General features: G+C 70.5%; 58 protein-coding genes (1 of these 58 running past the window's edge). 20 read left to right on the forward strand and 38 right to left on the reverse strand.

The window, feature by feature from the left end; translation table 11 throughout:
• The 3 genes from ACFOYY_RS25555 to ACFOYY_RS25565 all read right to left on the reverse strand — a co-directional run.
• Nucleotides 1-474 (reverse strand): cellulose binding domain-containing protein (locus tag ACFOYY_RS25555; protein WP_386192788.1); only part of this gene is annotated, 474 nt, incomplete at its 3' end.
• Nucleotides 475-628: 154 nt separating this feature from the next.
• Complete coding sequence (locus tag ACFOYY_RS25560; protein WP_352009482.1) at nt 629-1,114, reverse strand: hypothetical protein; 486 nt, start codon at nt 1,112-1,114, stop codon at nt 629-631.
• 287 nt (nt 1,115-1,401) lie between these two features.
• Nucleotides 1,402-2,079 (reverse strand): nitroreductase family protein, encoded by a 678-nt coding sequence (locus ACFOYY_RS25565; protein WP_352009483.1) that lies wholly within the window; start codon nt 2,077-2,079, stop codon nt 1,402-1,404.
• A 127-nt stretch (nt 2,080-2,206) separates the two neighbouring features.
• Here ACFOYY_RS25565 and ACFOYY_RS25570 point away from each other — a divergent pair, with 127 nt between their 5' ends.
• Entirely contained in the window at nt 2,207-2,689 is a 483-nt protein-coding gene (locus ACFOYY_RS25570) for an Lrp/AsnC family transcriptional regulator (RefSeq protein WP_352009484.1), read from the forward strand.
• 164 nt (nt 2,690-2,853) lie between these two features.
• Here the strand turns inward: ACFOYY_RS25570 and ACFOYY_RS25575 are convergent, their stop codons facing one another.
• Both ACFOYY_RS25575 and ACFOYY_RS25580 read right to left on the reverse strand, forming a co-directional pair.
• Nucleotides 2,854-3,969, reverse strand: coding sequence for a YeiH family protein (locus ACFOYY_RS25575; RefSeq protein ID WP_352009485.1), 1,116 nt, complete (start codon nt 3,967-3,969; stop codon nt 2,854-2,856).
• Nucleotides 3,969-4,127: a hypothetical protein gene (locus ACFOYY_RS25580; RefSeq protein WP_352009486.1), complete on the reverse strand. Its 159-nt coding sequence runs from the start codon at nt 4,125-4,127 to the stop codon at nt 3,969-3,971. Before ACFOYY_RS25580 ends, ACFOYY_RS25575 begins: the two co-directional genes overlap by 1 nt.
• A 135-nt stretch (nt 4,128-4,262) precedes the next feature.
• On the opposite strand from ACFOYY_RS25580, the gene leuE reads away from it, so the two are divergent.
• The 8 genes from leuE to ACFOYY_RS25620 all read left to right on the forward strand — a co-directional run bounded on the left by leuE (nt 4,263) and on the right by ACFOYY_RS25620 (nt 11,121).
• Nucleotides 4,263-4,961, forward strand: coding sequence for a leucine efflux protein LeuE (gene leuE / locus ACFOYY_RS25585; protein WP_386192793.1), 699 nt, complete (start codon nt 4,263-4,265; stop codon nt 4,959-4,961).
• A 126-nt stretch (nt 4,962-5,087) separates the two neighbouring features.
• Nucleotides 5,088-5,723, forward strand: a complete 636-nt coding sequence (locus tag ACFOYY_RS25590) for a VC0807 family protein (protein ID WP_352009488.1) — start codon at nt 5,088-5,090, stop codon at nt 5,721-5,723.
• Between the two features lie 67 nt (nt 5,724-5,790).
• Complete coding sequence (locus ACFOYY_RS25595) at nt 5,791-6,264, forward strand: TspO/MBR family protein (protein WP_352009489.1); 474 nt, start codon at nt 5,791-5,793, stop codon at nt 6,262-6,264.
• Nucleotides 6,265-6,501: 237 nt separating this feature from the next.
• Nucleotides 6,502-7,131, forward strand: coding sequence for a DedA family protein (locus tag ACFOYY_RS25600; protein ID WP_352009490.1), 630 nt, complete (start codon nt 6,502-6,504; stop codon nt 7,129-7,131).
• A gap of 258 nt (nt 7,132-7,389) precedes the next feature.
• Nucleotides 7,390-8,217, forward strand: a complete 828-nt coding sequence (locus ACFOYY_RS25605) for a DMT family transporter (protein ID WP_352009491.1) — start codon at nt 7,390-7,392, stop codon at nt 8,215-8,217.
• Nucleotides 8,218-8,227: 10 nt separating this feature from the next.
• Nucleotides 8,228-9,436, forward strand: a complete 1,209-nt coding sequence (locus ACFOYY_RS25610) for a glycosyltransferase (protein ID WP_352009492.1) — start codon at nt 8,228-8,230, stop codon at nt 9,434-9,436.
• Between the two features lie 56 nt (nt 9,437-9,492).
• Nucleotides 9,493-10,152 (forward strand): DUF998 domain-containing protein, encoded by a 660-nt coding sequence (locus ACFOYY_RS25615; protein ID WP_386192798.1) that lies wholly within the window; start codon nt 9,493-9,495, stop codon nt 10,150-10,152.
• 36 nt (nt 10,153-10,188) lie between these two features.
• Nucleotides 10,189-11,121 carry an acyl-ACP desaturase gene (locus ACFOYY_RS25620; RefSeq protein WP_362776889.1) on the forward strand — a complete coding sequence of 311 codons (933 nt, stop codon included), beginning with the start codon at nt 10,189-10,191 and terminating at the stop codon, nt 11,119-11,121.
• A gap of 60 nt (nt 11,122-11,181) precedes the next feature.
• Here ACFOYY_RS25620 and ACFOYY_RS25625 read toward each other — a convergent pair whose 3' ends face one another.
• Nucleotides 11,182-12,417: an NAD(P)/FAD-dependent oxidoreductase gene (locus ACFOYY_RS25625; RefSeq protein ID WP_386192801.1), complete on the reverse strand. Its 1,236-nt coding sequence runs from the start codon at nt 12,415-12,417 to the stop codon at nt 11,182-11,184.
• 168 nt (nt 12,418-12,585) lie between these two features.
• On the opposite strand from ACFOYY_RS25625, the gene ACFOYY_RS25630 reads away from it, so the two are divergent.
• On the forward strand, nt 12,586-15,273 hold the full coding sequence (locus ACFOYY_RS25630) for a PEP/pyruvate-binding domain-containing protein (protein WP_386192804.1): 2,688 nt from the start codon (nt 12,586-12,588) through the stop codon (nt 15,271-15,273).
• Between the two features lie 13 nt (nt 15,274-15,286).
• Here the strand turns inward: ACFOYY_RS25630 and ACFOYY_RS25635 are convergent, their stop codons facing one another.
• Nucleotides 15,287-16,219, reverse strand: coding sequence for a phosphotransferase family protein (locus ACFOYY_RS25635; protein ID WP_386192807.1), 933 nt, complete (start codon nt 16,217-16,219; stop codon nt 15,287-15,289).
• Nucleotides 16,220-16,295: 76 nt separating this feature from the next.
• On the opposite strand from ACFOYY_RS25635, the gene ACFOYY_RS25640 reads away from it, so the two are divergent.
• A complete protein-coding gene (locus ACFOYY_RS25640; RefSeq protein ID WP_386192808.1) occupies nt 16,296-17,231 on the forward strand; it encodes a carbohydrate kinase family protein in 936 nt (311 codons plus the stop codon).
• 6 nt (nt 17,232-17,237) lie between these two features.
• Here the strand turns inward: ACFOYY_RS25640 and ACFOYY_RS25645 are convergent, their stop codons facing one another.
• The 10 genes from ACFOYY_RS25645 to ACFOYY_RS25690 form a co-directional block, all read right to left on the reverse strand.
• The gene (locus tag ACFOYY_RS25645) at nt 17,238-18,440 is read right to left on the reverse strand and encodes a cation:proton antiporter (RefSeq protein WP_386192811.1); all 1,203 of its coding nucleotides are present in this window, start codon (nt 18,438-18,440) and stop codon (nt 17,238-17,240) included.
• A 91-nt stretch (nt 18,441-18,531) separates the two neighbouring features.
• Entirely contained in the window at nt 18,532-18,837 is a 306-nt protein-coding gene (locus tag ACFOYY_RS25650) for a hypothetical protein (RefSeq protein ID WP_386192813.1), read from the reverse strand.
• A gap of 8 nt (nt 18,838-18,845) precedes the next feature.
• Entirely contained in the window at nt 18,846-20,024 is a 1,179-nt protein-coding gene (locus ACFOYY_RS25655) for a DUF418 domain-containing protein (RefSeq protein WP_386192816.1), read from the reverse strand.
• Nucleotides 20,025-20,153: 129 nt separating this feature from the next.
• Complete coding sequence (locus ACFOYY_RS25660; RefSeq protein ID WP_386192818.1) at nt 20,154-21,038, reverse strand: alpha/beta hydrolase; 885 nt, start codon at nt 21,036-21,038, stop codon at nt 20,154-20,156.
• A gap of 71 nt (nt 21,039-21,109) precedes the next feature.
• Nucleotides 21,110-22,504, reverse strand: coding sequence for an NAD(P)/FAD-dependent oxidoreductase (locus ACFOYY_RS25665; protein ID WP_352010155.1), 1,395 nt, complete (start codon nt 22,502-22,504; stop codon nt 21,110-21,112).
• Between the two features lie 171 nt (nt 22,505-22,675).
• Nucleotides 22,676-23,491, reverse strand: a complete 816-nt coding sequence (locus tag ACFOYY_RS25670) for an ABC transporter permease (RefSeq protein ID WP_386192821.1) — start codon at nt 23,489-23,491, stop codon at nt 22,676-22,678.
• A complete protein-coding gene (locus ACFOYY_RS25675; protein ID WP_352009504.1) occupies nt 23,488-24,339 on the reverse strand; it encodes an ABC transporter permease in 852 nt (283 codons plus the stop codon). Before ACFOYY_RS25675 ends, ACFOYY_RS25670 begins: the two co-directional genes overlap by 4 nt.
• A 12-nt stretch (nt 24,340-24,351) precedes the next feature.
• Nucleotides 24,352-25,596: a polyamine ABC transporter substrate-binding protein gene (locus ACFOYY_RS25680; RefSeq protein WP_352010156.1), complete on the reverse strand. Its 1,245-nt coding sequence runs from the start codon at nt 25,594-25,596 to the stop codon at nt 24,352-24,354.
• A 14-nt stretch (nt 25,597-25,610) separates the two neighbouring features.
• Nucleotides 25,611-26,765, reverse strand: coding sequence for an ABC transporter ATP-binding protein (locus ACFOYY_RS25685; RefSeq protein WP_352009505.1), 1,155 nt, complete (start codon nt 26,763-26,765; stop codon nt 25,611-25,613).
• 26 nt (nt 26,766-26,791) lie between these two features.
• Nucleotides 26,792-28,249 (reverse strand): gamma-aminobutyraldehyde dehydrogenase, encoded by a 1,458-nt coding sequence (locus ACFOYY_RS25690; protein ID WP_386192824.1) that lies wholly within the window; start codon nt 28,247-28,249, stop codon nt 26,792-26,794.
• Nucleotides 28,250-28,446: 197 nt separating this feature from the next.
• Between ACFOYY_RS25690 and ACFOYY_RS25695 the strand changes: the two genes are divergently transcribed.
• The 3 genes from ACFOYY_RS25695 (at nt 28,447) to ACFOYY_RS25705 (ending at nt 30,588) form a co-directional block, all read left to right on the forward strand.
• Complete coding sequence (locus ACFOYY_RS25695) at nt 28,447-28,941, forward strand: Lrp/AsnC family transcriptional regulator (RefSeq protein ID WP_352009507.1); 495 nt, start codon at nt 28,447-28,449, stop codon at nt 28,939-28,941.
• Nucleotides 28,942-29,120: 179 nt separating this feature from the next.
• The gene (locus ACFOYY_RS25700; RefSeq protein WP_386192828.1) at nt 29,121-29,831 is read left to right on the forward strand and encodes an ABC transporter ATP-binding protein; all 711 of its coding nucleotides are present in this window, start codon (nt 29,121-29,123) and stop codon (nt 29,829-29,831) included.
• Between the two features lie 94 nt (nt 29,832-29,925).
• Nucleotides 29,926-30,588, forward strand: a complete 663-nt coding sequence (locus tag ACFOYY_RS25705) for a hypothetical protein (RefSeq protein ID WP_352009509.1) — start codon at nt 29,926-29,928, stop codon at nt 30,586-30,588.
• 140 nt (nt 30,589-30,728) lie between these two features.
• On the opposite strand, the gene rlmN is transcribed toward ACFOYY_RS25705, so the two are convergent.
• A complete protein-coding gene (gene rlmN, locus ACFOYY_RS25710; protein ID WP_386192832.1) occupies nt 30,729-31,859 on the reverse strand; it encodes a 23S rRNA (adenine(2503)-C(2))-methyltransferase RlmN in 1,131 nt (376 codons plus the stop codon).
• A gap of 75 nt (nt 31,860-31,934) precedes the next feature.
• Between rlmN and ACFOYY_RS25715 the strand changes: the two genes are divergently transcribed.
• Nucleotides 31,935-33,014, forward strand: a complete 1,080-nt coding sequence (locus tag ACFOYY_RS25715) for a suppressor of fused domain protein (RefSeq protein ID WP_352009511.1) — start codon at nt 31,935-31,937, stop codon at nt 33,012-33,014.
• Nucleotides 33,015-33,018: 4 nt separating this feature from the next.
• Here the strand turns inward: ACFOYY_RS25715 and ACFOYY_RS25720 are convergent, their stop codons facing one another.
• The 6 genes from ACFOYY_RS25720 to ACFOYY_RS25745 all read right to left on the reverse strand — a co-directional run bounded on the left by ACFOYY_RS25720 (nt 33,019) and on the right by ACFOYY_RS25745 (nt 38,280).
• Nucleotides 33,019-33,849 (reverse strand): phosphatidate cytidylyltransferase, encoded by an 831-nt coding sequence (locus ACFOYY_RS25720; RefSeq protein ID WP_352009512.1) that lies wholly within the window; start codon nt 33,847-33,849, stop codon nt 33,019-33,021.
• A gap of 68 nt (nt 33,850-33,917) precedes the next feature.
• A complete protein-coding gene (gene frr / locus ACFOYY_RS25725; RefSeq protein ID WP_352009513.1) occupies nt 33,918-34,475 on the reverse strand; it encodes a ribosome recycling factor in 558 nt (185 codons plus the stop codon).
• A gap of 305 nt (nt 34,476-34,780) precedes the next feature.
• Nucleotides 34,781-35,479: a UMP kinase gene (pyrH, locus tag ACFOYY_RS25730; RefSeq protein ID WP_386192836.1), complete on the reverse strand. Its 699-nt coding sequence runs from the start codon at nt 35,477-35,479 to the stop codon at nt 34,781-34,783.
• A 125-nt stretch (nt 35,480-35,604) separates the two neighbouring features.
• Complete coding sequence (gene tsf, locus ACFOYY_RS25735) at nt 35,605-36,438, reverse strand: translation elongation factor Ts (RefSeq protein ID WP_352009515.1); 834 nt, start codon at nt 36,436-36,438, stop codon at nt 35,605-35,607.
• Between the two features lie 109 nt (nt 36,439-36,547).
• Nucleotides 36,548-37,450 (reverse strand): 30S ribosomal protein S2, encoded by a 903-nt coding sequence (rpsB, locus tag ACFOYY_RS25740; RefSeq protein ID WP_352009516.1) that lies wholly within the window; start codon nt 37,448-37,450, stop codon nt 36,548-36,550.
• A gap of 227 nt (nt 37,451-37,677) precedes the next feature.
• On the reverse strand, nt 37,678-38,280 hold the full coding sequence (locus ACFOYY_RS25745) for an ArsR/SmtB family transcription factor (RefSeq protein ID WP_352009517.1): 603 nt from the start codon (nt 38,278-38,280) through the stop codon (nt 37,678-37,680).
• A 112-nt stretch (nt 38,281-38,392) separates the two neighbouring features.
• On the opposite strand from ACFOYY_RS25745, the gene ACFOYY_RS25750 reads away from it, so the two are divergent.
• Complete coding sequence (locus ACFOYY_RS25750) at nt 38,393-39,631, forward strand: MFS transporter (RefSeq protein ID WP_386192841.1); 1,239 nt, start codon at nt 38,393-38,395, stop codon at nt 39,629-39,631.
• On the opposite strand, the gene ACFOYY_RS25755 is transcribed toward ACFOYY_RS25750, so the two are convergent.
• Nucleotides 39,570-40,916 carry an APC family permease gene (locus tag ACFOYY_RS25755; protein ID WP_386192844.1) on the reverse strand — a complete coding sequence of 449 codons (1,347 nt, stop codon included), beginning with the start codon at nt 40,914-40,916 and terminating at the stop codon, nt 39,570-39,572. The genes ACFOYY_RS25750 and ACFOYY_RS25755 overlap by 62 nt on opposite strands.
• A gap of 99 nt (nt 40,917-41,015) precedes the next feature.
• A complete protein-coding gene (locus ACFOYY_RS25760; protein WP_386192847.1) occupies nt 41,016-42,383 on the reverse strand; it encodes a CoA transferase in 1,368 nt (455 codons plus the stop codon).
• Between the two features lie 194 nt (nt 42,384-42,577).
• On the opposite strand from ACFOYY_RS25760, the gene ACFOYY_RS25765 reads away from it, so the two are divergent.
• The 3 genes from ACFOYY_RS25765 (at nt 42,578) to dprA (ending at nt 46,284) form a co-directional block, all read left to right on the forward strand.
• Nucleotides 42,578-42,940 (forward strand): YraN family protein, encoded by a 363-nt coding sequence (locus ACFOYY_RS25765; protein WP_386192850.1) that lies wholly within the window; start codon nt 42,578-42,580, stop codon nt 42,938-42,940.
• Nucleotides 42,941-42,973: 33 nt separating this feature from the next.
• Nucleotides 42,974-44,545: a YifB family Mg chelatase-like AAA ATPase gene (locus ACFOYY_RS25770; protein WP_352009522.1), complete on the forward strand. Its 1,572-nt coding sequence runs from the start codon at nt 42,974-42,976 to the stop codon at nt 44,543-44,545.
• Nucleotides 44,546-45,309: 764 nt separating this feature from the next.
• On the forward strand, nt 45,310-46,284 hold the full coding sequence (gene dprA / locus ACFOYY_RS25775) for a DNA-processing protein DprA (RefSeq protein WP_352009523.1): 975 nt from the start codon (nt 45,310-45,312) through the stop codon (nt 46,282-46,284).
• A 220-nt stretch (nt 46,285-46,504) separates the two neighbouring features.
• Here the strand turns inward: dprA and ACFOYY_RS25780 are convergent, their stop codons facing one another.
• A complete protein-coding gene (locus ACFOYY_RS25780) occupies nt 46,505-46,903 on the reverse strand; it encodes a RidA family protein (RefSeq protein WP_352009524.1) in 399 nt (132 codons plus the stop codon).
• Nucleotides 46,904-47,045: 142 nt separating this feature from the next.
• On the opposite strand from ACFOYY_RS25780, the gene ACFOYY_RS25785 reads away from it, so the two are divergent.
• Nucleotides 47,046-47,231, forward strand: a complete 186-nt coding sequence (locus tag ACFOYY_RS25785; protein ID WP_386192855.1) for a hypothetical protein — start codon at nt 47,046-47,048, stop codon at nt 47,229-47,231.
• A gap of 127 nt (nt 47,232-47,358) precedes the next feature.
• Here ACFOYY_RS25785 and ACFOYY_RS25790 read toward each other — a convergent pair whose 3' ends face one another.
• The 11 genes from ACFOYY_RS25790 to ffh form a co-directional block, all read right to left on the reverse strand.
• On the reverse strand, nt 47,359-47,874 hold the full coding sequence (locus tag ACFOYY_RS25790) for a murein hydrolase activator EnvC family protein (protein WP_362776932.1): 516 nt from the start codon (nt 47,872-47,874) through the stop codon (nt 47,359-47,361).
• A gap of 129 nt (nt 47,875-48,003) precedes the next feature.
• Nucleotides 48,004-48,327, reverse strand: a complete 324-nt coding sequence (locus ACFOYY_RS25795; protein WP_012888569.1) for a DUF2469 domain-containing protein — start codon at nt 48,325-48,327, stop codon at nt 48,004-48,006.
• A 39-nt stretch (nt 48,328-48,366) separates the two neighbouring features.
• The gene (locus ACFOYY_RS25800; RefSeq protein WP_352009527.1) at nt 48,367-49,053 is read right to left on the reverse strand and encodes a ribonuclease HII; all 687 of its coding nucleotides are present in this window, start codon (nt 49,051-49,053) and stop codon (nt 48,367-48,369) included.
• Between the two features lie 64 nt (nt 49,054-49,117).
• Nucleotides 49,118-49,744, reverse strand: coding sequence for a signal peptidase I (gene lepB, locus ACFOYY_RS25805; RefSeq protein ID WP_386192860.1), 627 nt, complete (start codon nt 49,742-49,744; stop codon nt 49,118-49,120).
• A gap of 9 nt (nt 49,745-49,753) precedes the next feature.
• On the reverse strand, nt 49,754-50,644 hold the full coding sequence (gene lepB / locus ACFOYY_RS25810; protein WP_362909735.1) for a signal peptidase I: 891 nt from the start codon (nt 50,642-50,644) through the stop codon (nt 49,754-49,756).
• 153 nt (nt 50,645-50,797) lie between these two features.
• Entirely contained in the window at nt 50,798-51,151 is a 354-nt protein-coding gene (gene rplS, locus ACFOYY_RS25815; RefSeq protein ID WP_352009530.1) for a 50S ribosomal protein L19, read from the reverse strand.
• A gap of 195 nt (nt 51,152-51,346) precedes the next feature.
• Entirely contained in the window at nt 51,347-52,135 is a 789-nt protein-coding gene (gene trmD, locus ACFOYY_RS25820) for a tRNA (guanosine(37)-N1)-methyltransferase TrmD (RefSeq protein WP_386192863.1), read from the reverse strand.
• Between the two features lies 1 nt (nt 52,136).
• Nucleotides 52,137-52,652, reverse strand: coding sequence for a ribosome maturation factor RimM (gene rimM, locus ACFOYY_RS25825; RefSeq protein WP_352009532.1), 516 nt, complete (start codon nt 52,650-52,652; stop codon nt 52,137-52,139).
• Nucleotides 52,653-52,787: 135 nt separating this feature from the next.
• Nucleotides 52,788-53,030: an RNA-binding protein gene (locus ACFOYY_RS25830; RefSeq protein WP_184713302.1), complete on the reverse strand. Its 243-nt coding sequence runs from the start codon at nt 53,028-53,030 to the stop codon at nt 52,788-52,790.
• Nucleotide 53,031: 1 nt separating this feature from the next.
• Nucleotides 53,032-53,484, reverse strand: a complete 453-nt coding sequence (rpsP, locus tag ACFOYY_RS25835; protein ID WP_352009533.1) for a 30S ribosomal protein S16 — start codon at nt 53,482-53,484, stop codon at nt 53,032-53,034.
• Between the two features lie 468 nt (nt 53,485-53,952).
• Nucleotides 53,953-55,214, reverse strand: the 3' portion of a protein-coding gene (gene ffh, locus ACFOYY_RS25840) for a signal recognition particle protein (RefSeq protein WP_352009534.1). Its footprint extends 286 nt past the window's final position; only the last 1,262 of its 1,548 coding nucleotides appear in the window; its start codon lies beyond the right edge, outside the window; it ends in the stop codon at nt 53,953-53,955.

The raw sequence follows: 55,214 nt of genomic DNA on the forward strand, positions 1-55,214 counted from the left end.
CAGGGACACGCTCTTCGAGCCACCGGTCGCCGTCACCGCGCCCGGCTTGCCCGGGGCGGTCTCGGTGCTGCCGCCACCGCAGTCGGCGCCGTTGAGCTTGCAGTTCAGCGGTACGGAGTTGGCGCCGCCCGGGGTGCCGAGGAAGCCGAAGCTCACGCTGCTGCCGCTGGAGACGCTGCCGTTCCAGCCGACGTTGCTGAAGGTGATGTGCTGGCCGTTCCTGGTCAGCGTGGCGTCCCAGAACGAGCCGACGCTGACACCGGCGGGCAGGTCGAACTCGACCTTCCAGCTGCTCATGGCGGTGCCGCTGTCGTTCTTGATCGTGTACTTGCCTTCGAAGCCCGACCCCCAGTCGCCGACCTTGACGAAGGTCGCGGTGGCCGAGGCGGCCTGTGCTGGGAGTGCGACCGCCGTCGCCGCCGCGGCGAGGGCCGCCGCGGCGACGAGCGATCCGGCTATGACGCGAAATCTCACGTTAACCTCATGCATTCGGTGGGGGGGTGGCCGTACGGCTCGCGCTCCTTTTTGGGGGGTGCTCCTCTGCAGGCGGCGAGGAGGCGGAGCGCAAGCCGTACGGCGGGTAGGGCGCGGTCCCGGGGCCGCAGGAAGGCCGGGTCCACGCCATGGTTCAGCGCAGGCCGTCGCCCGGCACGCCGAACGAAGAGGCGCCGTCGCTGGTCGTCTCTTGGTTCGCCGTACCGGTCGCGTGCCCGATCTTCCGGTGTTCACCGGTGATGACCGGCTGTACGCCGACCCGCGGAGTCCGGCCGACGGTGTGTTCGGCCCGTGCGGACGCGCGCGGATCGCCCGGGGTGTTCCGCGTGGCCGCGTCGTTACGGCTCACGCTGGTCGAAACGCTGGTCGAAACGCTGGTCAAGGCGATGATGGAGCCGAGATGCCGCCCGTGACCGGTGGGCGGCGTGTTCTCGCGCCGGGTTTGCCGGTGCGCGGGAACCGCGATGGTGACATCCTTGGGCGTGTGCCCGCCCCGTGGCCCCGACCACCGGCCGCAAGGCCGGACGAGGGTGGCGGTGGTGGTGCCACCTGGCGCGAACGCCCCGTGCGGGGAGCTTGCAGCCTCAGTCAGGACGAGTAAGGGAAGGGTACGCCACATGATCGCTCCCTTGACAGGGGAACCTGGGGGGTGGAGTCGTCCGAACGGCCGGACCTTCACATGGTGATGACTGCCGTCTTGGCGTTCTCGCAGCTCGCGATCGATCAAGGCGGTGGGGGGCGCACCATCGTCGTCTCGTCTCCTCATTTCTTTTAGGAAAGTTTCCTAAGAGTTGTCGCGATCGTAGCCTTGACAGAGATTTGCCACAAGGCCCAAAAGCTCAAGGATTCAACGATCCAGCTAGGCACGTTCCAAAATCTGCCCTCCTTTCCGCCTCCGCGCGCCGGTCACTCCTCGCCGAGCACCTGTGACAGCGGTTTGCGGGTGAGATCGGGAACCTCCGCGTCGTGGGCCGCGTAACCGACCGGGAACAGAATGTAAGGGCGCTCACTGCCGGGACGTCCGCAGATCTCGGTCAGGAACGCCATCGGGTTCGGGGTGTGGGTGAGCGTCGACAGACCCATCTCGTGCAGCGCGGCGATGAAGAACCCGCACGCGATGCCGACGCTCTCGTTGACGTAGTAGTGCTTGACCCGGGTGCCGTCGGGGCGGACGCCGTACTTCTCCGCGAAGCAGACCACCAGCCACGGCACCGTCTCCAGGTAGCCCTTGTCCGAGGTGGTCTCCAGGTGGGCCAGGGCCTCGCGCCACTCGGCGGTCAGCCGGCCGCCCTCGTAGTTCTGCCGCTCCTCGATCTCGGCGGCCTCCCTGATCCGCTTCCTGGTCTCCGGGTCGCCGACGACGATGAACTTCCAGGGCTGCTGGTGCGCCCCTGACGGCGCGGTGTTGGCGGCCCTGATCGCCAGCTCGACGCACTCGCGGGGCACGGGCTCGTCACTGAAGAAGCGCACGCTCCTGCGCCGGTCCATGTGCTCGTAGAACCTGCGGCCCCGTTCCACCATCTCGGCCTCGGGGTACCGCGTGGGCCGGTAAGGAATGAAAGGGTGGGAATGCTCGCGTGCCATTTCTCCTCCATCTTTGCCGTATATGCCATATATGCAGGCGTAGTGTGATTGGCAGTCCCAGACTGGGCAACACACCCGCCGTTTCACTGCCAGATCGTCAGTGAAGGGCACGGCGCGCACTTCGGAGGTGGACAGATTGGCAGCCCGGCGGAACGGCCTGGACGAGCTCGACCGCAAGGTGCTCCACCTGATCAGGGAACGCCCGAGGACCGGGCTGCTGGAGATCTCCCGCCTCCTCGGCGTCGCCAGGGGCACCGTCCAGGCCCGCCTCGACCGGATGGTCTCCGACGGGGTGATCACCGACTTCGGCCCCAACCTCTCCCCCCGCGCGCTGGGGTACCCGGTGCAGGCCTTCACCACGCTGGAGGTCGAGCAGGTCTCCAGGGCCGAGATCTCCGCCGCGCTCACCGCGATCCCCGAGGTCCTGGAGGCCCACATCGTCACCGGCCCCGGCGACGTCTGGTGCCGGATCGCGGGCCGCGACCACGAGCACATCCAGGAGGTCATCGACGAGACCCTCACGATCCCCGGCGTACGGCGCAGCAGCACGGTGATCACGTTGTCCACGGTCGTCCCGCACCGGGTCCAGCCCCTGGCCGACCGAGGCTGAGACACCGGTTCCCGGGAACAGCCGGCCCCCGGCGGGCGATCCGGAGGCGGGCATTCCGGCGGCGGAGGCGGACCGCCGAGCCGCCGACCGGGCCGGGGCCAGGAAGGGCTGTGACAGGACGAACGGCGGGCCGCCGCGACGGCCCGCCGTACCGGACTCCGGTCTCAGGCGGCGCTGAACCCGCCGAACAGTGCCAGCGCAAGCCCGAGGGCGACGACCACGTTGACCAGGGTCGCGGCGGCGAAGACCCCGACCGGGCGCCAGCCCGCCTCCCGCAGCGAGGCGACCCTGAACTCCAGGCCGATGCTGACGAAGGCCAGGATCAGGAACCAGACCCGCAGGTCGTTCACCTCCCCGATGACCGCCTTGGCCTGCGTGACGGCGACCGTGCCCTGCCACCAGGTGGCGATCACCGAGGCGGCGACGAAGCCGAGCACGAACTTCGGGAAACGCCGCCAGAATTCGCCGAGACCCGGCCCGCGCGTGCCGGGGCGCCGCTCGACCCGGAAGGCGAAGTAGGCGGTCAGCCCGATGGTCACGACGCCGATCAGCGCGTTCTGGGTGACCTTGACGATGCTCGCCACCGCGAGCGCGTTGTCTCCGACGATCGCGCCCGCCGCCGTCACCGCCGCGGTGGTGTCGATGTTGCCGCCGATCCACGCCCCGGCGACCTCGTCGCTGAGCCCGAACACGCCCGCGAGCCAGGGCAGGACGAAGATCGAGGGCAGCGCGAAGGCGATCACCAGACTCGCGCTGTAGGCCAGCTGCTCACGCCTGGCCTGTACGGCGCCCGCCGCGGCGATGGCCGCGCTCACCCCGCAGATCGAGACCGCGGCCGACAGCAGCGCGCGTAGCCGTTCCTCAAGGCCCAGCCTGCCGCCGAGCCACCAGGTGAACAGGAACACCGAGGTGATCAGCACGATCGCCTGGACGATCGCGGGACCGGCGGCCGTGACGATCACCCTGAGGTTGATCGAGGCGCCCAGCAGGACCAGGCCCGTCTTGATGAAGAACTCGGTCCTGAAACCGCCGGACAGGCGCTCTCGCACCCCGGCCAGGGTGAGCACGGCGTTGCCGGCCAGCCCGATGACGATCGCGTAGACCGGGTACTCGACGGTGGCCGCGATGTTCCCGAGCGGGGTCCCCTTGAGCAGCTCGGGGACGTTCTGGTCCAGATAGCGGGTCGCCGCGGCCAGCAGCAGCACGACCAGGACGCCCGACAGCGCCCATCCGGCGCCGCCCTGACGCCGGGACACGACGTTCGTCTCCTCGATGCTCATCAGGGCACCAGCCCTACGGGGATCACGCCGACGAGGACCAGTGCCAGCAGCACCAGGCCCACGATCGTGGCCGCCCAGTCCTCGTTGACCGCCGTGCGGCCCTCGCTCTCCACCGCGGTCTCCGCGGGGGTCTCCACAGGGGGATCGGTCTCGCTCATCTCACGACCTCACTCGTCGTCCGACGTCACCCCCGAGTCATTTCCATGGTAATTCGATAGGAATTAAAGGTAAAGCGGTACGACGCGTGGCGGTAGCGTGTGACGGGTCACGCAACGTCCCCCTGGAGCACGACCATGTTCTTCGGCATAACCGACATATGGACTTATGTCCTCGGCGCCTTCTTCATCATCCTGTTGCCCGGCCCGAACTCGCTCTACGTGCTCACCACCGCCGCGCAGCGCGGCGTACGCCAGGGATACCGCGCGGCCGCGGGGGTGTTCATCGGCGACAGCGTCCTGATGGTGCTCGCCTCGGCCGGGGTCGCCTCACTGCTGAAGTCGACGCCGATCCTCTTCAACGTCGTCAAGTACGCCGGCGCGGCCTACCTGGCGTGGATCGGCTTCCAGATGCTGCGCGGAGCCTGGCGCTCCTGGCGGACGCCACAGGACGCCCAGGCGGCTCAGGCGGCCCAAGGGGCCCAGGGAGCGCAGGCCGGGCGGACGACGCAGGCCGCGTCCCGGCGCGGTGGGGAGAACCCCCTGCGCAAGGCCCTCGTGATCAGCCTGATGAACCCGAAGGCGATCCTGTTCTTCATCTCCTTCTTCATCCAGTTCGTCGACCCGGCCTACGGCATGCCCGCGCTGTCGTTCCTGATCCTGGGCGTCATCTGCCAGGTGTTCAGCATGCTCTACCTGTCTCTGCTGATCTTCGGTGGAACGTTCCTCGCCGCCCAGTTCAGGACGCGCCGCAAGCTGGCCGCCGGGCTGACCACCGGGGTCGGCGCGCTCTTCCTCGGCTTCGGCGCGAAGCTGGCCACGGCCTCCATGGGCTGACGCCTCCCCGGCCCCGGCGGGACGGCTCGGGCACTCACCCGGCTCGGATACGGTGAATCGCCGTCCGGCACGGGAGTCTCCGTCCCCCGATCCGAGACGGGCGGCGGCCGTCCCCTGGGGAGCGTCATGAGCCATCCGCCCGTCGTCCTGCCCCGCCTCACCGCCCTGGTCCGGCAGGCCGTGCCCAAGCTCCTCGAAGGGGTGGTCGCCCCCCTGGCCGTCTTCTACGCCGCGCTGGCCGTGCTCGGGCTCAACGGGGCCCTGATCGCGGCGGTGAGCTGGGTCTACGCGGGGGTCGGCTGGCGCCTGGTCCGGCGGGTCAGGGTGCCGGGGACGATGGTGCTGGCCGCCATCGCGATCACCGTGCGGGCGCTGCTCGGGCTGTGGAGCGGAAGCGCGGTGGTCTACTTCCTCCAGCCGGAACTGGGCACCATCTGCATCAGCGTGGCCTTCCTCGCCTCGGTGCGGCTGAACCGGCCACTGGCGCAGAAGCTCACCCTCGACTACATCCACCTGCCCTCCGCGGTGCTCAGGCACGAGCGGGTGCGGCGGTTCTTCGCCCGGATCACCCTGCTGTGGGCCTTCGTGCTGCTGGCCAACTCCTCGGTGAGCATCTGGCTCCTGCTGCACGAGTCGATCGGCACCTACCTGCTGGTCCGCACCGGCGTCGTCGCGCTGATCAGCGGTCTCGCCGCGGCCGTCTCCGTCTACGCCTTCCGCCGCGTCCTGCGCCGCCTGCACCACGACCCGGCCCCCGCCTGAGCCTTTCCCTCCCCGCCGGGGAAACCGTCCTCGTCTGAGCCACGAAGACAGGGGCAGGGAGGACCTCATGGACATCGCGGAAAATCCGAAACGCTGGCTCGTGCTGCCCGTCTTCATCCTCGCCCTCGCCCTGGTCGCCGCGGCCGGGGCGCTGGCGGCGGGAGACGCGGGCGGTGAGTACCTCATGCTCGACCGCCCCGCGTGGGCACCGCCGCGGTGGCTGTTCGGTCCCGCGTGGACGGTGCTCTACGTCATGATCGCGCTGTCGGGCTGGCTGGCCTGGTCGGCGCGCGGCCTGACCCCCGCGCTCGGCGTCTACGCCGTCCAACTCGTCCTCAACGCGCTCTGGACCCCGCTGTTCTTCGGCGCCCACCTGTACGGCGTCGCCTTCGCCGAGATCGTGGTGCTCTGGGGGACGATCGTGGCCACCGTCGTCATGTTCCGGCCGATCAGCCGCCCCGCCGCCTGGCTGCTGGTGCCGTACGCGCTGTGGGTCACCTACGCGGGCGCGCTGAACCTGGCCGTCTGGCTGATGAACTGACCCCGCCGCGCGGGATCTCCCGCCGGAACAGGAGGGCGCATGACGAAAGTAGGGGGTCACCACGACCGAACGCGGGATGTGCCGACCGCCCTCTGCTTCCTAGGGTCGAGATGACGCGCCCCTGAGGGGCCCTCAGGGGGCGCTCCCCGAAAGCTCGGGGACTCCCCCTGATGCCCGACATGCGGGCCGCCCGGCACCGTGCTGTGTGCGGTTCCCGACACCTACAGGAGTGCGGCTGTGACACAGGCCATCCTCGACGCCGTCCACCAGGCGATGTCCTCGCCGTGGATCTATCTGGCGCTGTTCGCGCTGGCCATGCTCGACGGCTTCTTTCCCGTGGTCCCCGCGGAGACGGCCGTCATCACGGCCGGTGTCTTCGCCGCCTCGACCGGCGCACCCAGCCTGTGGCTGGTGATCGTGGTCGCGGCACTCGGAGCGTTCGCGGGCGACCACATCTCGTACGCCATCGGGCGCACGACCAACAGCCGTCTGAGGGGCGGAAGGCGCAGCGGCAAGGCGATCGCCTGGGCGGAACGGGCCCTGGCCGAACGCGGCGGGCTGGTCCTGGTCGTGGCCCGTTACATCCCCGCGGGCCGGACCGCGTGCACCCTCACCATGGGCGCCGTCGCCTACCCCCGGCGCTCCTTCGCCCTCTTCGACGCCCTGGCCGCCGTGTCCTGGGCGATCTACTCGGGGCTGATCGGCTTCGTGGGCGGCGCCGCCTTCGAGAACGACCCGATCAAGGGGCTGCTGCTCGGCCTCGGCATCGCCCTGTCGATCACGGCGGTGGTCGAGGTGGTCCGCTTCACCCGGCGGCGCCGTACGGCCGAGCGGCACGAGCGGACCGCGGCCGGGGTCCGCGACTGACCCCTACCTCCTTTCCCCCGCGCCCGCGGGGAGGGAACTCCGTCACCTCGGAGAAGGCCGTCGCTCCGGCCACGAGGCCCTGACGGCCCCCGAGCCCGACCCCGGGGAATTCCCCGGGGAGTCAGGGAGAACCCCGATGGTTCCGGGGTCCGTGCCGCGAGACGCTGCCACTGGTTCACCGGAAGACCCCAACCGGTCGCCTCCTTGAGGTGTCTCGGCCATCTCGCCATGTCTTCATCTGCAGTGGAAGGAGTGCGCATGACCGTGTTGGCCGTCGGCCTGGCGTTGCTGGGATCGCTGTTCTTCGCGCTCGGAGCCGCGTTGCAGCAGCACGAGGCGGCCGGTGCGGAACGACCCACGATCGGCCGTCTGTTCCGGCGCCCGCGATGGCTGCTCGGCGGGCTGTCCATCGGGGTCGGGACCGGCCTGCACGTCCTCGCCCTGAGGTACGGCCCGCTCACCGTCGTCCAGCCGATGGGCGTGGCCAGCCTGCTGTTCGCCCTGCCCTGCGCCGCCGCCCTCGGCGGTCGCAGACCCACGTCCCGTGAACTGTCCGCCGCCGCGGTGATCGCCGTCGGGCTCGGCGGCCTGGTGCTGGTCGTGCCCCAGGGCACCGGAGACCCCCACCTGAGCACGACGGGGGTGGTGGCCCTGCTCGCGGGGGCGGCCATCACCGCCCTGGCCCTGTGGGCGGCCTCCCGGCGGACCTCTCCGGCGGGACGGGCCGGGCTGCTCGCCATGGCCGCGGGCGTGCTCTACGGGGCGACCGCCACCCTCACCAGGGTCCTGGTCTACGGCGACTGGGACCTCTGGCTGGTGCTCGCCGTACCGCTGCCCTGCCTGGTCGCGCTGGTCCTGCTGCAGCACGCCTACGCCGCCGGCCACTTCGGCGTCGCCTTCGCCGCGCTCCAGGTGGCGGACCCGCTCACCGCCGTCGTCTTCGGAGCCCTGCTGCTCGGTGAACCGCTGCCGACCGGCGCGGTGAGCACGCTGACCGCGCTCGCCGCCGCCTGCCTCACCGCCGCGGGCACGGTCGCACTGGCCCGTACGACCCCGCTGTCCCCCAACGTCCGATTAGATCGATGAAGGAGTATCGATGGTCACCTCAGCCGCCCCGATCCTCGCCCCGTCCCCCCTTCCCCAGAGGCCGAGACGGGTTCTGATCGCCACCGACACCTACCCGCCGGACGTCAACGGCACCGCCTACTTCACCCACCGCCTGGCCTGTGGCCTGGCCGGGCGGGACAACGAGGTCCACGTGATCTGCTGCTCCGACGAGGGCCCGGCCAGGACCGAGTCCCTCGACGGGGTGACCGTGCACCGGCTGCGCTCGGCCCCGCTGCTGGTCCACCCGACCATGCGCGTCTCCCTCCCCTCCAGGCTCGACCGGCTGGTACGGCACATCGCCCCCGACGTGCTCCACGTCCAGGGACACTTCGTGGTCGGCAGGGCCGCGATCTCGGCGGCCAGGCGCGGCGGCGTCCCGGTGGTCGCGACCAACCACTTCATGCCCGACAACCTCTTCCAGTTCGCGCACGTCCCCGGGCCGCTGCGGGAGCAGGTCGCCCGGCTGGCCTGGCGCGACTTCAACCGGATCTTCTCCCGTGTCGACCGGGTCACCACGCCGACCAGGATCGCCGCCGGGCTGCTCACCGACCGGGGCTTCACCCGCTCGGTCGAGGCCGTCTCCTGCGGCATCGACCTCGCCCGCTTCCACCCGCACGCCGAGCCCAGGGCGTGGGCGCGCAAGGCCTTCGACCTGCCCGACCGGGACACGGTGCTGTTCGTGGGGCGCCTGGACGAGGAGAAGCGGCTTGAGGACCTCGTCCGCGCGCTGCCGTACGTCCTCAACGAGACCGACGCGCAGATCGCGCTGGTCGGCACCGGCGGGCAGCGGGCGGCACTGGAGCGGCTGGCGCACCGGATCGGGGTCGGCGACCGGGTGATCTTCCTCGGTTTCGTGCCGGACGAGACGATCCCGCAGGTGTACGCCGCGGCGGACGTGTTCGCGATGCCCAGTGTCGCGGAGCTGCAGAGCATCGCGACGCTTGAGGCCATGGCGACGGGCCTGCCGGTCGTCGCCGCCGACGCGATGGCCCTGCCCCACCTCGTACGGCCCGGCGAGAACGGCCACCTGTTCGCCCCCGGCGACGTGCGGGGGCTGGCCAAGCACCTGGGCGACCTGCTGCGCAGCCCGCAGGCGCGCGCCTCCATGGGCGCCGTGAGCCGCTCGATCGCGCTGACCCACGACCACCAGGCCTCCCTGGCCAGGTTCGAGGCGATCTATCAGGAGGTGGCGCGGTGAGCGCGGGCGCCCTGGGCAGGGGCGCCGTCGGCACAGGAAAGGAAAGCGAAGGAACCGTGAAAGAGGAGAACGCGGGCGCACGCGCCGTGTGGCGCTGGCCGGGGGTCGCGGCGGCGCTGCTGGCCGTCGCCGCGACGCTCTACGCGCACGTGGCCGCGGGCCAGGTCGATCCGATGACGACGTTGATCAGCGACTACGCGCTGCTGGGCGCCAGTGCCCCGGCGATGGTCCTCGGCACGATCGCGCTCGCCGTCGGCTCGGTCTGGGTCTCCTACGGCCTGGCCCGGGTGGACCCGGCGCGCAGCGCCGCCGCCCGGGTTCTGTTCCTGGCCGGGGCCGTCGGCCTGCTGCTGACCGCGGCCTTCACCACGGACACCGCCGCCGGGACCCTCTCGGCGGGCGGGGAGATCCACCGCTGGTCGGCGGCCGTGGTCTTCACCGCGCTGCCCTGCGCGGGCTGGCTGCTCGGCAGGAGGTTCAGGAACCCGCTGCTCTCGGTCGTCAGCGCGCTCTCGGTGGTGCTCCTGGCCGCCTTCCTGGCCGCCCACCCGGGCTCGCTGGTCTCCTCCCTCATCGACGGCCCCGGCTACTACGGCCTGCTCCAGCGCCTGCTGGTGCTGAGCGACGCCCTGGTCGTCCTCCTCGCCTCCCTCGGTCTGGGCGGCAGAGGTGAGACATCTCGCGTACCGACCCTCGGGGTACCTACGCTAACGTAGGTTACGGTTCCGTAGTCTGTGAGGGAGAAGACCGCAATGCGCGAGTTCAGCCAGACCGAGCTGTTGCTTGAGCTTGAGCCCGTCGTCGCCGGGGAGCTGGACCGGCATCACAAGGTGGCGAAGGAGTGGTTCCCCCACGAATACGTCCCGTGGTCCGAGGGCAGGGACTTCGACGGCGTGCTCGGCGGCGAGGCCTGGGTCGAGAACGACTCGAAACTGCCCGAAGAGGCGCGCGTCTCCCTCATCGTCAACCTGCTGACCGAGGACAACCTCCCCAGCTACCACTACGAGATCGCCACCGCCTTCGGCCGCGACGCCGCCTGGGGCACCTGGGTGCACCGGTGGACCGCGGAGGAGGCCCGGCACGGCGCCGCCCTGCGTGACTATCTGACGGTCACCCGCGCGGTCGACCCGGTCGCCCTCGAACGCGCCCGCATGTTCCACATGGAGGAGGGGTTCACCAACTCCTACGAGGGAGTGCTCCACTCACTGGCCTACGTCTCCTTCCAGGAGCTGGCCACCCGGATCTCGCACCGCAACACCGGCAGGGCCTCCGGCGAGCCGAACTGCGAGCGGCTGCTGGCCAGGATCGCCGCCGACGAGAACCTGCACATGCTCTTCTACCGGAACCTTCTCGACGCCGCCTTCAAGCTGGCCCCGAGCCAGACGATGCGCGCCGTCACCGACGTGGTGACCACCTTCCAGATGCCGGGGACCGGCATCGAGGGCTTCAGCCGCAAGGCGATGATCATCGCCAACGCCGGGATCTACGACCTGCGCCTGCACATCGACGACGTCCTCATGCCGGTGCTGCGGCAGTGGGCCGTCTTCGACATGAAGGACCTCGACGGCGAGGGCGAGAAGGCCCGGGAGGAGCTCGCCGAGTTCCTCGCCCGTCTGGAGGTCTCCGCCTCCCGCTTCGTCGAGCGCCGCGAGGCCCGCCGCGCCCGCGAGGCCGCCCGCTCCTGAACCTTCTCGCGCCTTCCGCCGAGGGCTCGGGAAGCGGCCCCCGGCGGAAGGACGCGCGGATCAGGACTTCGCCAGGTCCGCGAGCGGGACCCCGGGGTCGGCGAGCCGCTCGGCGTCCACGGCGACGCCCGAGCGGATCAGGTTCTGCACCGGGCCGATGCCGTCGTCCCACAGGTTGACGTGCATGCCCGCCACGACGCGGCCCCCGCTGAGCCAGAAGGCGTAGAAGGCCTGTTCCTCCCGCTCTCCCCTGACGACGACGGAGTCGTAGCCGCCCGGCTCGAACCAGCCGGAGAACTCCATGCCCACGTCGTACTGGTCGCTGAAGAAGTAGGGCGGCCTGTCGTAGACGACCTCCTGGCCCAGCATGGACCTGCCCGCGGCGAGGCCGCCGTTGAGCGCGTTGGCCCAGTGCTCGACGCGGACGCGGGTGCCGTACAGGGGGTTGAAGGCGTTGGCCACGTCACCGGCGGCGTAGACGTCGGGGTCCTCCGTGCGCAGCGCGGCGTCGACCAGGACCCCGTTGTCCACCGGCAGACCGGACAGTACGGCCAGCTCGGCGTTGGGCCGCACGCCCACGCCGACGATCACGACGTCGGCCGGAACCTCCGCCCCGTCGTCGGTCGCGACGGCCCTGACGCGCCCGTCACCGAGGACACCGGTCACCTGACGGCCGAGCCTCAGGTCGACCCCGTGCCGCCGGTGCAGGTCGGCGAAGAAACCGCCCATCTCCGGCCCGAGCGCGGCCTGCAGCGGCACCGGGCGTGGCTCGACGACGGTCACCTCGCAGCCGTACTCGCGGGCCGCCGCCGCCGTCTCAAGGCCGATCCAGCCCGCGCCGACGACGACGACCCGGCCGCCGCCCTTGATCGCGTCACGGAGCCGCTGCGAGTCTCCGAGGTCACGCAGGTAGTGCAGGCCCTCAAGGTCGGCGCCGGGCACGTCGAGGCGGCGCGGAGAGGCGCCGGTCGCGAGCAGCAGCTTGTCGTAGCCGATCTGCCCTCCGCCGTCCAGCTCCAGCCTGCGCGCGCCCCGGTCGAGGTCGGTCACCTGGCTGCCGGACACCAGTTCCACGGAGTGCTCGCGGTACCAGGCCTCGTCGTGGACGTAGACCTTGGCCTGGTCCTCCTTGCCCAGGAGATAACCCTTCGACAGCGGAGGACGTTCGTAGGGCAGTTCGGACTCGGCGCCGACAAGGGTGATCCTGCCGTCGAAGCCCTCCTCCCGCAGGGACTGGGCGGCCTTCGCGCCTGCGAGGCCCGCCCCAACGATGACGTACGTCTGCTCGGTGGTCATGCTCCTCTTCTTATCGGATTACCGCCCCGCTATCGATCAGTTGGCGTGATCCGTCTCCACGGCGGCGTTCCCCCTTATTTCATCACTTGTTGACTTTCTGGTCGCACCGACCTACGTTTACGGGAGAAAGACACTGATCACCGCCCGTGGCCTTGTGGAGGCTCGCCGATGTCCGCCAGCCCGTTGATCCTGCCGTTCTCCGACATCGGAGCGGAGGCGCTCCCCCTGGCCGGCGGCAAGGCCGTCAACCTCGGCGTGCTCACCAGGGCCGGTTTCCCCGTCCCGCCCGGGGTCTGCCTCACCACACGGGCCTACCGCGCGGCCACCGAGGGGGCGGGCCTCGGCGACGTGCTCGACGCGCTGGCCACGACCCCCGCCGGGGACGTCACGGCCCTGAACGAACTGGCCGCCAGGGCCCGCGCCCTCGTGCTCGCCGCCCCGGTGCCCCCCGAGGTCGCCGAGGCCGTACGGCACGGCGTGCGCGGTCCCGGCGGTCCCTCCGGCCCGGTCGCCGTGCGCTCCTCGGCGACCGCCGAGGACCTGCCGCACGCCAGCTTCGCCGGGCAGCAGGACACCTACCTCAACGTGGTGGGCGAGGAGGCCGTGCTCGACGCGGTCAGGCGCTGCTGGGCCTCGCTGTGGACCGACAGGGCGGTCGCCTACCGGGCGGCCAACGGCGTCGACCACCGGTCCGTCCTGCTGGCCGTCGTGATCCAGGAGATGGTCTCCTCCGAGGTCGCCGGGGTGATGTTCACCGCCAACCCCGTCACCGGCAGGCGGCACGAGGCGGTGATCGACGCCAGTCCCGGGCTCGGCGAGGCCGTGGTCTCCGGCTCCGTCAACCCCGACCACTTCGTGGTGGACGTCGCGACCGGCCGGATCACCGGGCGGCGCCCCGGCGACAAGCTGCTGGCCGTACGGCCGCTGCCCGGGGGCGGCGTCGAGCATGTCGGCCTCGGGGACGGGACGGGGTCGGCCTGCGTCACCGACGACCAGGTCAGGGCGCTGGCCGCGCTGGGCGGGCGGGTCGAGGAACACTACGGGAGCCCGCAGGACACCGAGTGGGCCATCGACGCCGACGGCGCGCTGTGGCTGACCCAGTCGCGCCCGATCACCACCCTCTTCCCCGTCCCCGAGAGCGCCGCGGCGCGGGCGGAGGGCGGCCCCCGGATCTACTTCTCCTTCAGCGTCGCGCAGGGCGTCTACGCGCCGTTAACCCCGATGGGCGTCTCGGCCTTCCGGCTGATCTCCTCCTCGATCTCGGCGCTGGCGGGGAACCCCGTGGCCGACGTGACCGCCGGGGCCCCGCAGCTGACCGAGGCGGCCGGGCGGCTGTTCCTCGACGTCACCGGCGTCATGCGCGGACGGGCCGGTCGTGCGGTCGTGCCGCGCCTGCTGGACGTGATGGAGGCCAGGTCGGCGGTGGTGCTGCGCGGTCTGTTCGACGACCCCCGTTTCGGGGTGACCCGGCGCTCCGTGCTGCCCGCGCTGCGGCGGGTGCTGCGGATCGCGCGCCGCTTCCGCGTCCCCTCCAACGTCGTGCGGGCCGTGCTGAACCCCGGGGCCACGCGGGGGCGGGTCGAACGCCTCAGGTCACGGCTGCGGGCCGAGCTGGCGCCGCTGCCGGAGAGCGCCACCCCGCTTGAGCGGCTCGACCGGGTCGAGCGGACGCTGAGCGCGCGGACCGTCCCCCTGCTTCCCCACGTCGTGCCCGGCCCCATCGCCGGGTTCGCCATGCTGGGCCTGGCCGCCCGTCTCCTGGGCGGGCGGGCCCGGCCCGGGGAGCTGACGACCGTGCTGCGCGGGCTGCCGCACAACGTCACCACCGAGATGGACCTGGCCCTGTGGCGGCTGGCGGGCCGGATCAGGCGGGACGCCGACGCCGCCGCCCTGCTGCTCACCGTCCCCGCCACCGACCTGGCCCGGCGCTTCCACGACGGGACGCTGCCGCGGACGGTCCAGCGGGAGCTGCGGGAGTTCCTCGCGGTCTACGGCGTCCGCGCGGTCGCCGAGATCGACCTGGGGGTGCCCCGCTGGTCGGAGGACCCCACGCACGTCCTGGGCGTGCTGGCCAACTACCTGCGCCTGGACGACCTCTCCCAGGCTCCCGACGAGGTGTTCGCCAGGGGCGCCGCGGAGGCGGCCGTCATGATCAGGACACTCGCCGCCCGGGCCGGTGGCCTCCGCGGGCCGCTCGTCCGCTTCGCCCTCGGCAGGGCGCGGGCCCTGGCCGGGCTGCGTGAGCTGCCCAAGTTCCTCGTGGTGACCGTGCTGGCCGCGATGCGCGCCGAACTGGCCGCCGTCGGGGCCGAACTGGCCTCCCGCGGCGTCCTCGACTCCCCCGGCGACGTCTTTTTCCTGACGATCGGCGAGGTCAGGGCCCTGCTGTCTGCCCCGCCCGCCGACCCCGCCGGTTCCCTGGCGCTCGTCGCGGAACGGCGCGCCCAGGCGGACCGGGAACGGCTGCGCAGGCACCTGCCCAGGGTCGTGCTGTCCGACGGCACCGAACCCGAGGCCGTCGCCACGGCGGAGCCGGTCGACGGCGCGCTGACCGGGACCCCCGCCTCGGCGGGGACGGTGACCGGGACGGCCAGGGTCGTCCTCGACCCCGTCGGGGCCCACCTCGAACCCGGGGAGATCCTGGTCTGCCCCTCGACCGACCCCGGCTGGACGCCGCTGTTCCTCACCGCGGGCGGCCTGGTCATGGAGATGGGCGGGGCCAACTCACACGGCGCCGTGGTGGCCAGGGAGTACGGCATCCCCGCCGTCGTCGGCGTCGCCCACGCGACCGAGCACGTCGTCACCGGCCTGCGGATCACGGTCGACGGCACCTCGGGAACGGTGACCACGACCTGAGGCGACCTGAGGCTCATCCGCGCAGCACCTCCGCACACCACCCGAGGCCCGTCACGGCCCGGTCGACCAGCGCCTGGTCGGCGAACTCGTCCGTGCCGAGCAGGCCGAGCAGGGCGAAGGTGTCGGCGGCGTAGGCGGTGATCGTCCGCTCGTCGGCCGGTTCGCCCCCGGCCTGGCCGTACCCCGCGAGCAGCGGCCCCTCCAGCAGGCCGTAGGCCCTCATCCGGCCGAGTTCGGCGGCGGGGTCGCCCATCGTGCAGTTGGACAGGTCGAGCACCGCGACGAGGTCGTCCCCGTGGAAGCACAGGTTCTCCCTGCGCAGGTCCATGTGGAGCAGCCGCAGCGGCGCCCGCCCGGCCCGCTCCCCGGCCACCGTCGTGGCCGCCTCGACGAGCGCCCGGTGCCCGTCGAGGGGGACGCGGGCGGCCAGCGCGCCCACCCGGATCTCGATGCGCCTGGCCATCGCCTCCGGGGCGCAGTCGGCGCCCAGTCCCGCGCGCCGGGACGCCGGGACGTCCGCCGTGTGGACGCGCGCCAGGACCTCACCGAGGCGGCGCAACCGCGTTTCGCCGAGTTCGGCCGCTCCGTCGTCGGGGACGAGGTCCAGGAGCATCCACGACCGCTCCCCCTCACCCCGGGCTCGCCGCCACCCCCTGAGACCGGCGACGGGCACGCCCGCCCGGGCGAGAACCCCGTGCGCCAGGACCTCGCGTTCGAGGACGGCCCCGAAGTCGACCGTCCCGTCGTAGGCCGTCGGGGTGACCTCCCGCAGCGGCACCCTGAGCACGAACCGCCGTTCGCCGTCCGCCTCGACGAGCAGCGCGGCGTAGTCGGCGCCCCGGCGCCAGGGCGAGATCACGCACCCCGGCGGCAGCCGGTCGGCCAGCTGCCGGGCCATCCGCCCGGCGAGCCGTTCCTCGTCGGGAATCTCCAGACCGCGCAACACGACATCCCCCCTGTCCCCGTTCCCCGCCCGATTGTAAGAATCGGCTCGGTGGGTCGCCTCGGGAAAGGACCGTCACGTGTCCCGTGATCGGATCGCCGTGCTCGGCGAGTGTGTCGCCGACGCCTTCGTCACCGGTACGGCGCCGGGAGGCGGGCTCGCCCTGCGGGTCCTGCCCGGCGGCGGTCCCGCCAACACCGCCGTGGCCCTGGCCCGTCTCGGCACGCCCGTCCGCTTCCTCGGGCGGATCTCCCGTGATCCCTTCGGGGAGCTGTTCCGCGCCCACCTGGACGCCTCCGGCGTCGATCTGACCGGCTGCGTGAGCGCGCAGGAGCCCAGCGTCCTGGCCGTCGCCACCCTGGACGAGGCGGGACGGGCGGCCTACTCCTTCCACGCCGAGGGAGCGGCCGACTGGCGGTGGAGTGCGGCGGAGCTGACCGGCGAGCGGGTCGGCGACGCCGTCTGCCTGCACACCGGCTCCCTCGCCCTGGTCCACGACCCCGGAGCGGGGCGGATCGAGGAGCTGCTCGCGCGGGCCGCCGCCGGGGCGACCGTCTCGATCGACCCCAACGTACGCCCCGGCGTCGTCCCCCTTGAGCGCTACCGGGAGGCGATGCCCCGCTGGTGCGCGCTGGCCGACGTCGTCAAGCTGAGCCTCGACGACCTGGAGCTGATCCGCCCCGGTGAGACGGCCGAGCGCGCCTGCGACGCCTGGCACGCCGCGGGTGCCCGGCTGGTCGTGGTGACCCTCGGTCCCGGGGGCGCGCTCGTCTCCCTGGACGGCCTGCGCGTGAGGGTGCCCGCGCCCGCCGTACGGGTCGTGGACACCGTCGGGGCCGGTGACTCCTTCACCGCCGCGTTCCTGCACCGGCTGCGCGCGGACGGCCTGCTCGGCGGGCGGCTCGACGCCCTCGACCTGGACGCGGCCGGGCGGGCGGCGGCCTTCGCGGCCGGGGCCGCCGCCCGCACCTGCTCGGTTCCCGGAGCCGACCCTCCGTGGGCCGGTGACCTGTGAGCCCCGCTAGCTCCTCGGTCCCGTGGAGAGGGCCTCGGCCCGTTCGCGCCCGCCCGGCAGCAGGCGGGCGAACCACTCCGAACGGCTGGCGATCAGCGGCCCGAACAGCGCGAGGATGAGCACGTATCCGGCGATGAACGGCGCGAGCCTGCCGTCGAGCCCGGCGGCCACGGCCATGGTCGCCAGGACCAGGGCGAACTCCCCTCGGGAGAGCACGGTCAGTGAGATGTTCACCGCCTGTGTCGCGCCGAAGGAGTTCATCCTGGCGGCCAGTGCCCCCGCCGCCACGTTGAACACCAGGGTGAGCACGACCGCGATGGCGACGGGCCAGGCGACGGAGAGCATGTCCCCGGGCTCGATGGACAGGCCGAACGCGAAGAAGAACAGGGCCGCGAAGGCGTCCCTGAGCGGATGGACGAGCCGGCGGATGCGCGGCGCGGCCTTGGTCGAGCTGAGGATCAGGCCGATCATGAAGGCCCCGATGGCGTCGGAGACGCCGAGTTCCTCCGCGACGCCCGCGGTGAGGATCGCCAGTCCGGTGAACATCACCACGAGCAGCTCGTCGTCCTTGGTGGTCACGAGCCTGTCGACCAACCGGGTGCCCCACCTGGCCAGCGCGGTCAGCGCGATCAGGAAGGCGAAGGCCTTGCCGAAGGAGAGCGCGGCGGCGGCGAAGGAGTCGGCACCGCTGAGCACCGGCTGCAACACCGCCAGGTAGAGGGCGAGGAAGATGTCCTCGACCACGATGATTCCCAGGATGAGGCGGCTCTCCGGGTTGCCGATCCGCCCGAGGTCGACGAGCAGTTTGGTCGCGATGGCCGAGGAGGAGATCCCGACCACCCCGGCCAGGACCAGCGCCTCCCTTGTCCCCCAGCCGAGGGCGAACCCGAAGATCAGGCCTCCCCCGACGTTGAGCAGGATGTAGACGGTCCCGGCGAGCGCCAGCCTGCTGCCGCCCGCGATGAGACTGTCGAGGGAGAACTCCAGGCCGAGGTAGAACAGCAGGAAGATCAGGCCGAGCGTGGCGATGACCTTCAGGTCGGCCGGGTTCTCCACGAGGGCGAGCCCGGGGGTGTGCGGCCCGAAGATGATGCCCGCGAGCATGAACAGGGGGATCGTCGGCAGTCCGATCCGGCCGCCGAGCCTGGCGATGATCCCGGCGGCGAGGAAGGAGCCGCCGAGGGCGATGAGAGCGTCACCCAGTGCCACGGTGGCCTCCTTCCGGCCTGATTCCGGGCATGGTGAAAGCGCATTCGTAGAACATGAAAAAACCTCCGTCGGACGATCTCGATCTGGTGCGTCAGAGATCGCCGGACGGAGGCGCCCGAGGTTCGGACGGGCCGTGTACGGCCCGCGTGACGACGGTGACGGGCGGCCGGGGGCGCAGCCACACCACCCGTGCCGGACCGGCGTGCCGGACCGTGGGCGGAGGCAGGCCGTGCCCCGCCTTGTACGGCGAGGCCGGGGGCAGGATCGCGCCGCTCGCCAGGGCCACGGCGACGCCGGGTTCGTGGCGTAGCCCGTGGTGCGCCTGGAGCGGCGCGTGGATGACGGTGAGCAGAACGAACAGAAGGGAGGCGACCGTACCGACGACCCTCTTCTGCAAACCGGACCCTAACCCTGAGGCGAATTGTTCGTTATTTTATCATCTGTCACCGTCGTTTCCCGGGCCGGGCGCCACGACATCAGGTACGCCCGCTGCCAGAGGATTTCGAGCGGCCCCCGCTCGAAGCGGCGCAGCCACAGCGTGGCCAGCGCCATGAACACCGCGCAGATGGCCGCCCAGGCGGCGACCGTCCACCACGGCCGCAGTCCCTCGAACCGCGTGGCCAGGCCGAGCCCCCAGCCGTAGCAGAGCACCGCCCCCGCCAGGTTCTGGAAGACGTAACAGCTCAGCGCAGTCCTGCCGACGGCCGTCAGCCCCCGGCGCATCCGGCCCTGAACGTCCCCCGCCCTGAGCGCGACCGTCGTCACCAGCCCCAGCAGGCCGAGCGCGACCAGCGGCGGCAGCAGGTAGCGGTCGACCAGGAACCAGCCCTCTCCGGAGAAGGCCGTCAGCAGGTTCAGCGGCGCGCCGACGCCGAGCCCGAGGACCATCAGCCTGCGCCGCAGGACGGCACCGCGTTCCGAGTCCTCGAAGACCCCCGCCCGCACCAGGCGGGAGCCGAGCAGGAACAGCACGACGCCCAGCGGGACGATGAACACGGCTTCGAAGCGGTAGGTGCCCATGTTGACGATCCTGGCGGTGACCTGGTCGAGGTAACCGCCCTCGGCGAACCGTCTCGACGGCGCGGCCCCTGAGGACAGACCGGCGACGCCGTACAGGAGGGCGAGGGTGACCAGGCCGATCACGGCGGTGAACACCGTCCCCGTCACGATCACCCAGGCCCTGACCACCCGGTCGCTCCTGCCGATGAGGAAGGCCACCAGGACCGAGACCACGGCGTAGCCCATGAGTACGTCGAACTCGAAGATCAGCACGTAGTGGAGCAGTCCCTCGACGAACAGCAGCGCCGCCCGCCACAGGTACCGGCCGGGCCAGGTGACGCCACGCCGTACGGCCGAGCGGTACTGCAGCTCCATGCCCACCCCGAACAGCAGGCTGAGCAGGGCCAGGAACTTGCCGTTGGCCAGGAAGTGCAGGAAGGTATCGGCCGCCCCGCTCCCGGAGAGGGCGTCCATGACCCCGGCCGGCCCCAGGGGGTCGGTGAAGATCCAGATGTTGGTGCCGAGCGTGCCCATGATGGCGATGCCCCTGAGCACGTCGAGCACGTCGATGCGTCGCGTCGTCACCCTTCAACGATCGCCGTCCTCGGCCCGCGGGACATCGTCGCGCGGACCCATCCGTCGGCTACATCGATCTATGTAGCCTCTCCCCCGCTGGGGCGATCTCTAGACCGACAAATCCAGATATGTCGCCCTTCAGAGGTGTTCGGCGAGGAACTCCGCCGTGGCCTCGACCGCCCGGGTGACGCAGGGCTCGACGTCGTAGAGGTCGGTGTGCCGCCGGGCGTCCACCCAGACGAGCCGCTTGGGCCCCTCCATCCGCCGGTAGACCTCCTCGGCGCCCTCCGGGGAGCTCATCCGGTCGATCACCCCGTGCACGACCAGGCCCGGCGTCGGGGCCAGGAAGTCGGCGCCGGTCATGTCGTCCACGGTGAGCAGCTCACCCAGGGAGGCCCTGGTGACCCGGTTGCGCCAGTGCGGGCAGGCGCCCCGCCTCGTGCCGTAGTAGTCGAACGGCTCCGGCCCCGGCATGGCCGCCTCGCCCTCCTGCGCCACGGCGGGCAGGTACTCCACCTCCCCGCCCCGGTCCTGACGCTCCATGACCTCGGCGTGGCGGGCCAGCGCCTCCCGGTAGCCCGCCCCCATCGTGGCGCGCGTGCCGTACGGATTGCCGTAGGACCCCGCGATGCCCGCGAAGGCCCCGACCCGGGGGTCGAGGGCGGCGAACCTGAGCGCGTAGCCCGCGCCGAGGCAGATCCCGACCGCTCCGATCCGGCCGCCGTCCGCCTCGGGACGCGAGCGCAGCAGCGAGACCGCGGCCCGCAGGTCGCGCAGCTTGCCCTGCGGATCCTCGTGCCCGCGCGGCGTGCCGCCCGACTCGCCCCAGTTGCGGTGGTCGAAGGCCAGCGTCACGTAGCCGGCCCCGGTCAGCGCCTCGGCGTAGCGGCCGGCGACCTGGCCGCGTGTCCCGGTGAACGGCCCGGTCAGCACCAGCGCCGGACGCGGCCCCGGCCCCTCGGGCACGCGCAGGTCACCGACGAGTGTGATCCCGTCGGCCTCGAACTCAACCCTCTCGCTCATGCCCCCAGACTGTACGGCTCCGCGAACGTCCCCGGCCCTCGGCCGTACGCGCCGAGAGCCGGGGACGACGGCTAGGAGTCGAACCCGAGACCCATCTTGTCCAGGGTGCGCAGCCAGAGGTTGCGACGGCCCTGGTGGAGGTCGGCCTGGGCGATCGACCAGCGGGTCATCTGGATCCCGGCGGAGCGGACCGGCTCCGGCGGGAACGGCAGCGGCTTCTCCCTGACCATCCGCAGCTCGGTCCGCTCGGTCGATTCGCCGCCGAGCAGGTCGAGCATGACGTTCGCCCCGAACCTGGTCGCGCCGACCCCCATGCCGGTGTATCCGGCGGCGTAGGCCAGGCGTCCGCCGTGCGCGGTTCCGTAGAAGGCGCTGAAACGGCTGCAGGTGTCGATGACGCCGCCCCACCGGTGGGTGAAGCGCAGCCCCGACAGCTGCGGGAAGGTCGTGAAGAAGTGCTCGGCCAGTTTGACGAAGGTCTCGTCGCGCTGTTCGTACTCCGGCTTGATCCTCCCGCCGTTGTAGTAGACCGCGTCGTAGCCGCCCCAGAGGATGCGGTTGTCCGAGGTCAGCCGGTAGTAGTGGAACTGGTTGGCCGAGTCTCCGACGCCCTGCCGGTTGTGCCAGCCGACCGATGCCAGCTGCTCCTCCGACAGGGGCTCGGTCATCAGCGCGTAGTCGTAGACCGGCACCAGGAAGTGCTTCAGCCTGCGCAGCAGTGGCTGGAACACTCCGGTGCCGAGCGCCACCTTCTCGGCCCTGACCGTGCCGTGCGGGGTGAGCAGCTCCATGTGCGTCCCGGTGTCCCGCATGTGCCTGACCGGCGTGCGCTCGTGGACGCGCACGCCCAGTGAGAGACAGGCCTGCCTGAGGCCCCAGGCCAGCCGGGCGGGGTCGAGCATGGCGCAGCCGTCACGCTCCCAGTGGCCTCCCACGTAGGTGGGCGAGTTCACCTCCGCCCTGACCTGGTCCTGGTCGAGGACGTCGAAACGGACACCCAGCTCCCTGGCGACCTCGACGCTCTGGTGCATCTCCGCGAGCTGCCACGGCTCGGTGGCCACGTGCAGCTCCCCGGTCCGCTCGTAGCCGCAGTCGATGCCGTACCTGGCGACCGTCTCGCCGAGCTCGTCGAGGTTGGTCAGTCCCATGTGTTCGAGGAGGGCGATCTCCTCCGGCCAGCGCTCAAGGCCGTTGGCGATGCCGTGGGTGAGCGTCGCCATGGCGAATCCGCCGTTACGACCGGACGCCGCCCAGCCGATCTTCTTTCCCTCCAGCAGGACGACGTCCAGCGACGGGTCCCGCTCCTTGGCCATCAGGGCCGTCCACAGCCCCGAGAAGCCACCGCCGACCACCGCGAGCCCGGCGGTCGTGTTTCCGAAGAGCCGCGGCAGCGGCTCGGGTTTCGCCGGACTGTCGAGCCAGTACGGCTTGCGCTCCGCGTCAGCAAGAGCCTTCAGCGGATCCACAAATCTCACTTCCCTACGGTGAGTCAAAGAGTCTTTGTGTGTGTCGCGGGGCCTTGGGGGCCACGCGCGGGTTCCCCCCGCCTGAGTCCGATCTCGCCTCCCTGTTCTCTGTCGAGGATCCTGATGCGCCTGAGCCCGTGCCACCGGCGGCGGCACGGGCTCAGGCGACGGTCAAGTGCGGCGGCGGGCGGTCACCGTGTTGACCACGGCGATCACGACGCCTACCGCGAATATAAGCGTTCCCAGGATGTTGACCTGCGGCGGGATGCCGATCCTGGTGGCCCCCCAGATCCACAGCGGGAAGGTCTCCATGGCCCCGCTGGTGAACTGGGTGATCACGAAGTCGTCGATGGACAGCGCGAAGGCCAGCAGCGCGCCGGAGACGACGCCGGGCAGGATCATCGGGAACGTCACCCGCCAGAAGGTGGTCCAGGTGGAGGCGCCCAGGTCCCTGGCCGCCTCCTCGACCGACCTGTCGAGCCCGATCACCCTGGCCCGCACGGTGATGGCCACGAACGACAGCGAGAACAGCACGTGCGCCACGACCACGGTCCAGAACCCGGTGTCCACCCCGGCGCTGACGAACAGCGACAGCAGCGAGGCGCCCATGACGAGCTCGGGTGAGGCGATCGCGGCGAACAGCACCAGGTTGGTCGCGCCCTGCCCGCGGAAACGGTGACGGCCGAGCGCCAGCCCCATGAGGGTGCCGATCACCGTGGTGATCAGCGTGGCGAGCAGGGCCACCTGCAGTGAGTTGCCCACGGCCCCGATCAGCTCGGGATAGTCGCCCAGCCTGCCCCACCACCTGAGCGTGAAGCCCTGCCAGGTGACGTTCGACTTGCTCGCGGTGTCGTTGAACCCGAAGACGATCATGACCACGATCGGCAGGAACAGCCAGGCGATGACCAGCCAGACGTAGCCCCACAGCAGCCGCTCGCCGAGCCTGACCCTGGGCACCCTGGACTTCGTGATCTCCGGTGCGCTCATCGGGCCGCCGCCTCCAGCACGTTCTCGGTGCCCAGCGCCCTGGCGTAGGCGAAGATGCCGACCAGCATCACCGCCATCAGCGTGAACGACAGCGCCGCCGCGGTCGGATAGTCGGCGTTGACGAGATACTCGGTCTGGATGATGTTGCCGATCATCGTGTTGGCCGGGCCGCCGAGGATCCCGGCGTTGACGTAGTCGGCGGTCATCGGGACGAACGTCATCAGCACCCCGGCGAAGACCCCGGGCAGCGAGAGCGGCAGCACGACCTTCGTGAAGGCCTGGCTCCTGGCCGCGTAGAGGTCCTGGGCCGCCTCGACCACCCGGGGGTCGATCCGTTCGAGCGCCACGTAGATCGGCAGGATCATGAACGGCAGGTAGTTGTAGACCAGGCCGCCGATCACCGCGACCGTGGTCTGCAGGACGTGGAAGTCCTGGGCCACCAGGCCCATCGCCTTCAACGGCGACAGCAGCAGGCCGTCGTCGGCCAGCAGGAACTTCCACGAGACCGTGCGCAGCACGAACGACACGAAGAACGGCAGCAGCACCAGCAGCAGGTAGGTGGACTTGCGGGAACCGCCCCTGAAGGCGATCCAGTACGCCACCGGATAGGCCATCGCGATGGAGACGGCCGTGCCCACGAGGCCGTACCCGACCGAGCGCAGGAACTGCGTCTGGTAGCGCGTCAGGGCGTCGCCGTACACGGAGAAGTCGAAGGTCTGCACGAAGCCGTTCAGGATGTCGCCCTCCTGGGTGGAGACCGAGGCCATGAAGACCATCGGCACCACCAGGAAGATCAGTAACCACAGACCGCCCGGCAGGATGAGCAGGTAGGGGGTGAGGCGCTTCACCGGGGCTCTCCGTCAGCCCTGGGTGATCGGCTGGAAGATGGACTCGAAGGTCTTCTCCTTGGCCCCGTCGAGGGTCACGTAGGAACGCAGCCTGGCCATGTCGGCGTCCGAGGGGTAGATCATCGGGCTGTTCGCCAGCTGTTCGAGCGCCGCCTTGTCCTCACCGGACTGCTTGGCCGCGTCGGCGAGGACCAGGTCCTTGGTCGCCGGGACCGGCGTGATGTAGTTGATGGCCTCGACCAGGGTCGTCGCGATCTTGGGCTGGTAGACGTAGTCCATGTACGTCAGCGCGTCCACCGGGTTCTGCGCGGTCCTGGGAATGCACATGTTGTCGGTCCAGATCGTGCCGCCCTCCTGGGGGACCACGAACTTGAGGTCCTTGCCCTCGGCGACCTGCTGGAAGATGTCGCCCGACCAGGCCATGGTGATCCACACGTCGCCCCTGGCGAGCGCGTCCACGTAGTCGTTCTCGTAGTACTTGCGCACCAGCCCCGCGTCGCGCTGCGCCTGGAGCCGCTCGGCCGCCTTGCGCCAGTCGGCCTCCGTCGAGGTGTCGGGGTCGATGCCCAGGGAGAACAGCCCGACGTTGGCGATCTCCTCGCTGTCGGTCATCATGCCGACCTTGCCCTTGTACTTGGGGTTCCAGAGGTCCTCGACGCTCTTGACCTCGTCGACGTACTTGGGGTTGTAGGCGATGCCGGTCAGCCCGACCGTCCACGGGATCGTGTGGGCGTTGCCCGGGTCCCACGTCGGGTTCTTGACCTTCTGCGCGGCGTTGGCGGCGAAGTTGGGCAGCTTGGAGTGGTCCAGCGGGGCCAGGTAGTCGAGCTGGATGGCCCGGCCGAGGTGGATGCCGTTGGTCAGCACCATCAGGTCGTGGCCGATGTCGTTGCCCGCGGCGAGCAGCGGCTGGATCTTGCCGAAGAAGGACGGGATCTCCTGGATGACCTCCTTGTAGGAGACCTTGATCCCGGTGTCGGCGGTGAACATCTCCAGCGACGGGTACCTCTTGCCGTCCTTGTCGATGTACAGCGGCCAGTTGGCGAACCGCATCGTCCCGTTGCGCTTCTTACCGGTCCAGAAGTCGGCGACCGCGTCCTTCTTCGGTGTGGTCACGGGCTTCTTGCCCTGGATGCCGCAACCGGCCAGGGCGAGCCCGGCGGCCGAGAGCCCGGCCAGACGCAGGGCGTCGCGGCGGGTGACCGAGCGGTTTTGCGTCAGGCCCCGCAGCAGGGCGGGGTTGGAGCGGGGGTCCATGGCTGTGGTCAACGTCAACTTCCGATCACGTACGAGTGGCGTGCCTGCCACGACAACCAGACGGCCTCGCCACGCTCGGCCGTGCTCGTGCTGTCGAGCGCGTTCTGCTGGAAGACGGTGATCTCGGCGCCGTCGGCGAGGCGCACCGTGTAGCTGTTGTAGAGCCCCAGGTAGACGACCTCGGAGACGGTGCCGCGCACCGCGCTGAGGTCGCCCTCCGGCTCCCCGGCGGAGATCGTGATCTTCTCCGGGCGCACGGTGACCGCGACGCGGTCCCCCGTGACGTGGGCGTCCCCCTCGACCAGGACGCGCCCTCCGTGTCCCGCCCGCAGGACGGCCCGCCCGGCGCCCGTCTCCTCGACGACGCCGTCGAGGAGGTTGGAGGTGCCGATGAAGCCGGCGACGAACGCGGTGGCCGGACGCTCGTAGATCTCGCGGGGCGGGGCGAGCTGCTCGACCAGGCCGTCGTTCATGACGGCGATGCGGTCGCTCATGGTGAGCGCCTCGCTCTGGTCGTGGGTGACGTAGACGAAGGTGATGCCGACCTCGCGCTGGATGCGCTTGAGCTCGATCTGCATGGCCTGGCGGAGCTTGAGGTCCAGCGCGCCGAGCGGCTCGTCGAGCAGGAGCGCGCGGGGGTTGTTGACCAGGGCGCGGGCCAGGGCGACGCGCTGCTGCTGGCCGCCGGACATCTCCCTGGGGCGGCGCTTCTCCCGCCCGGTGAGGTCGACGATCTCCAGCATCTCCCCGACGCGCCGTTTGATCTCGGCCTCGGCGACCTTCCTGCGCCGCAGGCCGAAGGCGACGTTCTCCCAGACGTTCATGTGCGGGAACAGCGCGTAGGACTGGAAGACCATGTTCACGTCGCGCCTGTTCGGCGGGACCCCGGTGACGTCCTGGCCGTGCAGCCTGACCGTGCCGCGCGAGGGGTCCTCGAACCCGGCGATCATCCGCATGGTCGTCGTCTTGCCGCAGCCCGAGGGCCCCAGGAGGGAGAAGAACTCGCCTCCGGCGATGCTCAGTGTGACCCCTTTGACCGCCTGGACGACCTCACCCTGGGCGAGGTACTCCTTGACGACTCCGGAGAGCTCGATGGCGGGCACCTGGGGGGAGGAGGGGGCGGCCGCAACCGCCCCCTCCTCTTCTGAGCCCGCCTGGATTTCGGTCATACCAGGCTTAATCTCTCTGTCTGCGGCTACTCGCCGATGTAGTGCATGACGTGCTTTACGCGAAGGTAGTCGTGAAGGCCGAAAACCGACAGGTCCTTACCGTATCCGGAGTGCTTGAACCCTCCGTGCGGCATCTCCGAGACGAACGGGATGTGGGTGTTGACCCACACGACGCCGAAGTCCAGCCTCCTGGAGACCCGCATCGCCCGGCCGTGGTCGGAGGTCCAGACCGAGCTGGACAGGCCGTACCTGACACCGTTGGCCTTGGCGACCGCGTCGGCCTCGTCGGAGAAGGTCTGCACCGTGATGACCGGGCCGAAGACCTCGTTCTGCACCATCTCGTCGTCCTGGCGCAGGCCGTCGACGACGGTCGGGGCGAAGAAGTAGCCCCGCTCGCCGACCCGCTCGCCGCCGGTCAGCACCTTGGCGTGCCCGGGGACGCGCTCAAGGAAGCCCGCGACCCGCTCCAGCTGGGCGGCGTTGTTGAGCGGGCCGTACAGGGCGTCCTCGACGGACAGGTCACCGGTGACGGTCGCGGCCGCGGCCTCGGTGAGCGCGGCGACGAAGGCGTCGTGGACGTCCTCCTGGACCAGCACCCGGCAGGCCGCGGTGCAGTCCTGACCCGCGTTGTACAGCCCGGCGGTCGCGATGGCCTCGGCGGCCGCCTTGAGGTCCTTGACGTCGTCGAAGACCACCACGGGGGCCTTGCCGCCCAGTTCGAGGTGGACGCGCTTGAGGTCGTCGGCCGCCGACCTGGCCACGGCCATGCCCGCGCCGACGGAGCCGGTGATCGCGACCATCTGGGCCGACGGGTGGCCGACGACCAGCGCGCCGGTCTCGCGGTCGCCGACGACGACGTTGAAGACGCCCTTCGGCAGGATCTCACCGATGATCTCGGCGAGCTTGACGGTGGAGACCGGGGTGGTGTCGGAGGGCTTGAGCACCACGGTGTTACCCGCGGCGAGCGCGGGGGCGATCTTCCACACCGCCATCATCAGCGGGTAGTTCCACGGCGTGACCTGGCCGACGACGCCGATCGGCTCGTGCCTGATCACGGAGGTGTGGTCGGCGAGGAACTCACCCGACGTCGGCCCCTCAAGCGTGCGCGCGGCGCCCGCGAAGAACCGGAAGTGGTCGGCGGCCACCGGGGTCTCGTCCTCGGCCATGCGGGCGAGCGGCTTGCCGGTGTTGCGGCACTCGGCCTCGTTCAGCTCATCCGCCCTGGCCTCGATCGCGTCGGCGACCTTCAGCAGCAGACCGGCGCGCTCACCCGGGGTGGTCTGGCTCCACGACTCGAAGGCGGCGGTCGCGGCGGCGTAGGCGGCGTCGACGTCCTCGGCTCCGGAGACCGGGGCCTGAAGATAGGCTTCCCCGGTGCAGGGGTCGATGACGTCGGAGAACCTGCCGCTTCTGGCGTCCACGAGCTCACCGTCGACGTAGTTGCGCAGCCGGGCGGATTCACGGTTCTCAACCGGGGTGGTCACCGTTGACCTCCTAGTTCTTTCGAGCTGAGTCGTCGAGACTCTTACAGAGGAGAAGACCCTCGACAAGGGATTTCGTTGTTAAGATATCAAATTGCTACGAAATCGCTTGACAGAGACGTAATAACTGACACGATGTCGCACCAGAGCCGCGAGAACACCGGCGACACACACGCATCAGGACGTCTCAGGGAGCGCGCATGACGACCCCGTCCAAGGCACGCCGCGAGAACGACGCCAGACCCGGCACCGTCGTCCTCGACGAGATCTCAAAGAAGATCATCGAGCAGTTACAGGCGGACGGGCGCAAGCCGTACGCGGCGATCGGCAAGGCGGTCGGCCTGTCCGAGGCCGCGGTGCGCCAGCGGGTCCAGCGCCTGATCGACGGCGGTGTCATGCAGATCGTCGCGGTCACCGACCCGCTGACCCTCGGCTTCTCCCGCCAGGCCCTGATCGGCATCAAGTGCGAGGGCGACCTGGAGGCGGTGGCCCAGGAGCTGTCTCTCATCGCCGAGCTCGACTACGTCGTGCTGACCGCGGGCGCGATGGACATCATGGTCGAGGCGGTCTGCGAGAGCGACCAGCACCTGCTGGAGATCCTGGGCAAGATCCGCGCCATTCCCGCGGTCCGCGGCACGGAGACGTTCGTCTTCCTCAAGCTCCACAAGCAGACCTACTCCTGGGGCACCCGCTGACCCCTTGGAGCGTTTCTCGGGAGGCCCACTACCCTTCTGGGACATTCCTTGGGGGACCCACCGGCCTCCTGGGGCGGCACGCTTTCTGTTAACTTTATTTCCTAATTGCTAGCGTTTCCCCCGCGACCACACGCGCGCCTCAGCGACGGAAACGGGTGATCACGAAAGTGGTACCAGGCATGCGGCTCTCCAAGGTGTTCTTCAGATACTCGCGACGCGGTCCGTGGGTGCTGCGGGACATCGACCTCACGCTACGGCCCGGCTCCGTCATCGAGGTCACCGGCAAGAACGGAGCCGGCAAGTCCACCCTGCTGCGCCTGCTGGCCGGGATCGTCCCGCCCTCCAAGGGCACCGTCGCCCAACGGCCCCGCGTCGTCGGCTACGCCCCCGACGTCTTCCCCATCGGCCAGCCGTTCACCGTCACCGCCTACCTGACCCACATGGCCGAGATCCGGGGGGTCTCCCCCGCCGCCATAGGACACCTCGCCGACCGGCTTGAGGCGACCCACCTGCTCGAACAGCCGCTCGGCGACCTGTCGAAGGGCAGCGCCCAGAAGATCGGGCTCATCCAGTCGCTGCTGGACCCGCCGGACCTGCTCATCCTGGACGAGCCCTTCGCCGGGCTCGACGCGCACACCCGGGGCGAACTGCCCGCCATGATCGGCGAGATCGCCGCGAACGGCGGGACGGTCGTGGTGAGCGACCACCAGAACCAGCTGGAGAACTTCCCCGGCGCCGACCACTGGCTTGTCGCGGGCGGTACGGTGACCACCCAGGCGGGAGAGCGCCCCAAGCAGGTCGTGATCGAGGTGCTCGTCGACGCCGCGGAGGCCGACGAGGTCGAGCAGAAGCTCCACGCCGACGGCTACACGACCAGGCGGGCCCTGTGACCCCCTCCGCGTCACGCCTTCCCGGCGTCAGGCAGATCACTCCCTACGGCGCCCTCCCCCATCCGAAGGCGGCCGCAACGCCCAGGAAGGCCAGATGATCCCCCTCGTCCGTTTCAAGCTGGCCGCCTACACCCGGTCGCACCGCCTGCTCCAGCCGGTGATCGCCCTGTTCGCGATGCTGGCGATCTTCTACTCGTCGCCGGGACCCGCCCTTGAGGGCTACAGCGACTCGGCCGCGCTGCTCATCGTCGTCTTCGCCTGGGCCGCCAGGAGCCTGCTCGACACCGAACCGCCGACCCAGCGGCTGATCTCGATGACGGCGGCGGGAAACCCCGGCCGGGAGGTCACCTCCGGCCTGGTCGCCGCCTTCGCCGTCAACCTCGGCCTGGCGGCGGTCGCGATCGTGGCCCCCCTGATCATCCGCTTCGGCGTCCTGCCCGCGCCGGGCGACCTGGCGCGCGGCGTCGGGCTCCACCTGCTCGGGGTGTGCGTCGGCACCGCGCTCGGCGCGCTCGCCAGCGCCCCGATCCTGCCCTCCCCCGCCACCTCCCTGGTGGCCCTGTTCGGCGGCTACACGGCCATGCTGCTGCTCAGCCTCACCCCGATCGGGTCCTTCCTGGTGCCGATCATGCCGTGGATGCGGGCGACCAACTCGGGCAGGCTCGACGAGGTCCTGCTCCCGATAGCCACCGCGACACTCCTGTGGTCCGCGGCGGGCGTGCTGGCCTACCTCAGACTGCGCCGCTCCCGCCCCTGACGGACGCCGCCCTTGGCCCGTGTCAAGGCGTGACGGCGAGGACCGGGTGCGGCGGGGGGCGCCGGGTGCGGGGACGGGCCGGTACGGCGGGCGGGGGGCCTGGCCGTAGGGCCTGGGGGGTTGCCTGGACTGTTCGGGGGCTACTCGGCGGCGGCGAGCTGGCCGCAGGCACCGTCGATCTCGCGGCCCCTGGTGTCGCGGACCGTCACCGGGACGCCGTGGAACTCCAGGCGGCGGACGAAGGCCTGCTCGTCCTCCGGGCGGGAGGCGGTCCACTTCGAGCCCGGGGTGGGGTTGAGCGGGATCAGGTTGACGTGCACGAGCTTGTTCCTGACCAGCTTGCCGAGCAGGTCGGCCCGCCACTCCTGATCGTTGATGTCCTTGATCAGGGCGTACTCGATCGAGACACGGCGCTTGGTCCTGGCCGCGTACTTCCAGGCGGCGTCGAGGACCTCGGCCACCTTCCAGCGGGTGTTGATCGGCACCAGGGTGTCGCGCAGTTCGTCGTCCGGGGCGTGCAGCGACAGCGCCAGCGTCACCGGCAGCCCCTCCTCGGCGAGCTTGCCGATCGCCGGGACCAGGCCGACGGTCGAGACCGTGACCCCGCGCGCCGAGATGCCCAGCCCCGAGGGGGCGGGCTCGACCAGCCTGTGCACGGCCCCGATCACGGCCTTGTAGTTGGCCAGCGGCTCGCCCATGCCCATGAAGACGACGTTGCTGATCCGGCCCGGCCCTCCCGGGACCTCGCCGGAGGCGAGAGCCCTGGCTCCCGCGACCACCTGCTCGACGATCTCGGCGGTGGACATGTTTCGGGTCAGGCCCGCCTGGCCCGTCGCGCAGAACGGGCAGTTCATCCCGCAGCCCGCCTGTGAGGAGACACAGATGGTCGTCCGGTCCGGGTAGCGCATCAGGACGGACTCGACCAGCGCGCCGTCGAACAGCCGCCACAGCGTCTTACGGGTCGTGCCCTTGTCGGTCGTCAGCTCCCTGACCGAGGTCAGCAGCTTCGGGAACAGCGCGGTGGCGAGCTTCTCCCTGGCCGCGGCGGGCAGGTCCGTCATGAGGGCCGGGTCGCCGTTGAGCTTCTCGAAGTAGTGCCGGGAGAGCTGGTCCGCGCGGAACGCCTTCTCACCGAGCTCCGTGACCGCGGCCTTGCGCTCGGCCATGGTCAGATCGGCCAGGTGACGGGCGGGCTTCGCCCTGCGGGGCGCCACGAAGGTGAGCTGGCCGGGGGCGGGAGTCCGGCTCTGGCTCTGGCTGGCAGTGGACACGGTGCAAAGCCTTCTCTCGACGGTTACGCGAATACTTCGGAAGCGATGCTCGCCCCTGATCTAGAGTCCGGAGGTATGGCGACAATCCGCTCCACGGGCGAGCGGGGAGACGACGTCGAGGTCGTGTTCACCGACGTCAATCCCTACGGGAGCCGCACCCTGGTGGTCGAACGCGACGAGACCTCCTCGGTAGCTTACCTGCGCGGGCCTCACGGCACGGTTCACGGAGCGGTGTGGCTGGCAAACCACGGCCGCGCCCCCGAGGCCTTCGACCCGTCCCGTCCCGAATCCGGGCTTCCCCCGGTGGCGCCCAGGGCGAACACCGGGCACCCCGACGGCAGGGCACCGCTGGGCAGGTTGCGGGCGCTGTGGTTCGAGGAGGGCGACGGCGTCGCCCTGTACGAGAACGACGAGTTGCTGGCGGTCATTCCTGGCTGGGCCGACATGAGCCGCGGCATGCCGGGCTACTCCTTCGACGCCGTCGGAGAGTTCCCGTTCGCCTGGTCGCTTGAGGAGGCCCTGGAGGGGCTGGCCCCCAGACTGGCCAGGGCCCGCGCCTACTGGGACTGGCGGACGGGTGAGGGAGCCTGGGCGACGTTCCAGCAGTTCGTGATGGGCCACCTGGACAGGACGGTGGGCACGGCGGGCAGGTTCTGGGACGCCGGAGGCGACCGGCTGCCGACGGTCGGCATCACGGAACGGCCCCCCGAGGGTCAACGCGAGTACACCGTCCTGTCCACGGTCGGAATGAGCTGCCAGCCGATGCCGACCGTCGAGCAGTACGTCGAACGGCCCCAGGCCCGCACCAGGATCGAACTCGCCGTCGCCACCCCCGGCGACCCGCGTGAGGCCGCCAGGCTCTTCCTGTGGCTTGCCCAGTATCCCTGGCACTCGGTCACCTGGCTGGGACACGGCCACACCGCCAGGTGGTACCACCGCCCCGAGACGTTTCCACTCGGCTCCCCCTACGGGGGCGTCATCATGCTGAGCGGCCTGCCCGGCCTGCCCGACCTGTCGGGTTTCGCCTTCGGCGGGGACGACGTCGAGTGGCTGTGGCTGGTCCCGATCACCGCCGAGGAGCTCGACCTGGTCGGCGAGGAGGGCCACCGGGCGCTCCTGCCCCGCCTCTCCTCCGCCCGGATCACCGGGACCTGAGGGCTCACACCAGCAGCGTCAGCAGCGCCCAGATCGGGATCAACGCGGCCAGCAGCGAGTCGAGGCGGTCCATCAGGCCACCGTGACCGGGCAGGACGCTGCCCATGTCCTTGACGCCGAGGTCCCGCTTGATCACCGACTCGACGAGGTCTCCCAGCGTGGCGAAGGCGACCGCGACCGCGCCGATCAGCACGCCCTTCCACACGGCGTCGCCGAGCAGCCACGCGACCAGCCAGCCGCCGACGGCCATGCAGGCCAGTGCGGAGCCTGCCAGCCCCTCCCAGGTCTTCTTCGGGCTGATCCGCGGCGACATCTTGTGCCTGCCGAACAGGATGCCCGCGAAGTAGCCGCCGATGTCGCTGGCGGCCGTGGTCGCGACGAAGACGACCACCCGGTCCGGCCCCTGGTCATCGGCGAGCAGAAGTCCGACGAACCCGGCCAGCAACGACGGGTAGACGGTCACCAGCAGGGTCGCGGAGATGTCGCGGACGTAGCCCTCCGTGCCCTGGAACATCCGCCAGATCATCAGCACGAGCACGGTCATCGCGAAGGCGCCGACGAGCCACGCGGGCCCGTCCCTGCCGCCCCAGTAGGCGCCGCAGACCATGATGGCCATCCCGGCCAGAACCGGGACCACCGGGACGTTGATGTCCCTGGCCGCGAACGACTTGACGAGCTCCGTCACGCCGATGCCCACCGCCGCGATCACCACGGCGAGAAAGAGCCACTCGACGAAATAGAGGGAGGCGATGATGACCGCTCCCAGACCGGCACCCACCGCGATCGCGACGGGGAGATTCCGGCCGGTACGGCTACCGCCCGTCGCAGGTTCCACGAGGCCCTACTCTCATGCGAAAAATCCTTGTCCCGCGCGGAAGGCCGGGCGGGACAAGGATCACAGGCTCAGACTTCGAGCAGCTCGGCTTCCTTGTGCTTGAGCAGCTCGTCGATCTTGGCGACGTGCCTCTGGGTGAGGTCGTCGAGCTCCTTCTCGGCGCGACGCACCTCGTCCTCGCCCGCGTCGCCGTCCTTGACCATCTTGTCGAGGGTCTCCTTGGCGTGACGGCGGATGTTGCGGACGGACACCCGGGACTGCTCCGCCTTGGTGCGGGCGACCTTGATGTACTCCTTGCGGCGCTCCTCGGAGAGCTCGGGGAAGGCCACCCGGATGACCTGACCGTCGTTGCCCGGGTTGACGCCGAGGTCGGAGTTGCGGATCGCCTTCTCGATCGCCGCCATCGAGCCCTTGTCGAAGGGCTGGATCACGACCATACGGGCCTCGGGGACGTGGAACGAGGCCAGCTGCTGAATGGGCGTGAGGGCGCCGTAGTACTCAGCGCTGATCTTGTTGAACATCGACGGGGTGACCCGGCCCGTGCGGATGCCGGCGAAGTCGTCCTTCGCCACGGCCACGGCCTTCTCCATCTTTTCTTCGGCTTCGAAGAGAGTTTCGTCAATCACAGCGGCTCCTGCCTTCTCGGTCACTCACCATTCCACACCCGCTTCGCGGAACGCCGTACCATCCGGAGGGGTCCCTCCATATGGCCGGTGCCGCCTTCCGCTCCGCTCACCGCGGTCAGGCTCGCTCCCCGTCTTCCGGGTCACCGACCCGACTCACTCACTTCACGGGAGACTCCTACGTCGCCCACCGCTCCGCTCGCTCCGTCAGGCTCGTTCCCTACCTCCAGGTCACTCACCCGACTCACTCACTTCACGGGAGACTCCTACGTCGCCCACCGCTCCGCTCGCTCCGTCAGGCTCGTTCCCTATTTCCCTGCCGGGCTCACCAGCGTGCCGATCTTCTCACCGCGTACGGCCCGCAGGATGTTGCCCTCGCCCATGAGGTCGAAGACCACGATGGGCAGGCCGTTGTCCATGCAGAGGCTGATGGCGGTGGCGTCCATGACACCGAGACCGCGGGTCAGCACCTCACCATATTCGAGGTGGTCGAACCTGACGGCGTCGGGGTTCTTCCTGGGGTCGGCGTCGTAGACGCCGTCCACCTGGGTTCCCTTGAGCAGTGCCTGGGCGCCGACCTCAAGCGCGCGCTGGGCGGCGCAGGTGTCGGTCGAGAAGAACGGCGAGCCGAGCCCGGCCCCGAAGATCACCACGCGCCCCTTCTCCAGGTGGCGGATGGCGCGACGGGGCAGGAAGGGCTCGGCGACCTGCTGCATGGTGATCGCCGTCTGAACGCGGGTGTCGATGCCGCGCTTCTCCAGGAAGTCCTGGAGGGCCAGGCAGTTGATGACCGTGCCGAGCATGCCCATGTAGTCGGCCCTGGCCCGGTCCATGCCGCGCTCGGACATCGCCGCGCCGCGGAACATGTTGCCGCCGCCGACCACGACCGAGACCTGGACGCCCTCGCGGACCGCCTCGGCGATCGAGTCGGCCAGCTGCCCGACGACGCGGGGGTCGATGCCCAGCGGCTCGCCCCCGGCGAACGCCTCACCGGAGAGCTTCAACATGACGCGTTTCCAGCGAAGCGGGCCCGCGTACGACGAAACCGCCGACGTAGCGGGGTCTGATTTCTCCTGCACGGCGGCGGCCTCCTCGTTGTTCTAACGCTCTGGTGAGAGAAGCTGGGTCAAGCCTAAGCCTGGCCCACCTTGTAGCGGACGAAGGCCTGGACCTGAACGCCGTTCTCGGTGGCGAACTTGCCGACGGACTTCTTGTTGTCCTTGACGAAAGCCTGCTCAAGCAGGGTGAAGTCCTTGTACCAGCCGTTGATGCGGCCGTCGACGATCTTGCCGATGGCGGCCTCGGGCTTGCCCTCCTCGCGGGTCATCTCCTCGAAGAGCGCGCGCTCCTTCTCGATGACGTCCGCGGGGACCGCGGCGGAGTCGAGGTACTTCGGAGCCATCGCGGCGGCGTGCTGCGCGATGTCCTTGGCGACCTCGGCGTTGGCCGTGTCGAGCTGGACCAGCACGCCGACCGCCGGGGGCAGCTGCGGGTCGGTCTTGTGCATGTAGGCGCCGATGAAGCCGCCCTCAAGGACCGCGAACCTACGGATCTCGATCTTCTCACCGAGCGCGGCGTTGGCCTCGTCCAGCTGCTCCTTGACGGACTTGCCACCGAGCTCGGAGTCGAGCAGGGCGGGCACGTCGGCCGGCTTGGTGGCCAGGATGTGCTCGACGACCTGGGCCGCGAGCTCCTGGAAGCGCTCGCCCTTGGCGACGAAGTCAGTCTCGCAGTTGAGCTCGAGCAGCGCGGCGGAGGAGTCGCCGTCCTGCTTGAGGGCGATCAGGCCGTTGGAGGCGGTGCGGGCCTCGCGCTTGCCGACGTCCTTGGCGCCCTTGAGACGCAGGAGCTCGACGGCGCGGTCGAAGTCGCCCTCGGACTCCTCAAGAGCCTTCTTGCAGTCCATCATGCCGGCGGCGGTCAGCTCACGAAGCCGCTTGACGTCGGCCATGTTCACGGAAGCCATTGTCTTCTTCCTCGTGGGAATCGTCGTGGATCGGGTGGGTGCCCCGCGCTGGCGCACCCACCCGTGAAAGAGCCTTGCGGGTCGTACGGCCGGGCCGTACGAGGTGGGCCTAGGCCTGCTTGTCGGCGTCCTCGGCGGCCGGGGCGGCGGCCTCGGCCTCGGCCTCGGTGGCCTCGGCGGTCTCGGTGACCTCAGCGGCCGGGGCGGCCTCGGTCGCGGCGGTGGCCTCGGCGCCCGCGAGCAGCTCCTGCTCCCACTCGGCCAGCGGCTCGGCGCCACCGGCGACGGCCGGCTTGTCGTCACCGCGGTTGGCGCCCGCGCGGGCCATGAGGCCGGCGGCGACGGCGTCGGCGACGACGCGGGTCAGCAGACCGACGGCGCGGATGGCGTCGTCGTTACCCGGGATCGGGTAGTCGACCTCGTCCGGGTCGCAGTTGGTGTCGAGGATCGCGACGACCGGGATGTTGAGCTTGCGGGCCTCGCTGATCCCGATGTGCTCCTTCTTGGTGTCCACGACCCACACCGCGCTGGGCACGCGGGACATGTCACGGATACCGCCGAGGGTGCGCTCCAGCTTCTCCTTCTCACGGCGGCGCATGAGGAGCTCCTTCTTGGTGAGCCCCGAGCCCGCGACGTTGTCGAAGTCGAGCTCCTCAAGCTCCTTCAGACGCTGGAGCCTCTTGTGCACGGTGGAGAAGTTGGTGAGCATGCCACCCAGCCAGCGCTGGTTGACGTACGGCATGCCGACGCGGGCGGCCTGCTCGGCGATGGCCTCCTGCGCCTGCTTCTTCGTGCCGATGAACATGATCGTGCCGCCGTGCGCGACGGTCTCCTTGACGAAGTCGTAGGCCCTGTCGATGTAGGACAGCGACTTCTGCAGGTCGATGATGTAGATGCCGTTGCGCTCGGTGAAGATGAAGCGCTTCATCTTCGGGTTCCAGCGACGGGTCTGGTGACCGAAGTGGACGCCGCTCTCAAGCAGCTGCCGCATGGTGACGACGGGGGTGGACATGTGATTGTCCTCCAGGTCGGAGCACCCATCTCTGGGCGCTGTTCTCGGTTGACGCGACGGTCCGCGACCGTCGCCCTGATGCTCCGAACCGCCTCCAGCCGGGTTCTCACCCGGACCGATGGATGTGGTTCCTGATGGGGCATGCGAAGTCGGCCCGTGAGACACAGGCCATCGAAAATTGTACCCTCAGCCGGGCATCCCGCTGACCTCGGCGCGTCGGCGGCCCCTCACGCGTCGCGGGGAAGGCCGTGCGGCCGCCGTACGGCCCTGGGGAAGAGGTTGACCTGTGCCTCGGCGACCCTGGCGTCCGCGGGGGCCTCGTCCCGGCTGCGCGCGGTGAGCCGGTAGGGGGCGAGCAGCTCGTCGATCCGCCGGTTGAGATCCCCCAGCTCCTCCGAGTCGACCAGCAGGATCGTGCGGGAGAACGCCGTCGCCTCAAGCCAGTGCCTGGGCTCCCGGTCCAGTGCCGCCAGCGCGCGGGCGGCCTCCTCGGCGGCCTGGTCGCGCATGACCTTGATCAGCAGGTCCTTGGCCGTTCGCACCTCGGGACCGTCCTCCGGCTTCCGGGTGACGGACATCCTCTTGGAGGAGCTGCGCCAGAGCCGTTCCCTGCCGTCGCCCCTGGGCGGCGCGTCCTCGGCGAAGCCGTACTTGGCGAGCATGCGCAGGTGGTAGCTGGCCGCGCTCGGGGTGATCCCGACGACCTCGGCGACCTCGGTCGCGGTGGCGGGCCCCTCGACCTGGAGCCGGTTCAGGATCGCCAGCCGCGCGGGGTGGGCGAGGGCGCGCATCGCCACGGGATCGGTGAGCGGCTCACGTTCCTGGGTCATGTGCAAACCGTACCCACCCTTCGATGTGAAGGATTGCCTTCACAATTATGAAGTACTACCTTCATAGTTGTGAAGCATTCCCTTCACACCTGCTCCCCGAAGGTGGTCCTCCGTGCTCCAGACCGTTCCGTTGCGCGCCCAACGCGACTACCGGTTGCTGCTGTCCTCCCGCGCCGTCTCCGAGATCGGCACCGAGATCTCCAAGCTGGCCGTGCCGCTGACCGCCGCCGCCCTGCTCGGCGCCTCCCCGATCCAGATGGGCCTGCTCACCGCCGCCTCCTCGCTGCCCTCCCTGATGTTCGGGCTGCAGGCGGGGGCCCTCGCCGACCGGCTCAGGAGGCACAGGCCGGTCATGGTCGCCTGCGAGGCGGCCTCCGCGATGGCCATGGCCACGATCCCTCTCGCCTGGTTCGCCGGGCTGCTGACGGTGCCGTGGCTGATCGCTGCGGCGTTCGTCGTCGGCACCGGCACCACGCTCTTCCGCGCGGCGAACTTCCCCCACCTGGCCGTGGTGGTCGACGAGAGGCAGCGGACCGAGGCGCTCGCGGGCCTGCACTCGGTCTTCTCCCTCGCCTCCGTCTGCGGCCCCGGCCTCGCCGGACTACTCGTCCAGTTGTTCACCGCGCCGTTCGCGATCGTCGCCGACGCGTTCTCCTTCCTGGCCTCGGCGTTCCTCGTCCGGTCGATCAGGACCCCCGAGGACCACACTCCGGCTCCCCCGCGCGGTCTGTGGGCCGAGATCAACGAGGGTCTGCGAACGGTCACCGGCAACCCCGTGCTCAGAACGCTCTGCGGCTGCGGGGTCGTCATCAACTTCTTCGGGGCCGCCTACACGGCGGTGTTCGTGATCTACGCGCTCGCCGAGCTTCACCTGCCCGCGGGGCTGATCGGCCTGCTCACCGCCAGCTTCGGTGTCGGCGGCCTGGCGGCCACGGCCCTCATCCCGCGCCTGACCGCGAAGTACGGCGAGCACCAGGTGATCGCGTGCGCCGTCATCGCCTTCCCGCTCGACTACGTGATCACGGCGACCGCCTCGGGGCCGACGTGGGCCGCCTTCCTGGCCCTGGCCGCCGGCGGGCTGGTCAGCGGCGCGGCCGTCATCGCCTTCTCCGTCTGCTTCGGCGCCGTGGTCCTGCGGGAGACCCCCGCCGGCCTGCGGGGCCGGGTCAACGCGACCAACACCTTCGCCGTCCAGGGCGTGCTGGCCCTCGGCGGCATCGCGGGCGGCCTGCTCGGTCAAGTGCTCGGGCTGCGCCCCGTCCTGTGGATCGGCGCGGCCGGGGTCGCGCTCACGATCCCGTGGATCTGGCTCTCCCCCCTCGGCCGTTCCTCCGCACCGCGAACACGATGACCCCGGTGACCAGCCAGACGAGCCCGGCGACCTTGGCGAGCGGAGCGGCCAGGATGATGATCCAGATCGCGACGAGGCCGCCCGCGACCGGCACGACCAGGTGCCGCCACAGGTCACGGCTCCCCCGGCGAACCCTGAAGTATCCGATCACCGAGCCGTGCAGCATCGTGAACGCCGCCAACGCCCCGATGTCCACGACCGAGACCAGCACGTCAAGACCGTCCGGCCTGCTCGCCGCCCAGACCGAGACGACCAGCGTCACCGCCCCCGCGCTGAGCAGCGCCGCCCGTGGCGTCCCGGAGCCCGCATCGACCGTCGAGAGCGCCCGGGGCAGGCCGCCGTCCCTGGCCATGCCGTACAGCAGCCGCCCGGCCGCGGCCACCGCGGTCATCGCGGCGAACGCGGGACCGACCGCCTTGGCCACCTTCATCAGGCCCGCCAGCCAGGGGGCGACCGACCGCTCGACCACGTCGTAGAAGGCCGTGCCCTGCGTGGCGGGGTCCGCGGCCAGCTCCGCCGGGCTCATCGGGGCCAGCAGGCCGGCCAGGAAGGTCTGCAGCACGAACAGCGCCCCCGCGACCCCCAGGCAGAGCAGTACCGCCCTGCCGACCTGGCGCGAGTCACCGGTCGTCTCCTCCGCGAACGAGGCGATGGCGTCGAACCCCAGAAAGGACAGCACCGCGACCGAGACGGCCCCGATCACCAGGGTGGTCGTGGTCCCGCCGACCCCGGTGAACGGCGACGCCCACGGCCTGACCGGTCCCTCGGCGACCAGCACGGCCACGGCCATCACCACGAAGATCACCAGCACCACGATCTCGGCCAGCAGCACGACCAGGCCGACCCGGGCGGCCAGCCGTACTCCCGAGACGTTGAGCGCGGTGGTCACGGCGAAGGCCAGCGCGGTGAAGGCCCAGGCGGGGACGGCGGGAAAGAGCGCGTGCAGCGCGATCCCGGAGAACAGGTAGGCCACGCTGGGGATGAGCAGGTAGTCGAGCATGATCAACCAGCCCGCGAGGAACCCGGCCGCCGGGCCGAGGCCCGCCGAGGCGTAGGCGAACACCGATCCGGCCCGCGGCACGACCCGTGACATCTCGGCGTACGACAGAGCGGTGAAGGCCATGGCCACCGTGGCGATGACGTAGACGAGCCCGACCGCCCCCGCGCTCCTCGCGTCGAGCACCCCGAACACGCCGACCGGGGCCAGCGGCCCGATGAACAGCAGTCCGTAGACGATCAGGTCCCGGACCGAGAGCGTACGGCGCAGCCTCGCCCGTGTCTCCACGCCATCCCCTCCCCCGCGCAGGATGCACTCGTCCCTGGACCATCCCCTCATCCGGCGTTGTCATCCGGGGTCGCCGCCGGAGGTTCCGGATCGGGCCGCTCACCACCAGGCGGGCGGGTGCTCCCCCTGTCCCGGTGGCGGGCTCGTCCAGTACGGCCGGGCACCGTCGACGCTCCCCGGCGCCCTGACATAGGTGAGCCTCCCGAACGGGCTGTCCATCTCGCTCAGCAGGTCGGCGACCCGCGGCCCCTTCCCTGTGACGTTCTCCGCCTCGGCGCGGCCGAGCGAGTCGAGCCACAGCGCGGTCCTGGCCAGCGACACCTCGACCCGCCAGGAACCTCCCTCCCGCGAACGGCGCGTCAGGGCGGCCATCGCGCCGAAGGCCGCCAGATAGCCCGTGGCGTGGTCGAGAGCCTGGGCGGGAAGCGGGCGCGGCCCGGCCCCGCCGCCACCCTCGTGGGCGATGCCGCACACCATCTGGACCAGACTGTCGAAACCCCGCCTGCCCGCCCACGGGCCGTGCGCGCCGTAGGCGGAGAGATCGACGCACACGATGCCCGGCCTGATCCCGGCCAGTTCCTCCGGACCGAAGCCCAGCGCCTCCAGCGCGCCCGGCCGGTAGGACTGCACGAACACCTCCGCCCCGGCGACCAGGTCACGCAACGCCGCCGCCCCCCGCGCGGTCCTCAGGTCGAGGTGGCAGGAGCGCTTGCCGAAAGCGGTGCCGACCACCAGCCCCGGCACCTCCGGCAGGTGCCCGGCCCCCACCCTGAGCACCCGCGCCCCGTGGGCGGCGAGCGTGCGGGTGGCCACCGGCCCGGCGATCACCCGTGTCAGGTCCAGCACCCGCACCCCGTCCAGCGGCCTGTCCCTCCTCCCGCCCGGTGCCCGTACCGGCCCGTCGCCGATCCTGGTCAGGCCGACGAGCGGCGAGCGCGCGACCGCCGCCCTCTGCGGATGGGCCCGCCACCCGGCGCGGCTGCGCATCATGGCCGCGCATCCCCCCTCGGCCGTGACCACCTCCTCGACCTCGAAGGCGGTACGGCCCGCGCACGCCCTGGCGACGGCCTCACCGTCCGCGCCGGTGGGCAACCCGAGGGCGGCCAGGGCCGCGTCCCTGTGGTGGTCGAAGTTGCAGTGCAGCCGGACCCACCCGTCAACGGTCCGGTAGTCGCCGGAAAGCGCCGCCCACCCGGCGGGACGAACTCCGTCGATCATGAAGTGGCGCTCGTCCAGGAAGGCGACCGCCGCCTCGCGGACGTCCACCTCCGCCCCCACTCCTCCCCCGAGACCGGCCGCCGCGGCGGTCGCGGCCCCGACGGAGACCGCGGCCGCCGTGTCGACGTGGAAGACGGACGGCAGCACCGGCTCCGCGCCGGTGACCCGCAAAGGCGGCAGCTCGACCCCTACCTCGGCGCCCAGCCTTCGCACGAGGTCCTCGACGACCTCTTCTCTCTCCTCACACATGCGACGAAGCCTCGCACTTCACCTTTCCATCCGCGGGCCTTCGGCGGGTTCTGGCTCTGGACACCACCCGAGGTCGTCTCCCGTATGGGTTTTCCACAGGCCGGCCGGTCCGCGTGCCGTTTTCCACAGAACCGGATTCGGTCCCTCGCGGGCGGGGCGAGCTGCGCGAAGGTCTGGGACCGGAGGTGGTTTCCATGGCCGCGAAGGACGATCTCGGCAGGCACGGCGAGCAACTCGCCGTCGCCTACCTGCTGACCCGTGGCATGCGGGTTCTCGACCGCAACTGGCGATGTTCCGACGGAGAGATCGACGTGGTCGCCCGCGAGGACCACACGCTCGTCGCGGTCGAGGTGAAGACCCGTTCGGGGCGCACCCACGGCACGGCCTTCGAGGCGGTGACCGAGGAGAAGGTCGCCCGCCTGCGCAGGCTCATCGCCAAATGGCGGAACGAGCAGTGTGCCCCGTCCGAACGGTTCGACGCGATCCGTGTCGACGTCGTCGCCCTCGAACGGTTCGCCGGGGCCTTCACCATCCGTCACGAACGAGGGATGTGCTGAATGTCCCTCAGACCATCACAGGGAGTGTGAGAAGTGACCGTCGCGCGCACCCGGTGCGTCGCCCTGCTCGGAGTGACCGGTCATCCCGTCGACGTGGAGGCCGACGTGGGCAGCGGCGTCGCGGGCACGCATCTCATCGGCATGCTGGACACCGCGCTCAGCGAGGCCCGCGACCGGGTCCGCTCCGCCGTGGTCAACAGCCGCCACACCTGGCCGGACGCCCGCATCACCATCAGCCTGTTCCCCGCCAGTCTCCCCAAACGAGGCAGCATGTTCGACCTCGCCATCGCCGTCGCGTTGCTGGCCGCGGCCGGAGTCGTGCCCGTGGCGCGGGTCGCCGACCCGTTCTTCCTGGGTGAGCTCGGCCTGGACGGCTCGCTGAGACCCCTGCGAGGGGTGCTGCCCGCCGTGCTGGCCGCCGCCGCGGCCGGTGCCCGCACCGTCGTCGTCCCGTCCCGCAACGCCGCCGAGGCCGCGCTCGTGCCCGGCGTGACGGTGGTCCCCGTCTCCACCCTGAGCCGGCTGGTCGACTGGTTGCGCGACGACGACCAGACCACCGTGCCCGCGACCCCCGACCCCGCCCCGGACGAGACCGGCGAGTCCGTACGGCCGTGGGCCTCCTCCACCACCGAGCGAAGAGCGGGCACCCCCGACATGGGCGACGTGGCCGGTCAGCCCTTCGCCCGCCGCGCGCTTGAGGTCTGCGCCGCGGGTGGGCACAACCTCTGGATGCTGGGGCCGCCGGGCACCGGCAAGACGATGCTCGCCGAGCGCCTGCCCACCCTGCTTCCCCATCTGGAGCGCGAGCAGGCCCTGGAGGTGACTGCCATCCACTCCGTCGCCGGGGCGCTGCCCGAGGATCGCCCCCTGCTGGTCCGGCCGCCGTTCGTCGCGCCCCACCACACCGCGACCGTGGCGGCCGTCATCGGCGGAGGCAGCGGGGCGATCCGGCCGGGCGCGGTCTCCCTCGCCCACCGAGGGGTCCTCTTCCTCGACGAGGCCCCCGAATACCCGGCGACCGTTCTCGACTCCCTCAGGCAGCCGCTTGAGTCCGGCACGGTGACGGTGTCCAGGGCGATGGGCTCGGTGACGTTTCCCGCGCGGTTCATCCTGATTCTCGCGGCCAACCAGTGTCCGTGCGCGCGTCCCTCGGGGCCCGCCGACCCGTGTCGCTGCACCCCGATGGCCCGCAGACGTTACCTTTCCAGGCTCTCCGGCCCGCTGCTCGACCGCGTCGACATCAAGATCACACTGCATCGTTCCAGCCGCCGTGAACTTCTCGCCGACCGCCGGTTCATCGAGCCGAGCCGGGTGGTGGCCGAGCGGGTCCTGGCCGCCCGCGAACGGGCCGCGAAACGGTTCGCGGGCACACCGTGGCGGTGCAACGCGGAGGTGTCGGCCCAGGCTCTGCACACCGGCTACCGTCCGGCTTCGAAGGCGATGGCCCCGCTGCTCCGCTGTCTCGACAGCGGAGAGCTGAGCGCCCGGGGGCTCGATCGAACGCTCAGAGTGGCCTGGACGCTCGCCGATCTCGCGGGAAAGAACGCGCCCGAGGTCACCGAGACCAACGCGGCGCTCGGCCTGTGGCTTGGGGAGGCACGATGAACGACCGTCTCGCACGGGTCACGCTGATGCGGGTGGCGGAGCCCGGCGACCCCGTGGTCGGCCGTCTCGTCGCCACCATCGGCGCCGAGGCCGCTGTCAGGCGGATCCACCGTGGCCGTCCTGATCCGGAGCTCGTCCGCTGGTTCGCCGACACCTGCCGTCCTGCCCCGCCGAGCACACGGCCTCCCCGCCCCGTCCGGCCGGTCTCCGGCGATCGGAACGATCACGCCGCCCACCCACCCGGCGCCGCCGGACACCTCGCCTGGAAGCCGCCGACGAACGAGACAGAGGATGACGATGCCACCTTCGGAACCACCTTCGGGGCCGCCTTCGAGCCGGATGGCCACGGTGTCCGTCCTGGGGCGAGCGGCGTTCCTCGGCCACGCGCCACGGGGCCGGAGAGCCGGGCTGCTGGCGTTCCTCTCAGCCCGGAGAGCTCCCACGGGGTGTGCGCCACTCTGCCGGACGGCCATGACAGCGCTCCTGGGAGGCGAGCCGGTCAGGTGTCGCTGGACCGGGCGAGGGGTGATCGTGTCCGTCCGGGGCCGGATGATGTTCCTGGGATGGGCACGGGAGAACACGACCTCCGGAGCGTTTCCGGCGCGTGCGGCGCCCACGCCGGGGGCGACCATCCGGGTGTTCCGGGGGGCTCTCATGACGGCCGCTCCCCCGGTGGTCTCACCGCGTCCGGGGGTTCGCCGATCCGGCGTCACGGTTCCTCGTCCCGTGCGGGCGGCGAACGGGCCGTTGAACGGCTCGGCCGGATGTTCTCCTCATGGGCGGCCCGCCTCGAAGCAGCCGATCCCGCCCAGGACCTGGCCTCGGGAGAACGGCTCGGGGCCAGACTGGTGGTTCCGGGAGATCCCGAATGGCCGACCCAGCTGAACGACCTCCAGGAGCGCGCGCCGTACGGCCTGTGGCTCAACGGGGAGGCGGACCTCCGCTTCTCCTGCCTGCGTTCCGTCGCCGTCGTCGGCTCCAGGGCGGCCACGCCGTACGGCACGCACATGGCCGCGGAGTTCGGCGCCGGACTCGGCGAACGCGGCTGGAGCATCGTCTCCGGGGGCGCCTACGGCATAGACGGGGCGGCTCATCGCGGCGCTCTCGAAAGCGGGGCGCCGACCGTCGTGGTCCTGGCCTGCGGCACCGACGTCGCCTATCCCAGCGCGCACCACGACCTGTTCGCGGCCGTGCGGTCGCAGGGGCTCCTGGTGAGCGAGTGCCCGATGGGCGCCCGCCCCACCCGGCCACGCTTCCTGATCCGCAACCGTCTCATCGCGGCGCTGTCACGGGGAAGCCTGGTGATCGAGGCGGCCGTGCGCAGCGGGGCGCTGAACACCGCCGGACACGCGACCTCGCTGAACCGCGTCGTGGCCGCCGTCCCCGGGCCCGTGACGTCGGAGATGTCGGCCGGGTGTCATCGGCTGATCCGTCAGGGGGCCGCGGTCTGTGTCACCACCCCGGCGGAGATGATCGAGCTCGTCGGGGTGATGGGAGACGATCTCGCCCCCGAGGTCCGGGGGCCCGTGCTCCCCCGTGACCGGCTGGACCCGGAGACCCGTCAGGTCCTGGAGGTCATCCCCGCCCGTACGGGAGCCGGCCCGGCCGTGATAGCGACGGCCGCGGGCGTCGATCTGGAGACCGTGCTGTCCTGCCTGGGCGGCCTGGCCGCCGCCGGATACGTGGAACGTGTCGCGAAAGGCTGGCGGTTGCGCCCGAACAGATCACCGGGAGGCTGACTCCCTCTCGCCGCGACGAGGGGCTTTGGGGGATCGGCGCGAAACGCGTCACGAGGCCAAGGAGGCCCTGCCGGGAACCCGGACGAAACCAGCGAAGGGCGAGCCATGGCTGTCGTATACCGGCGTCGTATTCGCCCCCACCGGGTCTCTCGACGCCGTCGCCCCCCGACCTCCATCGCCTCCCGTCACTTTCCGGACGTCCTGCCCCGGGAGGCCGCGCTCAGGGAATCGCGGCCACGGCGGTGATCTCCACGAGTTGGCCGGTGTATCCCAGGCACGAGACGCCCAGCAGGGTCGAGGTGTGCGGGCCCTCCGCGAGGCCGGACTCACGCACGACCTGCCACACCCGGCCGAGGGGTTCGGGGGTGTCCGCCACCACGTAAACGGTGCTGGACAGCACATGGCTCAGGTCGCTGCCCGCCGCCTGCAACGCGGTCCGCAGATTGGCCAGCACCTGCCGGGTCTGCGCGACCGGATCACCGGCCCCGACAAGGCCGCCGTCACCGTCCAGCGGGACGGCACCGGCCATGAAGGCCAGCCGCTGACCGGCCTCGACCACGACCGCGTGCGCGTAGTCCGGGGGCGGGAACAGCCCCGCGACGGTCATCCGATGGATCATCACACTCCTGACGCTTGGTTGCCCCACGTACCGGTCTCCCGGCACGTTGGCCTCCCGGCAGACGGGCTTCCCGACATACCGGTCTTCTGACGACGCCGTTCCAGAACGGAACCCCGGCCTCCTGAGGCGCCGGTTTCCCGCCATGCCGGTCTCCTGGCGCCCTGGCATGATGATCGCCGTCTCCGGCTCCGGTGTCATCCGGGTTTTCCCGCGCCGCACCCCCGTCACACCCGGCACCCCCGTCACGCCCGGCACCCCCGTCACGCCCGGCGCCCCCGTCATGCCCGGCGCCCCTGTCATCTCCGGCATCCCCGTCAAGCCCGAATGACCCCACCACACCCCGCTGACCGTCGAAGCCGAGACGACCCGTCGGCCTCGCCCCTTGCGGACATGGGCGGCCCGTTGTCTCCACGGCCGCCGGGCACGAGTGATCCGCCGGCCGACGGGGCACCGGATCACCGGGGTCCCACGGGCCAGACCGGGAGCAGCCTGACCCGTCCCTGTCCCAGCAGGAGGAGCGGGTCGAGGTAGGAGTGGTCCCGTAACAGGCCCCAGTGCAGGCAGGCCGTACGACAGTGGCCGGAAACGTCCTGGACGACGCCGATGACCTCGCCCCGGCTCACCCGCTGGCCACGCCGTACCGAGGGGCGGACGGGAAGGTAGGTCGTCCGCAGGCCGCCGGGGTGAAGCACCGTCACCACCGCCCGTCCGGCGAGCGGCCCCGCGTAACCGATCGTCCCCGCACCGGCCGCGTGCACCTCCGCACCGGGGGTCGTGGCGAGGTCGACCCCCCGATGGCCGGCCAGCCACGGCCGAGCCGGAGGGTCGAACCCCCTGAGCACGACGAGACGCCCCACGAGCGGCCGGCCCCACCGGGCGGAGACGGTGTCAGGGGACGCGCCGCGGGTGCCCCCGGCCGCCGGGAGGGCGAACAGCGGCACCACCAGCAAAATGACGAGGAAGGATCTCACGCATCGAGGATGCGCGTTCCCGGCCGGAGACGACGGACCGAACGGCGTTCTGTGGACAGCCGACGTCCCCCGGAGCGGAGGACGTCGGAGGAGATCCCGGCGAAAGACGCCGGGAGGGCGCAAACGGGCTCAGTTCGAGAAGCCCTCCTTGGGCATCTCCAGGTCGGGCTTGGCGAGTTCCTCGACGTTGACGTCCTTGAAGGTGACCACGCGGACGTTCTTGACGAACCTCGCGGGCCGATACATGTCCCAGACCCAGGCGTCCTGCATCTTCACGTCGAAGAACACGTCACCGTTCTCGGCGGTACGGACGTCCAGATCGACCGAGTTCGTGAGGTAGAAGCGCCGCTCGGTCTCGACCACGTAGGTGAACAGACCGACGACGTCGCGGTACTCACGGTAAAGCTGCAGCTCCATCTCGGTCTCGTATTTTTCGAGATCCTCTGCGCTCATACCGGTCCTCCTGTCGCACGCCCTTCCCGGGCCGTCTGATCAGACGACACCGGCCCCCATTTCATTTTCACCCATCACCTCACCCGGCCTGGACCTCGCCACCGTCGCGAACGAGAAACGGTGGTCGGGGCACGGACCGTACATCTCCAGTGCTCTGCGGTGATCCACGGTGCCATACCCCTTGTGCTCCGCGAAGCCGTACACGGGATGGCGTTCGTGGAGCGCGATCATCATTCTGTCTCGCGTCACCTTCGCCACGATCGACGCCGCCGCCACACAGGCGGCGACCTGGTCCCCCTTCCAGACACCCAGCGAGGGAACCGGCAGGCCGGGGACGGGGAAGCCGTCGGTGAGCACGTAGCCGGGATGGAAAGAAAGCCGCGCGACGGCACGGCGCATTCCCTCGATGTTCGACTTGTGCAGGCCGCGCCTGTCGATCTCCTTCGGAGAGATCGTCACCACGCTGAACGTCCTGGCCGTCATCATGATCCGGTCGTACAGCGCCTCCCGCCGGGAGGCCGTGAGCGTCTTGGAGTCGCCGAGCCCCTCGATCCTGCGCCCGAGGACGACCGCCGCGATCACCAGGGGTCCCGCGCAGGCTCCCCGGCCCGCCTCGTCGACCCCGGCCACCGGGCCCAGGCCACGGCGTGCCAGAGCCCGCTCATAGCCGTACAGGCCTGAGTCGCGCCGGACCACGCTGGGCGTGGGACGGAACGCAATCGTCATCGCACCACGGCAGACATAGCGACCATGAGCAGAGAGTACGCCCCATCCGGACCATTCGGTACCGCTATCTCAGCTTGGTGAAGGTCTCCGGCGTGGAGAGCAGTCCTACCCTGGAGAACGGCCAGTAGATCGCGAAGGCCCGGCCGATGACCGCCTTCTCCGAGATCGTGCCCTCTCCCTCCTGCTCCTCGTGCGTCCGGGAGTCGGCGGAGGCCGAACGGTGGTCTCCCATGACCCACAGCCGCCCCTTGGGCACGACCTTCTCGAACTTCTCACCCGAGGGGAAGTCGTCGGGGTGGAGGTAGGCCTTCTCGTCGAGCGGCACCCCGTTCACCGTGATCCGCCCCTGGGCGTCACAGCACTTCACCGTGTCGCCGCCGACCGCGATGACCCGTTTGATGGTGTCCTCGCCGTCCCAGCCCTTGAAGACGACGACGTCGCCACGATCGGGCGTGCCGGACAGCTTGTTGACGAACACCCGGTCTCCGTTGATCAGGGTGTTCTCCATCGACTCCGACGGAATGGCGAAGGAGTCGAGGACGATCAGGCGCAGCAGCAGCGCCACGAGCACGCCGCCCAGCAGCAGGAGCGCCGACTCGATCATGCTCTTCCTCTTCGAGCCCTTCTTCTCAGGCTGGGGGGAGGGCTCGTCCTCGGGGGTGACGGGCCTGTTCTCGGGTTCCACGGTCATGGGGTACGGCTACCGCCTCGAACGCCGGCGGCGCCGCCACAGCACCAGGGGCACGGCCCCCGCGAAACCGGCCACGAAGGGGACTGCCTCCCCCGCCGCTACGGCGGCCTTGAGGGCCGGCTGGTTGAAGGTGCTGGGGATGGGGATGATCTCGGCCCTTGAGAAGGGCCACACGATCACGAAGGCCCGGCCGATGACCTTGTCGATGGGGATGCTCCCGCCGCCGGGGTCACCCATGTGCAGGCGGGAGTCCAGGGAGACGGAGCGGTGGTCGCCCATCACCCACAGGCGGCCCGGCGGGACCTTAACGCTGAAGGTCCTGTCGGAGGGGACGTTGCCGGGATAGAGGTAGGCCTTCTCGTCGAGCGGCACCCCGTTCACCGTGACCCGCCCCTGGGCGTCACAGCACTTCACCGTGTCACCGGGCACTCCGATGACCCGCTTGATGTAGTCCTTCTCGCCCGGGACGACGCCGAAGGCGGAACCGGCCCACCTGAAGAAGGCGACCACGGGGTTGGCCGGCTCCTCGATGTTCACCTCGCTGTCCCAGGAGTCGACGCCGGAGAAGACCACCACGTCACCGCGTTCGATGTCGCGGACCCGGTAGACGAGCTTGTTCACCAGGACACGGTCGTTGACCAGGAGGGTGTTCTCCATGGACTCCGACGGGATGTAGAACGCCTGGACCACGAAGGTCTTGATGACGAGCGCGAGCACCAGCGCGACGACGATCAGGACGGGGAGTTCCTTCCAGAAGGCCCCCTTCTTCTTGCCCTCGCCATCGGCCCGCTCGTCCCGGCCGCCCTCGGCGTTCGTCTGGGTCTCTCCGGCGATCACGCCCACCTCGTCCTCGACAGGTCGACGCGAGGCTGCGCCGGACTCCCGGTCTTCGCTAGTCATCGGTGACGAGCCTAGATGATGGAAAGCGCCGGTCAGCCGCCCGCCGGGTTACCTGACAGCTATGGGTCCGCCATAGGAGGTCAAACCCTCCTGCATGCGAATGGCCCGCACCACCGACGGCGGAGCGGGCCAGAACGTTCGAATGCGGGCGCGTCAGCGAGCCTCGCGCTTCTCCTTGATGCGGGCGGCCTTGCCGCGCAGGTCGCGCATGTAGTAGAGCTTGGCGCGGCGGACGTCACCACGGGTCACCACGACGATCTTCTCGATGACCGGGCTGTTCACCGGGAAGGTGCGCTCGACGCCGACGCTGTAGCTGACCTTGCGCACGGTGAAGGTCTCACGGGAGCCACCGCCCTGGCGGCGCAGGACGAAGCCCTTGAACACCTGGATACGGGACCGGTTGCCCTCGATGACCCGTACGTGAACCTCAAGCGTGTCGCCGGGGCGGAAGGCCGGGATGTCGGAACGGAGCGAGGCCTTCTCGATCTCGCTGATCAGCGTGTGCATGACAGTGGTACCTCGTCTGGATGAGCACGTGGAGGTTCATCCGGCCGCGGCGGGCGGCATCGCGATGGACACACGTGCTGAATTGGATGTGTCTGGGAACCGGGCCGTCCGCCCGGTTGCGCGCGCCAACCCGTGGACAGCAAGCGGCAACGCTTCAGTTTGCCATATTTCTCCGACCGACCGGAAATCAGCACGTCAGACCGGGTGGTCGCCCTCCTGAGCGGGCTGTCCCAGCTCCGCCAGGAGCTTCAGGTCGTGCTTGTCCAGGCCCCGCGGGTCGAGCGCGGCCAGCAGCTCGGGCCGGTTTCTCGCGGTACGGCGCAGCGCCTCGTCCCGCCGCCACCTGGCGATCCGGCCGTGGTGCCCGGACAGCAGGATCTCGGGGACCTCGTGTCCCCGCCACTCGGGGGGCTTGGTGTAGACGGGCCCCTCAAGGAGGTTCTCCATCGCCCCCGGCGCGAACGAGTCGTCCACGGCGGAACAGGCGTTGCCGAGCACCCCGGGCAGCAGCCGTCCCACGGCCTCGACCATCACCAGCACCGCGGCCTCACCACCGGCCAGCACGTAGTCGCCGACGCTGACCTCGTCGACCCGCGTCCGCGTGCCGTACTCGACCATGACGCGGGAGTCGATGCCCTCGTAGCGGGCGGGGGTGAACAGCAGCCACGGCTCGGCGGCGTACTCCATCGCGAGCCGCTGGGTGAAGGGCACGCCGCTCGGGGTCGGCACGATGATCCGGGCGGACGCGTCCTGGCCGGTCGAGAGGACGGCGTCGATGGCCTCGCCCCACGGGTCGGGCTTCATGACCATGCCGGGGCCGCCGCCGTAGGGGGTGTCGTCCACGGTGCGGTGGACGTCGTGGGCCCAGTCGCGCAGCTGGTGCAGGCGCACGTCCAGGATGCCGCGCTCACGCGCCTTGCCGATGAGGGAGACGCCGAGCGGCGCGAAGTACTCGGGGAAGATCGAGATGATGTCGACGCGCATGTCAGACGGCCTCGTCCGGGTCGAGCAGGCCTGCGGGCGCGTCCACGACGAGGTGCCCCTTCTCCAGGTCGACCACGGGCACCAGCGCCTTGACGAACGGCACGTAGACCTCCCTGCCCTGCCTGCGTACCACGAGCAGGTCCTGCCCGTGGTGGAGCACGTCGGACACCTCACCGGCGCGCTCCCCGTCGGGGGTGAGCACGGTCAGGCCGATGAGCTGGTGGTCGTGGAACTCGTCCGGGTCGTCGGAGGGCGGGATGTCCGCCGAGTCGATGACGAGCATGGTGCCCCTGAGCCCCTCGGCCCGGTCGCGGTCGTCGACGCCCTCGAACCTGACCAGCAGGACCCCGGCGTGGTTGCGGCTCGACCGGACGACGAGCGGACCCGCGGCGGCGGGGTCGGTGGCGATGGCGGCCCCGGGAGCGAAGCGCCGCTCCGGGTCGTCGGTGCGCACCTCGACGGACACCTCGCCGCGAAGTCCGTGGGGACGGCCGATCCGGCCTACGACAAGCTGCACGCCCGCCTCCCGAGATAGTGGTGTGTGAGAAGACGAACGGGCCACCCACACTGGGTGGGTGACCCGTTCGCCGGTGGATCTCATGTGGGTGCCTGACCCCGTTCCCCGGACCGGAACGCCCGGGGAGAGGGACCTCTAACGGGCCTCGTTCAGGTCGAGCAGGTCGACCCGGATGTACTTGCCGTCGCCCAGGGCGTTCACCACGGTGCGGAGCGCCTTGGCCGTACGGCCGCCACGGCCGATGACCTTGCCGAGGTCCTCGGGGTGGACCCGGACCTCAAGCACACGACCGCTGCGGATGCGGCGCGCGTGAACCTGGACCTCGTCGGGATGTTCGACGATGCCCTTCACCAGGTGCTCGAGGGCCTCCTCAAGCACCTCAGGCCTCGCCTTCCGGCTTCTCCTCCGCGGCCGTTTCCTGGGCCTCGGCGGCAGGCTCGTCGGCCTTCGCCTTCTTGGCGGACTTCCTCGGCGTGGTGGCGTTGTCCAGGGACAGCGCCTCCTTGGCCGCGGCCTCGTAGAGGGCGTGGCGGTCGGCCTTGGGCTCGGCCACCTTGAGCGGAGCCGGAGCGGCCTCGCCCTTGAACTTCTGCCAGTCGCCGGTGAGCTTGAGGAGCTTCAGCACGGGCTCGGTCGGCTGCGCGCCGACACCCAGCCAGTAGGCCGCACGCTCAGCGTTGACCTCGATGCGCGAAGGGTTCTCCTTCGGGTGGTACAGACCGATCTCCTCGATCGCCCGGCCGTCACGCTTGGTGCGGCTGTCGGCGACGACGATGCGGTACTGCGGGTTGCGGATCATGCCGAGCCGCTTGAGCTTGATCTTGACTGCCACGGGTGTGGTCTCTCCTGCATTAGAGCGTGGGTGAGCGGCGTCTCATCGAGTGGGGTACGAGGAGAGGACCGTTCAGGGGACAGGCGCGGCACGCGGGGGTGAGAGGGCACCCACGTGACCACGATGTTCCAACATGTCATTCTGCCAGACGCACAGAGGTGCCCGACCAACGACGCCCCATCCCGCACGGCACGCGGACGGCAAATCTCGGTAATCCGCGTGTGCGCGGTGGGCGTGCGGCCCGCTTCGCGGCGCCGGGCGGCCACCACGAAGCCCCCGCCATGGGCGAGGCGGCCGTCCTCGGACCCGTTTCAGCCGGAAGAAGCGCCGTCCTCCCCCGCCCGAGGCCGGGAGAGGACGTTCACCGGGGGCGTACCCCCAGCAGTTCGAGGGCCGTCATGATGATGAATCCGACCATGATGGCCACCCAGATCCATCTGGCCCGCCGATGGAACCGGTCGTCTCCGGTCACTTCTGGCCGGGAAGCTTGAACTTCGAGGGGTCGAAGCCCGGCGGGAGCTCAAGGCCGGGAGGAAGCTGACCGGCTCCGAGCCTGCCGAGGGCGCCGCCCGCGCCGGGGGCGTCGGGGGCCGCGGCGGAGGCGTTCTTGCCGAGCGCGGCCTTGCGCGGGTCGCCGCTGACCCTGCGACCCTTGGCGGCCTTCTTCTGCGCGCCCTTGTTCTTGCGCCCGCCCGGCATGCCGGGGATGCCCAGGCCGCCCGCCATGCGCTTCATCATCTTCTGCGCGTCGAAGAACCGGACGACCAGGTTGTTGACCTCGGTCACGCTGACGCCGGAGCCCTTGGCGATGCGGGCGCGGCGGGAGCCGTCGATCATCTTGGGGTTCTGGCGCTCGCCCGGGGTCATCGAGCGGATGATGGCGGCGACGCGGTCCAGGTCACGGTCGTCGACCTGGTTGATCTGGTCACGCATCTGCCCCATGCCGGGCATCATGCCGAGCAGGTTCTTGATGGGGCCCATCTTGCGGACCATCATCATCTGCTCAAGGAAGTCTTCGAGCGTGAAGCCCTCGCCGGAGGTGAGCTTGCCCGCCATCTTGGCGGCTTCCTGCTCGTCGAAGGTCTTCTGCGCCTGCTCGATCAGGGTGAGGATGTCACCCATGTCGAGGATGCGGGAGGCCATCCGGTCCGGGTGGAAGGCGTCGAAGTCCTCAAGCTTCTCACCCGTCGAGGCGAACATGATCGGCTTGCCGGTGATGTGACGCACCGAGAGGGCGGCACCGCCCCGGGCGTCGCCGTCGAGCTTGGTGAGCACGACGCCGTCGAAGCCGACGCCCTCCATGAAGGCCTGGGCGGTGGAGACCGCGTCCTGACCGATCATGGCATCGACGACGAACAGGACCTCGTCCGGGGAGACCGCGTCGCGGATGTCGGCGGCCTGCTTCATCAGCTCCTGGTCGATGCCCAGGCGGCCCGCGGTGTCGATGATGACGATGTCGTGCTGCTGGCGCCTGGCGTGCTCGACCGACTGGCGGGCCACGGCGATCGGGTCGCCGACGCCGTTGCCGGGCTCGGGGGCGTAGACCGCCACGCCCGCGCGCTCGGCGACGACCGAGAGCTGCTGGACCGCGTTGGGGCGCTGCAGGTCGGCGGCCACCAGCAGCGGCGTGTGGTTCTGCTCACGCAGCCAGCGGGCGAGCTTGCCGGCCAGGGTGGTCTTACCGGCGCCCTGGAGACCCGCGAGCATGATGACGGTCGGCGGGTTCTTCG

It is taken from the genome of Streptosporangium jomthongense (genome assembly GCF_042650425.1).
Lineage (GTDB): Bacteria > Actinomycetota > Actinomycetes > Streptosporangiales > Streptosporangiaceae > Streptosporangium.

Excerpts from the sequence above, each read along its gene's own strand:
- ACFOYY_RS25680 (WP_352010156.1), bottom strand. The coding sequence starts at position 25,596 with ATGGACCCCCGCTCCAACCCCGCCCTGCTGCGGGGCCTGACGCAAAAC.
- ACFOYY_RS25765 (WP_386192850.1), top strand. The coding sequence starts at position 42,578 with ATGGCCGCGAAGGACGATCTCGGCAGGCACGGCGAGCAACTCGCCGTC.
- ACFOYY_RS25560 (WP_352009482.1), bottom strand. The coding sequence starts at position 1,114 with ATGTGGCGTACCCTTCCCTTACTCGTCCTGACTGAGGCTGCAAGCTCC.
- ACFOYY_RS25705 (WP_352009509.1), top strand. The coding sequence starts at position 29,926 with ATGATCCCCCTCGTCCGTTTCAAGCTGGCCGCCTACACCCGGTCGCAC.
- ACFOYY_RS25685 (WP_352009505.1), bottom strand. The coding sequence starts at position 26,765 with ATGACCGAAATCCAGGCGGGCTCAGAAGAGGAGGGGGCGGTTGCGGCC.
- ACFOYY_RS25715 (WP_352009511.1), top strand. The coding sequence starts at position 31,935 with ATGGCGACAATCCGCTCCACGGGCGAGCGGGGAGACGACGTCGAGGTC.
- ACFOYY_RS25630 (WP_386192804.1), top strand. The coding sequence starts at position 12,586 with ATGTCCGCCAGCCCGTTGATCCTGCCGTTCTCCGACATCGGAGCGGAG.
- ACFOYY_RS25660 (WP_386192818.1), bottom strand. The coding sequence starts at position 21,038 with ATGAGCGAGAGGGTTGAGTTCGAGGCCGACGGGATCACACTCGTCGGT.
- ACFOYY_RS25745 (WP_352009517.1), bottom strand. The coding sequence starts at position 38,280 with ATGACCCAGGAACGTGAGCCGCTCACCGATCCCGTGGCGATGCGCGCC.
- ACFOYY_RS25670 (WP_386192821.1), bottom strand. The coding sequence starts at position 23,491 with ATGAGCGCACCGGAGATCACGAAGTCCAGGGTGCCCAGGGTCAGGCTC.
- ACFOYY_RS25575 (WP_352009485.1), bottom strand. The coding sequence starts at position 3,969 with ATGAGCATCGAGGAGACGAACGTCGTGTCCCGGCGTCAGGGCGGCGCC.
- rpsB (WP_352009516.1), bottom strand. The coding sequence starts at position 37,450 with ATGTCCACCCCCGTCGTCACCATGCGGCAGCTGCTTGAGAGCGGCGTC.
- trmD (WP_386192863.1), bottom strand. The coding sequence starts at position 52,135 with ATGCGCGTCGACATCATCTCGATCTTCCCCGAGTACTTCGCGCCGCTC.
- ACFOYY_RS25625 (WP_386192801.1), bottom strand. The coding sequence starts at position 12,417 with ATGACCACCGAGCAGACGTACGTCATCGTTGGGGCGGGCCTCGCAGGC.
- ACFOYY_RS25795 (WP_012888569.1), bottom strand. The coding sequence starts at position 48,327 with ATGAGCGCAGAGGATCTCGAAAAATACGAGACCGAGATGGAGCTGCAG.
- ACFOYY_RS25590 (WP_352009488.1), top strand. The coding sequence starts at position 5,088 with ATGAGCCATCCGCCCGTCGTCCTGCCCCGCCTCACCGCCCTGGTCCGG.
- ACFOYY_RS25620 (WP_362776889.1), top strand. The coding sequence starts at position 10,189 with ATGCGCGAGTTCAGCCAGACCGAGCTGTTGCTTGAGCTTGAGCCCGTC.
- ACFOYY_RS25595 (WP_352009489.1), top strand. The coding sequence starts at position 5,791 with ATGGACATCGCGGAAAATCCGAAACGCTGGCTCGTGCTGCCCGTCTTC.
- lepB (WP_362909735.1), bottom strand. The coding sequence starts at position 50,644 with ATGACTAGCGAAGACCGGGAGTCCGGCGCAGCCTCGCGTCGACCTGTC.
- ACFOYY_RS25760 (WP_386192847.1), bottom strand. The coding sequence starts at position 42,383 with ATGTGTGAGGAGAGAGAAGAGGTCGTCGAGGACCTCGTGCGAAGGCTG.
- ACFOYY_RS25565 (WP_352009483.1), bottom strand. The coding sequence starts at position 2,079 with ATGGCACGCGAGCATTCCCACCCTTTCATTCCTTACCGGCCCACGCGG.
- ACFOYY_RS25605 (WP_352009491.1), top strand. The coding sequence starts at position 7,390 with ATGACCGTGTTGGCCGTCGGCCTGGCGTTGCTGGGATCGCTGTTCTTC.
- ACFOYY_RS25695 (WP_352009507.1), top strand. The coding sequence starts at position 28,447 with ATGACGACCCCGTCCAAGGCACGCCGCGAGAACGACGCCAGACCCGGC.
- leuE (WP_386192793.1), top strand. The coding sequence starts at position 4,263 with ATGTTCTTCGGCATAACCGACATATGGACTTATGTCCTCGGCGCCTTC.
- ACFOYY_RS25785 (WP_386192855.1), top strand. The coding sequence starts at position 47,046 with ATGCCGGTCTCCTGGCGCCCTGGCATGATGATCGCCGTCTCCGGCTCC.
- ACFOYY_RS25700 (WP_386192828.1), top strand. The coding sequence starts at position 29,121 with ATGCGGCTCTCCAAGGTGTTCTTCAGATACTCGCGACGCGGTCCGTGG.
- lepB (WP_386192860.1), bottom strand. The coding sequence starts at position 49,744 with ATGACCGTGGAACCCGAGAACAGGCCCGTCACCCCCGAGGACGAGCCC.
- ACFOYY_RS25610 (WP_352009492.1), top strand. The coding sequence starts at position 8,228 with ATGGTCACCTCAGCCGCCCCGATCCTCGCCCCGTCCCCCCTTCCCCAG.
- pyrH (WP_386192836.1), bottom strand. The coding sequence starts at position 35,479 with ATGTTGAAGCTCTCCGGTGAGGCGTTCGCCGGGGGCGAGCCGCTGGGC.
- dprA (WP_352009523.1), top strand. The coding sequence starts at position 45,310 with ATGTTCTCCTCATGGGCGGCCCGCCTCGAAGCAGCCGATCCCGCCCAG.
- ACFOYY_RS25580 (WP_352009486.1), bottom strand. The coding sequence starts at position 4,127 with ATGAGCGAGACCGATCCCCCTGTGGAGACCCCCGCGGAGACCGCGGTG.
- ACFOYY_RS25800 (WP_352009527.1), bottom strand. The coding sequence starts at position 49,053 with ATGACGATTGCGTTCCGTCCCACGCCCAGCGTGGTCCGGCGCGACTCA.
- ACFOYY_RS25780 (WP_352009524.1), bottom strand. The coding sequence starts at position 46,903 with ATGATCCATCGGATGACCGTCGCGGGGCTGTTCCCGCCCCCGGACTAC.
- tsf (WP_352009515.1), bottom strand. The coding sequence starts at position 36,438 with ATGGCTTCCGTGAACATGGCCGACGTCAAGCGGCTTCGTGAGCTGACC.
- rplS (WP_352009530.1), bottom strand. The coding sequence starts at position 51,151 with ATGCACACGCTGATCAGCGAGATCGAGAAGGCCTCGCTCCGTTCCGAC.